At 72.1% G+C, this 54,362-nt stretch carries 59 protein-coding genes, 1 tRNA gene and 1 pseudogene (2 of these 61 cut by a window edge); 32 read left to right on the top strand and 29 right to left on the bottom strand.

The genetic code is table 11. The features are described from left to right. Together EO776_RS03895 and EO776_RS03890 are read left to right on the top strand one after the other, a co-directional pair. Window positions 1–800, top strand: partial view of a DUF373 family protein gene (locus tag EO776_RS03895; RefSeq protein WP_086216206.1) — the 3' portion only. Its footprint begins 337 nt before the window's first position; the window shows 800 of its 1,137 coding nt (coding positions 338–1,137); the start codon falls outside the window, past its left edge; its stop codon occupies window positions 798–800. Window positions 801–897: 97 nt separating this feature from the next. After that, a complete protein-coding gene (locus EO776_RS03890; protein ID WP_094519603.1) occupies window positions 898–1,722 on the top strand; it encodes a shikimate dehydrogenase in 825 nt (274 codons plus the stop codon). Between the two features lie 29 nt (window positions 1,723–1,751). Here the strand turns inward: EO776_RS03890 and EO776_RS03885 are convergent, their stop codons facing one another. From EO776_RS03885 to EO776_RS03870, 4 genes are all read right to left on the bottom strand, one after another. Further along, complete coding sequence (locus EO776_RS03885; protein ID WP_049932418.1) at window positions 1,752–2,804, bottom strand: hypothetical protein; 1,053 nt, start codon at window positions 2,802–2,804, stop codon at window positions 1,752–1,754. Further along, on the bottom strand, window positions 2,801–3,286 hold the full coding sequence (locus tag EO776_RS03880; protein ID WP_049932416.1) for a FlaD/FlaE family flagellar protein: 486 nt from the start codon (window positions 3,284–3,286) through the stop codon (window positions 2,801–2,803). The genes EO776_RS03885 and EO776_RS03880 overlap by 4 nt, the downstream gene beginning before the upstream one ends. Window positions 3,287–3,439: 153 nt before the next feature. After that, entirely contained in the window at window positions 3,440–4,276 is an 837-nt protein-coding gene (locus EO776_RS03875) for a phosphatase PAP2 family protein (RefSeq protein ID WP_049932413.1), read from the bottom strand. Window positions 4,277–4,398: 122 nt separating this feature from the next. Then, on the bottom strand, window positions 4,399–4,908 hold the full coding sequence (locus EO776_RS03870) for a zinc ribbon domain-containing protein (RefSeq protein WP_094519602.1): 510 nt from the start codon (window positions 4,906–4,908) through the stop codon (window positions 4,399–4,401). Window positions 4,909–5,054: 146 nt separating this feature from the next. Here EO776_RS03870 and EO776_RS03865 point away from each other — a divergent pair, with 146 nt between their 5' ends. The 3 genes and pseudogenes from EO776_RS03865 (at window position 5,055) to EO776_RS03855 (ending at window position 6,610) form a co-directional block, all read left to right on the top strand. After that, the gene (locus EO776_RS03865) at window positions 5,055–5,924 is read left to right on the top strand and encodes a pantoate kinase (protein ID WP_049932410.1); all 870 of its coding nucleotides are present in this window, start codon (window positions 5,055–5,057) and stop codon (window positions 5,922–5,924) included. A 12-nt stretch (window positions 5,925–5,936) separates the two neighbouring features. Continuing rightward, window positions 5,937–6,137: pseudogene (locus EO776_RS19745) on the top strand (AbrB/MazE/SpoVT family DNA-binding domain-containing protein); the annotation flags it as partial. Further along, window positions 6,134–6,610, top strand: coding sequence for a PIN domain-containing protein (locus EO776_RS03855; protein WP_100050417.1), 477 nt, complete (start codon window positions 6,134–6,136; stop codon window positions 6,608–6,610). The pseudogene EO776_RS19745 and the gene EO776_RS03855, both read left to right, overlap by 4 nt. Window positions 6,611–6,614: 4 nt before the next feature. Here EO776_RS03855 and EO776_RS19280 read toward each other — a convergent pair whose 3' ends face one another. After that, window positions 6,615–6,785, bottom strand: a complete 171-nt coding sequence (locus tag EO776_RS19280; protein WP_241897930.1) for a hypothetical protein — start codon at window positions 6,783–6,785, stop codon at window positions 6,615–6,617. A 196-nt stretch (window positions 6,786–6,981) separates the two neighbouring features. Here EO776_RS19280 and EO776_RS03845 point away from each other — a divergent pair, with 196 nt between their 5' ends. The 3 genes from EO776_RS03845 (at window position 6,982) to EO776_RS03835 (ending at window position 10,129) form a co-directional block, all read left to right on the top strand. Further along, the gene (locus EO776_RS03845) at window positions 6,982–8,373 is read left to right on the top strand and encodes a signal recognition particle protein Srp54 (protein ID WP_049932406.1); all 1,392 of its coding nucleotides are present in this window, start codon (window positions 6,982–6,984) and stop codon (window positions 8,371–8,373) included. A 92-nt stretch (window positions 8,374–8,465) separates the two neighbouring features. Continuing rightward, entirely contained in the window at window positions 8,466–8,738 is a 273-nt protein-coding gene (locus tag EO776_RS03840) for a hypothetical protein (protein WP_049932405.1), read from the top strand. A 149-nt stretch (window positions 8,739–8,887) separates the two neighbouring features. Next, window positions 8,888–10,129 carry an MFS transporter gene (locus EO776_RS03835; protein ID WP_094495250.1) on the top strand — a complete coding sequence of 414 codons (1,242 nt, stop codon included), beginning with the start codon at window positions 8,888–8,890 and terminating at the stop codon, window positions 10,127–10,129. Window positions 10,130–10,136: 7 nt separating this feature from the next. On the opposite strand, the gene EO776_RS03830 is transcribed toward EO776_RS03835, so the two are convergent. Continuing rightward, window positions 10,137–11,156, bottom strand: coding sequence for a hypothetical protein (locus tag EO776_RS03830; RefSeq protein WP_094519600.1), 1,020 nt, complete (start codon window positions 11,154–11,156; stop codon window positions 10,137–10,139). A gap of 73 nt (window positions 11,157–11,229) precedes the next feature. After that, the gene (locus EO776_RS03825; RefSeq protein WP_049932401.1) at window positions 11,230–11,652 is read right to left on the bottom strand and encodes a DUF2237 family protein; all 423 of its coding nucleotides are present in this window, start codon (window positions 11,650–11,652) and stop codon (window positions 11,230–11,232) included. A 115-nt stretch (window positions 11,653–11,767) separates the two neighbouring features. On the opposite strand from EO776_RS03825, the gene EO776_RS03820 reads away from it, so the two are divergent. From EO776_RS03820 to EO776_RS03810, 3 genes are read left to right on the top strand one after another with little or no spacing between them, the layout of a single operon-like run. Beyond that, on the top strand, window positions 11,768–13,576 hold the full coding sequence (locus tag EO776_RS03820) for a helix-hairpin-helix domain-containing protein (RefSeq protein ID WP_094519599.1): 1,809 nt from the start codon (window positions 11,768–11,770) through the stop codon (window positions 13,574–13,576). Further along, complete coding sequence (locus EO776_RS03815; protein WP_094519598.1) at window positions 13,577–14,104, top strand: Mut7-C RNAse domain-containing protein; 528 nt, start codon at window positions 13,577–13,579, stop codon at window positions 14,102–14,104. Between the two features lie 51 nt (window positions 14,105–14,155). Continuing rightward, on the top strand, window positions 14,156–14,800 hold the full coding sequence (locus EO776_RS03810; protein ID WP_049932397.1) for a DUF7095 family protein: 645 nt from the start codon (window positions 14,156–14,158) through the stop codon (window positions 14,798–14,800). Window positions 14,801–15,248: 448 nt separating this feature from the next. Here the strand turns inward: EO776_RS03810 and EO776_RS03805 are convergent, their stop codons facing one another. From EO776_RS03805 to EO776_RS03790, 4 genes are all read right to left on the bottom strand, one after another. Next, window positions 15,249–16,055, bottom strand: a complete 807-nt coding sequence (locus tag EO776_RS03805) for a class I SAM-dependent methyltransferase (protein ID WP_086220344.1) — start codon at window positions 16,053–16,055, stop codon at window positions 15,249–15,251. A 69-nt stretch (window positions 16,056–16,124) separates the two neighbouring features. After that, window positions 16,125–16,619 carry a hypothetical protein gene (locus EO776_RS03800; RefSeq protein WP_094521025.1) on the bottom strand — a complete coding sequence of 165 codons (495 nt, stop codon included), beginning with the start codon at window positions 16,617–16,619 and terminating at the stop codon, window positions 16,125–16,127. An 84-nt stretch (window positions 16,620–16,703) separates the two neighbouring features. Beyond that, window positions 16,704–17,540, bottom strand: coding sequence for a deoxyribonuclease IV (locus EO776_RS03795; protein WP_094521026.1), 837 nt, complete (start codon window positions 17,538–17,540; stop codon window positions 16,704–16,706). Between the two features lie 188 nt (window positions 17,541–17,728). After that, window positions 17,729–18,577, bottom strand: coding sequence for a lipoate--protein ligase family protein (locus tag EO776_RS03790; protein ID WP_094521027.1), 849 nt, complete (start codon window positions 18,575–18,577; stop codon window positions 17,729–17,731). Between the two features lie 146 nt (window positions 18,578–18,723). Between EO776_RS03790 and EO776_RS03785 the strand changes: the two genes are divergently transcribed. The 9 genes from EO776_RS03785 (at window position 18,724) to EO776_RS03750 (ending at window position 27,756) form a co-directional block, all read left to right on the top strand. Further along, entirely contained in the window at window positions 18,724–19,638 is a 915-nt protein-coding gene (locus EO776_RS03785; RefSeq protein ID WP_049932388.1) for a serine/threonine-protein kinase RIO2, read from the top strand. A gap of 164 nt (window positions 19,639–19,802) precedes the next feature. Then, window positions 19,803–21,041 (top strand): ABC transporter substrate-binding protein, encoded by a 1,239-nt coding sequence (locus tag EO776_RS03780; protein WP_094521028.1) that lies wholly within the window; start codon window positions 19,803–19,805, stop codon window positions 21,039–21,041. Beyond that, a complete protein-coding gene (locus EO776_RS19595; RefSeq protein WP_099289023.1) occupies window positions 21,038–22,054 on the top strand; it encodes an FAD-dependent oxidoreductase in 1,017 nt (338 codons plus the stop codon). Before EO776_RS03780 ends, EO776_RS19595 begins: the two co-directional genes overlap by 4 nt. Next, on the top strand, window positions 22,044–23,261 hold the full coding sequence (locus EO776_RS03770) for a FecCD family ABC transporter permease (RefSeq protein WP_099289024.1): 1,218 nt from the start codon (window positions 22,044–22,046) through the stop codon (window positions 23,259–23,261). The genes EO776_RS19595 and EO776_RS03770 overlap by 11 nt, the downstream gene beginning before the upstream one ends. After that, the gene (locus tag EO776_RS03765; RefSeq protein WP_089307965.1) at window positions 23,262–24,200 is read left to right on the top strand and encodes an ABC transporter ATP-binding protein; all 939 of its coding nucleotides are present in this window, start codon (window positions 23,262–23,264) and stop codon (window positions 24,198–24,200) included. Between the two features lie 84 nt (window positions 24,201–24,284). After that, window positions 24,285–25,466, top strand: a complete 1,182-nt coding sequence (locus tag EO776_RS03760) for an ABC transporter substrate-binding protein (protein ID WP_094519239.1) — start codon at window positions 24,285–24,287, stop codon at window positions 25,464–25,466. Next, entirely contained in the window at window positions 25,467–25,643 is a 177-nt protein-coding gene (locus EO776_RS18870) for a hypothetical protein (RefSeq protein WP_169514834.1), read from the top strand. Window positions 25,644–25,818: 175 nt separating this feature from the next. Continuing rightward, window positions 25,819–26,643, top strand: coding sequence for an NAD(P)-binding protein (locus tag EO776_RS03755; protein ID WP_094519242.1), 825 nt, complete (start codon window positions 25,819–25,821; stop codon window positions 26,641–26,643). A 24-nt stretch (window positions 26,644–26,667) separates the two neighbouring features. After that, window positions 26,668–27,756, top strand: coding sequence for a DUF7551 domain-containing protein (locus tag EO776_RS03750; RefSeq protein ID WP_094519244.1), 1,089 nt, complete (start codon window positions 26,668–26,670; stop codon window positions 27,754–27,756). Window positions 27,757–27,850: 94 nt separating this feature from the next. Here EO776_RS03750 and EO776_RS03745 read toward each other — a convergent pair whose 3' ends face one another. After that, entirely contained in the window at window positions 27,851–28,912 is a 1,062-nt protein-coding gene (locus tag EO776_RS03745; RefSeq protein WP_094495262.1) for a TrmB family transcriptional regulator, read from the bottom strand. A 118-nt stretch (window positions 28,913–29,030) separates the two neighbouring features. Beyond that, on the bottom strand, window positions 29,031–31,325 hold the full coding sequence (locus tag EO776_RS03740) for an alpha-amylase family glycosyl hydrolase (protein WP_094495263.1): 2,295 nt from the start codon (window positions 31,323–31,325) through the stop codon (window positions 29,031–29,033). Between the two features lie 104 nt (window positions 31,326–31,429). Between EO776_RS03740 and EO776_RS03735 the strand changes: the two genes are divergently transcribed. Next, window positions 31,430–33,598 (top strand): glycoside hydrolase family 15 protein, encoded by a 2,169-nt coding sequence (locus EO776_RS03735; protein ID WP_100050415.1) that lies wholly within the window; start codon window positions 31,430–31,432, stop codon window positions 33,596–33,598. Between the two features lie 428 nt (window positions 33,599–34,026). Here the strand turns inward: EO776_RS03735 and EO776_RS03730 are convergent, their stop codons facing one another. From EO776_RS03730 to EO776_RS03715, 4 genes are all read right to left on the bottom strand, one after another. Next, window positions 34,027–34,212 carry a DUF7511 domain-containing protein gene (locus tag EO776_RS03730; RefSeq protein WP_099289029.1) on the bottom strand — a complete coding sequence of 62 codons (186 nt, stop codon included), beginning with the start codon at window positions 34,210–34,212 and terminating at the stop codon, window positions 34,027–34,029. Window positions 34,213–34,285: 73 nt separating this feature from the next. Continuing rightward, complete coding sequence (hisF, locus tag EO776_RS03725; RefSeq protein WP_099289030.1) at window positions 34,286–35,104, bottom strand: imidazole glycerol phosphate synthase subunit HisF; 819 nt, start codon at window positions 35,102–35,104, stop codon at window positions 34,286–34,288. Window positions 35,105–35,150: 46 nt separating this feature from the next. Then, complete coding sequence (locus EO776_RS03720) at window positions 35,151–36,239, bottom strand: glycosyltransferase (RefSeq protein WP_099289031.1); 1,089 nt, start codon at window positions 36,237–36,239, stop codon at window positions 35,151–35,153. Window positions 36,240–36,342: 103 nt separating this feature from the next. Continuing rightward, the gene (locus EO776_RS03715) at window positions 36,343–36,615 is read right to left on the bottom strand and encodes a MarR family transcriptional regulator (protein WP_008004753.1); all 273 of its coding nucleotides are present in this window, start codon (window positions 36,613–36,615) and stop codon (window positions 36,343–36,345) included. 151 nt (window positions 36,616–36,766) lie between these two features. Between EO776_RS03715 and EO776_RS03710 the strand changes: the two genes are divergently transcribed. After that, a complete protein-coding gene (locus EO776_RS03710) occupies window positions 36,767–37,159 on the top strand; it encodes a PPOX class F420-dependent oxidoreductase (protein ID WP_049932365.1) in 393 nt (130 codons plus the stop codon). A 133-nt stretch (window positions 37,160–37,292) separates the two neighbouring features. Continuing rightward, window positions 37,293–38,012, top strand: a complete 720-nt coding sequence (locus EO776_RS03705) for a class I SAM-dependent methyltransferase (RefSeq protein WP_094580187.1) — start codon at window positions 37,293–37,295, stop codon at window positions 38,010–38,012. An 85-nt stretch (window positions 38,013–38,097) separates the two neighbouring features. Here the strand turns inward: EO776_RS03705 and EO776_RS03700 are convergent, their stop codons facing one another. Together EO776_RS03700 and EO776_RS03695 are read right to left on the bottom strand one after the other, a co-directional pair. After that, the gene (locus EO776_RS03700; protein ID WP_049932362.1) at window positions 38,098–38,508 is read right to left on the bottom strand and encodes a TRAM domain-containing protein; all 411 of its coding nucleotides are present in this window, start codon (window positions 38,506–38,508) and stop codon (window positions 38,098–38,100) included. A gap of 115 nt (window positions 38,509–38,623) precedes the next feature. After that, on the bottom strand, window positions 38,624–39,280 hold the full coding sequence (locus EO776_RS03695) for a helix-turn-helix domain-containing protein (RefSeq protein WP_049932360.1): 657 nt from the start codon (window positions 39,278–39,280) through the stop codon (window positions 38,624–38,626). Between the two features lie 91 nt (window positions 39,281–39,371). Here EO776_RS03695 and EO776_RS03690 point away from each other — a divergent pair, with 91 nt between their 5' ends. From EO776_RS03690 to EO776_RS03680, 3 genes are all read left to right on the top strand, one after another. Beyond that, on the top strand, window positions 39,372–40,976 hold the full coding sequence (locus EO776_RS03690) for a cytochrome P450 (RefSeq protein WP_100050414.1): 1,605 nt from the start codon (window positions 39,372–39,374) through the stop codon (window positions 40,974–40,976). A 38-nt stretch (window positions 40,977–41,014) separates the two neighbouring features. Further along, window positions 41,015–42,118: a bactofilin family protein gene (locus EO776_RS03685; RefSeq protein ID WP_094521399.1), complete on the top strand. Its 1,104-nt coding sequence runs from the start codon at window positions 41,015–41,017 to the stop codon at window positions 42,116–42,118. A gap of 85 nt (window positions 42,119–42,203) precedes the next feature. Beyond that, window positions 42,204–43,091: a dihydrodipicolinate synthase family protein gene (locus tag EO776_RS03680; protein ID WP_100050413.1), complete on the top strand. Its 888-nt coding sequence runs from the start codon at window positions 42,204–42,206 to the stop codon at window positions 43,089–43,091. Between the two features lie 54 nt (window positions 43,092–43,145). Here EO776_RS03680 and EO776_RS03675 read toward each other — a convergent pair whose 3' ends face one another. Further along, the gene (locus tag EO776_RS03675) at window positions 43,146–43,940 is read right to left on the bottom strand and encodes a YkgJ family cysteine cluster protein (RefSeq protein WP_094521397.1); all 795 of its coding nucleotides are present in this window, start codon (window positions 43,938–43,940) and stop codon (window positions 43,146–43,148) included. A gap of 117 nt (window positions 43,941–44,057) precedes the next feature. Between EO776_RS03675 and EO776_RS03670 the strand changes: the two genes are divergently transcribed. Beyond that, a complete protein-coding gene (locus EO776_RS03670; RefSeq protein ID WP_049932494.1) occupies window positions 44,058–44,501 on the top strand; it encodes a DUF5788 family protein in 444 nt (147 codons plus the stop codon). Between the two features lie 38 nt (window positions 44,502–44,539). On the opposite strand, the gene EO776_RS03665 is transcribed toward EO776_RS03670, so the two are convergent. From EO776_RS03665 to EO776_RS03645, 5 genes are read right to left on the bottom strand one after another with little or no spacing between them, the layout of a single operon-like run. Then, window positions 44,540–45,010, bottom strand: coding sequence for a Rieske (2Fe-2S) protein (locus EO776_RS03665; RefSeq protein WP_049932353.1), 471 nt, complete (start codon window positions 45,008–45,010; stop codon window positions 44,540–44,542). A 56-nt stretch (window positions 45,011–45,066) separates the two neighbouring features. Then, on the bottom strand, window positions 45,067–46,005 hold the full coding sequence (locus tag EO776_RS03660; protein ID WP_049932352.1) for an aminotransferase class IV: 939 nt from the start codon (window positions 46,003–46,005) through the stop codon (window positions 45,067–45,069). Next, window positions 45,998–46,669 carry an anthranilate synthase component II gene (locus tag EO776_RS03655; RefSeq protein WP_246041495.1) on the bottom strand — a complete coding sequence of 224 codons (672 nt, stop codon included), beginning with the start codon at window positions 46,667–46,669 and terminating at the stop codon, window positions 45,998–46,000. The genes EO776_RS03660 and EO776_RS03655 overlap by 8 nt, the downstream gene beginning before the upstream one ends. Continuing rightward, window positions 46,666–48,327, bottom strand: coding sequence for an anthranilate synthase component I family protein (locus EO776_RS03650; protein WP_100050418.1), 1,662 nt, complete (start codon window positions 48,325–48,327; stop codon window positions 46,666–46,668). The genes EO776_RS03655 and EO776_RS03650 overlap by 4 nt, the downstream gene beginning before the upstream one ends. Window positions 48,328–48,386: 59 nt before the next feature. Then, window positions 48,387–48,941 (bottom strand): helix-hairpin-helix domain-containing protein, encoded by a 555-nt coding sequence (locus tag EO776_RS03645; protein WP_094580182.1) that lies wholly within the window; start codon window positions 48,939–48,941, stop codon window positions 48,387–48,389. 98 nt (window positions 48,942–49,039) lie between these two features. Between EO776_RS03645 and EO776_RS03640 the strand changes: the two genes are divergently transcribed. Continuing rightward, a complete protein-coding gene (locus tag EO776_RS03640) occupies window positions 49,040–49,498 on the top strand; it encodes a hypothetical protein (RefSeq protein WP_049932345.1) in 459 nt (152 codons plus the stop codon). A 52-nt stretch (window positions 49,499–49,550) separates the two neighbouring features. Here the strand turns inward: EO776_RS03640 and EO776_RS03635 are convergent, their stop codons facing one another. Then, entirely contained in the window at window positions 49,551–50,039 is a 489-nt protein-coding gene (locus EO776_RS03635; RefSeq protein ID WP_100050412.1) for a hypothetical protein, read from the bottom strand. A 148-nt stretch (window positions 50,040–50,187) separates the two neighbouring features. Between EO776_RS03635 and EO776_RS03630 the strand changes: the two genes are divergently transcribed. Continuing rightward, window positions 50,188–50,613 carry an arsenate-mycothiol transferase ArsC gene (locus EO776_RS03630; RefSeq protein ID WP_086217014.1) on the top strand — a complete coding sequence of 142 codons (426 nt, stop codon included), beginning with the start codon at window positions 50,188–50,190 and terminating at the stop codon, window positions 50,611–50,613. Window positions 50,614–50,764: 151 nt separating this feature from the next. Here EO776_RS03630 and EO776_RS18865 read toward each other — a convergent pair. Both EO776_RS18865 and EO776_RS03625 read right to left on the bottom strand, forming a co-directional pair. Continuing rightward, a tRNA-Gln gene (locus tag EO776_RS18865) sits at window positions 50,765–50,915 on the bottom strand. Between the two features lie 67 nt (window positions 50,916–50,982). Further along, window positions 50,983–51,573 carry an AsnC family transcriptional regulator gene (locus EO776_RS03625; RefSeq protein ID WP_089307979.1) on the bottom strand — a complete coding sequence of 197 codons (591 nt, stop codon included), beginning with the start codon at window positions 51,571–51,573 and terminating at the stop codon, window positions 50,983–50,985. Window positions 51,574–51,729: 156 nt separating this feature from the next. Between EO776_RS03625 and EO776_RS03620 the strand changes: the two genes are divergently transcribed. The 3 genes from EO776_RS03620 to EO776_RS03610 all read left to right on the top strand — a co-directional run bounded on the left by EO776_RS03620 (window position 51,730) and on the right by EO776_RS03610 (window position 53,526). Next, window positions 51,730–51,924: a heavy-metal-associated domain-containing protein gene (locus EO776_RS03620; protein WP_094521394.1), complete on the top strand. Its 195-nt coding sequence runs from the start codon at window positions 51,730–51,732 to the stop codon at window positions 51,922–51,924. A 75-nt stretch (window positions 51,925–51,999) separates the two neighbouring features. Continuing rightward, window positions 52,000–52,974 carry an NAD-dependent epimerase/dehydratase family protein gene (locus EO776_RS03615; protein WP_094521393.1) on the top strand — a complete coding sequence of 325 codons (975 nt, stop codon included), beginning with the start codon at window positions 52,000–52,002 and terminating at the stop codon, window positions 52,972–52,974. A 201-nt stretch (window positions 52,975–53,175) separates the two neighbouring features. Further along, window positions 53,176–53,526, top strand: coding sequence for a hypothetical protein (locus EO776_RS03610; protein WP_094521392.1), 351 nt, complete (start codon window positions 53,176–53,178; stop codon window positions 53,524–53,526). Between the two features lie 28 nt (window positions 53,527–53,554). Here EO776_RS03610 and EO776_RS03605 read toward each other — a convergent pair whose 3' ends face one another. After that, on the bottom strand, window positions 53,555–54,362 hold the 3' portion of the coding sequence (locus EO776_RS03605) for a coiled-coil domain-containing protein (RefSeq protein ID WP_094521391.1). Its footprint extends 179 nt past the window's final position; only the last 808 of its 987 coding nucleotides appear in the window; its start codon lies off the right edge, out of view — the gene reads right to left on this strand; the stop codon is at window positions 53,555–53,557.

Genomic DNA, 54,362 nt, shown 5'->3' with positions numbered 1-54,362 from the left:
GCGTCCTCCCGGTCGTGGAGTCGCGGGTCCCCGTCGACTCCGTCGACCGCGTCGTCGTCCGGCAGGCCCGCGACATCGAGTCCACCTACTACCTCCTCAAGCAGTTCCTCGCCGACGAGCAGCTGCGGTCGACGGTGTTGGTCCCCGTCGGGGTCGCGCTGCTCCTCGTGCCCGCGCTGTTCGCCTGGTTCTCCGCGGGCGAGGCGGTCGCGGGCGTCGCCGGGCTGCTCGGCGCCGCGCTGCTGTACAAGGGGCTCGCGATCGACCGGCTGATGGCGGGGATGCCCGAGCGCGTCCGCGAGGCGCTGTACGCCGGACAGGTGTCGGTCGTGACGTACGTCGTCGCCGGGGGGCTCGCCCTGGTCGGCGGCTTCTTCGGCTTCCTCGCCGCCTCGGAGCTGGCCCCCGGATCGCCCCGGCTCGTCGAGGTCGTGGAGTTCACCTTCGTCGCGGTCCCGTGGTTCGCGGTCGCCGGCGTGACCGCGGCCGTCGGGCGGCTGCTCGACGAGCTGATCCGCGACGAGGGGATCCGGACGCCGTACCTCAACCTCCCGTTCGTCATCGCCGCGGTGGCCCTCGTCGTCCGCGGGTTCGCGGGCTACTTCCTCGCCCAGGAGGCGATCCGGCAGCCGCTGTCGGCGTACGGGATGGCGATGACTCCGGTCCAGCAGCTGGCGGCGTTCATCGTCGGCGGAATCGTCGTGTCGCTCGTCGGCGTCAAGGTCGCCAGCGACGTCGGCACCGAGACCCTCGAAGACGTCATCGACGCGGACCGAGACGCCGAGGGGCAGCGCGAGTAGACGGCCGGACGAGACGTTCAGCCGCGAGGGCACGGGTAGACCGCGGACGCGTCGTCCGACCGACCGCCTTTTGTCGGTCGCGGCCGCGGGGGCGGGCATGGACGTTTACGGACTGATCGGGAACCCGGTCGAGCACTCGCTGTCGCCGTCGCTACACGAGGCGGGCTACGAGGCGCTCGGCCTCGACGCGCGGTACGTCACCTTCGAGCCGGACGCCGACGCCGCGGCCGCGGCGATCACGGGCGCGGCCGACCTCGGAGTGGCGGGGCTCAACGTCACGGTGCCGTTCAAGCGCGACGCCCTCGACGCGGTCGACGCCGCCCCGCTCGCCGCGCGCATCGGCGCGGTCAACACGGTCGACTACGGGCCGGTCCGGGCCGGCGAGGCCGACCGGCCGCGCGGCCACAACACGGACGCCGCCGGGGTGACCCGGGCGCTCGCGCACCACGACGTGGCGGTCGACGGGCGAGACGCGCTCGTCGTCGGGGCGGGCGGCGCGGGACGGGCGGCCGCGTTCGCGCTGGCCGACGCGGGCGCGACGGTCCACGTCGCGAACCGCACCGCGGAGCGGGCCGTCGAGCTGGCCGACGCGGTTCCGGACGCGACCGGCGGCGGCCTCGACGACCTCGGTGAGCGCGTCGCCGCCGCGGACCTCCTGGTCAACGCGACGAGCGTCGGAATGGAGGCGCCCGACGAGACGCCCGTCCCCGCGGAACACCTCCACGGGGACCTCGCGGTCCTCGACGCGGTGTACGCGCCCGTCGAGACGCGGCTGCTGCGGGAGGCCGCCGCCGCGGGCGCGACGACCGTCGACGGCGCGTGGATGCTGCTGTATCAGGGCGTCGAGGCGTTCGAGATCTGGACCGCCGAGGACGCGCCGGTCGACGCGATGAACGCGGCGCTGCGGGCTGCGTTGGAGTAAGGAAGGGTTCGGGACGGGAGGTTCGCCGCTCAGACCAGCCGTTCCGCGATCCGCGCCGCGCCCTCCGCGGCCGCGGTCGCGGGGCTGTCGGGGGAGACGACCTCAACGTCGCGGTCGAGCTCCTCGGCGAGGCGCTTCTCGAACTCCTCGGTGAGCCCGGGGATACACGCCATGCCGCCGGTTGCGGCGAGGGGGCGCCCGAGCGCCAGCTGGTATGGTTTCATGTGGTCGTTCGCGAGCTCCGGGAGGAACTCGTTGGCGACGACGTCGACCGCCTCGTCGATGTACCGGTCGACCGGCTCGCGGACGCCCCGGTCGACGGTGAACTCGTGGCTTCCGCCGCCCGGCTGCTGGATCACGTCTGTGAACGGCTCGAAGTCGTACACGTCCGCGTGCTCCTCTTTATACTCGCGGGCGGTCGTCCGGTCGATGTGGACGCGGCCCTGGCTCTCCTCCTCGACGGCGGCGACGATCCGGCGGTCGACCTCGTTACCCGTCACCGAGCCGGTCGAGAACGGCGAGAGCTGCTCGCCGCGCCGGTAGGCGCACGCCTCCATCGTCGTCGACCCGAGGTTCACCGAGACGAACACCTCGTCGATCGCGTCAAGGTCGTCGCCGTAGGCGGGGATCGCCCCGCACAGCGACTCGGGGTAGCTCCGGGTCTCGACCTGGCCGATGGAGGAGCCCTCGATCACCGACTTGAGGTTCTCGACGCCCGCCTCGTTGTCGATGGTCGGCACCGCGTAGACGACCGCGCTGTCCTCGGGCACGTCGTAGGCATCTACGATGGCCTCGAAGAAGCGCTCTGCGTCCGCGACGCTGTCGTCGTCCTCGGGGAGGCCTGACCGCAGCATGAAGCGCACGCGGTCGGGGTACTCGACCGCGGCCTCCTCGCCGAACAGCACCTTTTCTTCGCCGGTGATGGCGTCCTCGTAGGTCGCCAGACAGGTCAGCACCGAGTGGCGCTCCCGTCCGCCCCGCCCGTCGGGAACGTCGAGCACCGTTCGGGTGCTGCCGAGTTTTACGCCGACCGCTGCCGATTCGTCCGATTCGTTGATGTCCGTGGATTCGTCGTCGCTCATTGGTCACTCGCACACGAAGCGATCCGGACGATGGAGACGAGACTGATCCGGTGGTCCGCCGGCGTGAACGGCCGGTCGCGCGTCGGGGCGTCGAACCCCTCCAGCCGGCGCGTCAGCGCCGCGACCGCGTCGTCGCCGACCCAGTCGAGCTCGCCGTAGTAGGACAGCACGTCCCGGCTCCGCACGTGGCCGCCGACGTCGACGAGGTAGCCGAGCCACTCGCCGATCTCGCGTTCCGCCGCGGGCGACGCCGGGATCGCCGTCAGGTACGGCCGATCCGCGGGGTCGTCGCCGTCGAACCGCGCACCACGCTGACGCTGGAGCAGCTCCGTGAACGCGGCCGAGCGCGCCGCCTGCTCGGCTCGGTTCCGGTTCGGCCGCCGGAGCGCCCGCTCCCGAGGCGCCCCGTCCGCACCGTCTCGCGGCGCGTCCGCGATCCGGCGCAGCTCCCGTACGTCGTATCGTCGTGGATTCAGACTCATGTTTCCGTCCGTCGTTCGCGTCCGTACCCGAATCCTCACGGCGGGGTCATATGATAGTTAGGCCTCGGTTATCAGCGGTGAGAAACGTCGTGGTGGCACGACCGGCGCCGGGAGCGCTCGCCGCGCGCTCGTGCGCGGACCGTGTGCGGCCGCTCAGTCGACGACGCGGTTCGCGAGCGCGACGCTGCCGGCGGCGAGTGCGGTCCCGGCGACCACGTCGGTCGCCCAGTGGATCCCGAGGAACATCGTCGCCACCACGATGCTCGCGGTGAGGAACGCGGCCACTGGCGTCCACCGCGGGAACTCCTCGTGGGTAAAGACGGCCGCGAGCAGCACCGTCACCGACAGCGCGGTGTGAAGCGAGGGGAAGACGTTCGTCTCGACGTTCACTCGCGCCGTCAGCCGCGTCACGCCGCGGAACCAGTCGAGGAGGAGCGGCTCGACGCTCGCGGCGCTCTGGTCGGCACCGGGCACGTCGCGGTAGCTGCGCGGACCGTACGCGACGACCCCGGCGTAGCAGGCGATCGCGAACGCGTAGTTGACCGCGTACGCCGCGATCAGTCGCTTCAGCGGTCGCAGATTCCGGGCGAACGCGTACGCCACGAGCGGGAACGAGAGCAACACGACGTAGCCGACGACGTATATCGGTCCGAAGTAGTACACCGCGGCCCGCGGGATCGCGTCCTGTATCGCGGCCACGAGGTCGCCCTCCACAGCGTAGATGGCAGTCGTCGCGCGGTAGCCGTACTCGAACGAGAACGCTTCCAGCCGTCGAAGCAGGCCCTTGTTGACGGCGAGCACGAGCGCGAGTCCGCCGACGTACGGCGCGATTCTGCGCGCGCGCTCGCGGAGCAGTTCGCGGTCCGCGAGGACGCTCCGGACTCGATCGCGGCCGACACACGCCGGTAGCAGCGCGGCGAACGCGGCGACCACGGCGGCGAGGACGACGCCGAGGAGCCGGAGGAACTCGACCGGGAGTTGCTCGATCATCGACTACGTCTCACCCGTCATCCGTCGGTACGAGGCCAGGACCGGACCGGTATTACTCCCTCGGTAGCGGTGGGTCGGTCCGCGTCTCCGACGACCGCCGCGCTCCGCACCGCCCCGTCGACTCAGTCCGACTCTGCCCACGGGAGCGGCTCGGTACACCAGTGACAGAATTCGAGGTCGGCGTCGATCTCCTTGCCGCAGTTGGGACAGGTCACGTCGACGGACTCGCCGTCCTCGCCGCTCACGGCCGCGACCGGCGCGGCGTGACCGGCTCCCGCCCCGTCGTCGCCGTCGGCGCGCTCGACCTGACGCCGCATCGCCTCGGCGGTGGCGGCGCGCTCGCGCTCCGCGACGACGGTCCGGCCGACGAGGTACGCGTCGAGCGCCGACAGCAGCGACAGGAGCGCGATCGGCAGCGCCACGTCCGGGGGGACCGCGGCCGACACCGCCGCGGGGTCGGCGAGAGGGTCGACCGGTTCGACGTCGTACAGGGCAAACAGCGCGACGCCGCCGCCGATGATCGTCAGGTGCCACAGCAGCGCCCGGCCCCACCGGCGCAGCGAGAGGTGGCCGAGCCCCGGGAGGACCAGCGCGAGCACGGCGGCGAGGACGGGACGCAACTGGCTTCGCATACGGCCCGGGTTCGATCGGCCCGTACTTAGGCCTGCGGTGTCGCACCGAGCGACCGCGGCCGGGCGGTCGCTCTCGTCGCGCGGACGCCCCGGGGATCCCGTCGCGGATAACAACCGTTAATCGCCGCCCGGTCGTCGGCCGCGACATGAGCAGCCAGCGGGCGACCGCGTTCGTCCCGGGTCACGTCACCGCCTTCTTCAGCGCGCACCGCGACGACGACCCGACCGTCGCCGGGTCGCGCGGCGCGGGCGTGACGCTCACCGACGGCGTGACGGTCCGAGTGTCGGCGGCGGACGACGGGGACACGGTGGCGGACGACGCCGCCGCTGGGGAGACGACCATCGACGGCGAGGTCGGTTCGATCGGCGCGGTCGACGACGTGCTCGCCGAACTGGACGCGACCGCCGCCGACGTGGCGGTCGAGACCGACCTCCCGATCGGCGCGGGCTTCGGCGTCTCGGGCGCCGCGGCGCTCGGGGCCGCGCTCGCGGCGAACGACGCGTTCGACCGGGGGCGCTCCGAGAACGAGCTCGTCCGCGTCGCCCACGCCGCGGAGGTCGACCGCGGGACCGGCCTCGGCGACGTGGTCGCGCAGGCGCGCGGCGGGGTCCCGGTCCGGCTCGAACCCGGCGCGCCGGGCGTCGGCGAGCTCGACGGTGTGCCGGCGAGCGCGCGCGTCGAGTACGTCACGTTCGGCGAGCTGTCGACCGAGGAGGTACTCGGCGGCGACACGGACGCCCTCTCGGCGGCCGGCGAGGACGCGCTCGACCGGCTTCGGGCGGACCCGCGGCTCCCGACGCTGATGGACGCGGCCCGCGGATTCGCCGGCGAGGCTGATCTCCTCGTTCCCGAGGTGGCCGAGGCGATCGACGCGGTCGACGCGGCCGGCGGCGAGGCCGCGATGGCGATGCTCGGCCGCACCGTCTTCGCGCTCGGCACCGGGCTCTCCGACGCGGGCTACGACCCCGAGGCCTGCCGGATCGACGCCGCGGGCGCGCGGCTCGTTGACGACTGAGGGCGCCTCGGATCCGAGTATCGGCTCCAGAAGCGGGCGACGACCACAGAAGACGGCGACGACCTCTTCGAGAAGCATCGCGGCAGCGCCGACAGCAACGAGACGATGCCGGAGCGGATGCGTCGACTCCGCGGCGAGTACCCGCGAGAGGTCGATGGCCCACCAGAAACCGACGAGGGTTCCGACGGCGGGACGACGGGTGCCGACCCGTGACGACGGCGGTCGACACGAACGCGTTCCTCGGGCTGCTGTACGACGACGAACGCGCTGACGCAAGCGGGGCGGCGCTCAGGCGCGCGTATCGAGACGGAGCGGTCGTTGCCGCGCCCGTCGTCTACGCCGAACTCGCGGCCGACGGCCGCTTCGCATCGGCCGCCGACCTCGATCGCTTTCTCGCGGACTTCAGCGTCGACGTGACCGAACCCTCGCGCGAGGCGCGCTTCGCCGCGGGCGAGCGGTTCCGGGAATACGTGGACCGCTGTCCGGACGGAATCCAGTGTCCCGCGTGCGGTGAGAAGCGGTCCGTCGACTGCGAGGCGTGCGGCAAGTCGCTCTCACCGCGCCAGCACGTCGCCGCCGATTTCCTCATCGGCGCGCACGCCGCAGTCGACTGCGACGGACTGGTCAGCTTCGACGAGGAGTTCTACTCGACGTACTTCCCGTCGCTGACCGTGTCTCCCGCATGATCGGTTACCGGGTTTCGTCCGGAAAGAGGTCCCGCAAGTCCGGGTGTTCGCGGGGTTCGATCGGCGGTTCTTGACTCCGGGCCGCGGACGGATCGGAGGCGATCCGGTCCCGGATCCGTTGCCACTCCTCGTGGCGACACAGGACGTTCACCGTAATCTCGTCGAGTTCGAACACGGACGCGACCGCCGCCCGGTGGAACCCCTCGCACAGTTGTATCTCCCCGTCCCGTCCGATCGCGACGACCGGTACACCGCCGTCTCTCGAAGCCGCTCTCTCCCGTCGAGGTCCCAGTCGCTGCCCTCGACGCGGCCTCCTCGCAGCGCCCGCCGACGAACAAAGCTTTACCGCGTCGCCTGCCTAGCTCCGGCAAATGGTACTCGACGACCTCGGCACGTCCCTGCGGAGCAGCCTCGACAAGCTCCAGGGGAAGTCCCGACTCTCCGAGAGCGACGTCGAGGAGATCGTCAAGGAGATCCAGCGCTCCCTGCTGTCCGCCGACGTCGACGTCTCCCTCGTGATGGAGCTGTCGGACTCGATCAAGTCCCGCGCGCTCGAAGAGGAGCCGCCGGGCGGCACCACGGCGAAGGACCACGTCCTCAAGATCGTCTACGAGGAGATGGTCGAGTTGGTCGGCGACTCGACCGAGCTCCCCTTAGAAAACCAGACGATCCTCCTCGCCGGCCTCCAGGGGTCGGGGAAGACGACCTCCGCGGCGAAGATGGCGTGGTGGTTCTCGAAGAAGGGGCTCCGGCCCGCGGTCGTCCAGACCGACACCTTCCGGCCGGGCGCGTACGACCAGGCGAAGCAGATGTGCGAGCGCGCGGAGGTCGACTTCTACGGGAACCCCGACAACGACGACCCGGTCGACATCGCCCGCACCGGCCTCGAAGAGACGGCCGACGCGGACGTTCACATCGTCGACACGGCGGGGCGGCACGCACTCGAAGACGACCTCATCGCGGAGATCGAGGAGATCGAAGGCGTTGTCGACCCCGACCGCTCGCTGCTCGTCTTGGACGCCGCGATCGGGCAGGGCGCGAAGGAGCAGGCCCGACAGTTCGAGGAGTCGATCGGCATCGAGGGCGTCGTGATCACCAAGCTCGACGGGACCGCGAAGGGCGGGGGCGCGCTGACCGCGGTCAACGAGACCGACTCCTCGATCGCCTTCCTCGGGACCGGCGAGACGGTCCAGGACATCGAGCGGTTCGAGCCGTCGGGGTTCATCTCCCGGCTGCTCGGCATGGGCGACCTGAAGCAGCTCTCCGAGCGCGTCGAGCGCGCGATGCAGGAGACCCAGGAGGAGGACGAAGACTGGGACCCCGAGGACATGCTTCAGGGCGAGTTCACCCTGAAGGACATGAAACGGCAGATGGACGCGATGAACAAGATGGGGCCGCTCGACCAGGTGATGGACATGATCCCGGGGCTCGGCGGCGGGATGATGGACGAGCTCCCGGACGACGCGATGGACGTCACCCAAGACCGGATGCGCCGCTTCGAGCGCATCATGGACTCGATGACGGAGGAGGAGCTCGAGAACCCGCGCGTCGTCGGCCAGTCGCGCACGGAGCGCATCGCCCGCGGCTCGGGCACCGACGAGGAGACGGTCCGGCAGCTGCTCGAACAGCACTCGATGATGGAACAGACGATCAGCCAGTTCCAAGGGATGGGCGAGGGCGACATGCAGCGCATGATGAAGAAGATGGGCGGCGAGGGCGGCGGCCTCGGCGACATGATGGGCGGCGGCAAGGGCCCGTTCTGAGCGGCGCCGCGAGGCGGTTCCCGTGCGGCTGTCCGCTCCGCCCGGTCGGGGCGACGACAAAACACTTCTGACGGGGGCGAGTTGAGGCCGGCGTGACCGTGCGCGACGTGGTGACCGACAACCTCGGATACGCCCTCCTCGGCGGTCCGGCGGTGGCCGTCCTCTCGGGGCTCGCCGGGGCGTCCGCCCTCGGGACGGCTGGCGGCGTCGCCTGCGGGACGGCGGCGTACGGCCTCGGGTGGGTGCTCGCGGTCCGCCGGTCGACGGGAGACGCCGAACCGCCGTCGGACGCCGACGAGGCCGACGGCCGTCGCGAGGGCGAGCTAGAGGCGCAGAAGGGGTCGTACGGCGGCGGTGGCGGATAGCGCCCGCGCCGGCGTTCGCCATCGCGGCGGCAGGTAACGCGGCACGAGTACAGAGAACGCAACGCGGCGACGGGAGCCCACACGCCGCGCGACCGCGGGCCGCCCGACGCTTCAGACCTTTTATGCCGTCGACCGGGCAAGAACGCCCGATGCGCTCCCGTCGAATCGGCGAGTACGACGCCCTCCTCCTCGTCTCGCTCGTCTGGTTCCTCGGGAAGTTCGTCCGGTACCTCTTCCCGCCGCTGTTCGAGTCGATCCGGGGCGCCTACGGCGTGAGCAACGCGACCGTCGGGACCGCGTTCACCGGCTTCATGATCGTGTACGCGCTGTTACAGTTCCCGAGCGGTGCGGTCGCGGACCGGGTGGGTCCGGTACGGGTGATCGTCGCCGGCGCGCTCGTCGCGGGCGCGGGGTCGCTCGCGTTGGTGGTCGACGCCCCCTTCGCCGCGCTGGTGGCCGCGATGCTCGTCATCGGCGCGGGGACGGGCGTCCACAAGACCGTCTCGGTGCGGCTGATCGCCCGCGTGTACCCCGCTCGCACCGGGCGGATGCTCGGCGCGCACGACACGCTCGGCGCGATGGGCGGGGTCGCCGCGCCCGCGGTCGTCGTCGCCGTCCTCTCGGCGCCGCCCGCGCTCGCGGCCGTCCTCGCGCGCCTGCCCGGCGCCGACTGGCGCGCCCCCTTCCTGCTCACCGGGACGCTCGCCGTCGCGCTCGCGGCCGTCGCCGCGGTCCGGCTCGCCGGATCCCCGGCGGCGACGGGGGCGGCGGACGAGGGCGACGACGGCGGCGATCCGGGGGCGCGCGACTACCTCCGGCTGTTCGGGGACGCCCGGTTCGCGGCGTTCGTCCTCGTGACGGTCGGCTTCTCGTTCGCCTACAACGGCCTCGTCGCGTTCCTGCCGCTGTACCTCTCCGAGGCGGTCGAGCTCACGAGCCCGACGGCGAGCCTGCTGTACTCGCTCGTGTTCGCGATGACGCTCGTCCAGCTCGTCACCGGCGATCTCTCTGACCGCGTCGGCCGCTTCCCCGTGATGGTCGCCACGCTCGGGCTGGCGGCCGCGACGCTCGTCGCCCTCGTCTCGCTCCCCGCGCTCGGCGGCGGCGCGCTCGCGGCCGGCGCGGTCGTCGCCGCCTTCGGCCTCGGGTCGCACGGCTTCCGCCCGGTCCGGGGCGCCTACCTGATGGAGCTGCTCCCCGAGCGGCTCGCCGGCGGCGGCCTCGGCGTGGTCCGGACGCTGCTCATGGGGGCCGGCGCGCTCGCGCCGAGCGCGGTCGGCGTCGTGGCCGACGCCGCCGGGTTCCGCCCGGCGTTCGCGCTGCTGGCCGTGTCGATGGGGGTCGCGGCGGCCGTCGCAGCCGGGCTCTGGCTGACCGAGTCGAGGGAGTGACGGCCGCTCACGCCTCGCCGTCGGTCTCGCGCAGGATGAACGGGCCGACTGAGAGGGTGCGCTTCGTCACCGTCGCGATCCGGAGGATGTAGGCTAAAAGCAGCGCGAACGGGACGAGCGAGACGGCGGCTGCGAGCGCCACCCAGAACGCGACGGCCTCGACGCCGAGGATAGACCCGGCGTAGCGCTCGGCGTCGAAGAAGGCGACCATCGCCGCCGCCGTCAGCAGCGCCGGGACGGCGGACACGAGCATCCGCCGCGAGAGGTCGATCAGCTCCCACTGGAAGTACAGCGTCTTGAAGTGTTCACGGGCGGGGCCGAACAGCCGCAGCGTCTCAATCAGGTCGTCGAGCGCCGCCGCCGCGGTCTCGTTCAGCGCCTCGCCGTGGCGCTCGCGGAGCCGCCGGGCCGCGAACAGCTTCCACGAGTAGTTGAAGTCGAGGACCGCCGATATCACCTCGAACGCGCCGAACTGAGCCCCGTCGAGCCCGTCCGTCGTCCGGACAGCGTTCTCCGCGACGGCGTCGGTCAGGTCGTCGGTCGCCCGGGCCAACTCCGCGTCGGTCGTCCCGGAGACGGCCTCGCGGAGGGCGGTCGCGCGGTCGCTCGCCGTCCGGACGAGCGCGCCGAGGAACGCCGCCGGCTCGGCGGGGCTGACCGGCTCGCCGAGGACGGCCGCCGCGTCGTCCCGGAACGCCATCGCGCCGTCCATGCGCTCGCGCTGGTCGCCGACGGCGCCGAGCTCCTGTGAGAGCACGAGCTGGTTCAGCGTGAGCACGAGCGTGACGCCGGTGATCGTGGCCGTGAGGAGCCCTTGGAACAGCGTGTCGACGGAGTCGCCGCCGCGGAGGGTCTCGGCGGCGCCGGGCAGGACGGCCCCGGCCGCCACCAGTCCGAGGAAGACGAGCGAGAGGATGACGGCCGTGACGAGCCGTCGGTCGGCGTCGAGCAGGAGCCACAGCGCGACGCGGCTCCTATCGGCGCGCTCGCGGACGCTGTCGTCCGGCGCGTCGCCCGTCTCGGCCATGTCTCGGAGTCCCGGGCCGGGGCGAAAAAGCCTCCGGGGTCGCCTCCGAACGCCGCCCCGGCGCGCGCCCACCTCAGTCGAGCGTTCCGGGATCGAACGCCGCCGGGTCGAACTCGTGCTCGCGGAGTCGGTCGGGATCGACCGCGCGCAGCACGGACTCGTCCGTCGCCTCGAGGACGACCGGCGGGGCGACGCCCGCCTCGGCGGCCTCCAGCCACCGGCCGACGCAGAGGCACCAGCGGTCGCCCGGCTCCAGCCCGGGGAACTCGAACTCGGGGCGGGGCGTGATCAGGTCGTTGCCGCGGTCGCGGCTGTACCGAAGGAACTCGGCCGTGACGACCGCACAGAGCGTGTGCTCGCCGGCGTCGCCGTCCACGTCGCGACAGTGTCCGTCCCGCAGGTAGCCGGTCGTCGGGTCGCGGCCGCAGGGGGCCAGTTCGCCCCCGAGGACGTTTCGGTCCGCCGTGCCGTCGGCGCCGCCGTGGTCGCTCGACATACTACCGGGTTCGGTCTCGGTCGGAATAAGCGACCGGTCGACGTGGCCCGCGGACGGCGCCGATCGCGGGCGTTCGCCCGGCGGTATAAGTGCCGTCCCGCCGAACGGTCGCGTGATGAGCCGGAACGACGAGGTCGCGACGCGGTTGGAGGAGTTCGCCGACCTCCTCGAGGCGACGGGCGTCGAGTACAAACCGACCGCCTACCGACGGGCGGCCGAGAACGTCCGCGACCACCCGGCGCCGATCGAGGGGCTCGCGGCCGACGGCGAGGACGCGGTCGCCGAGATCGACCGCGTCGGCGACGCCATCGCCGCGAAGATCGTCGAGTACGTCGAGACCGGCGAGATCGGAGAATTAACCGAGCTCCGCGAGGAGCTGCCCGTCGACATGGCCGGGCTGACCGCGGTGGAGGGCGTCGGGCCGAAGACGGTCGGCTCGCTGTACGACGCGCTCGGGATCAGCGACCTCGACGAGCTGGAGACCGCCGCCGAGGCGGAGGAGATCCGGGAGGTCTCCGGCTTCGGGGCCAAGACGGAGGAGAACATCCTCGACAACATCCCGTTCGCGCGCGAGGCCCGCGAGCGGACCCGCCTCGGCGACGCCCGGCCGGTCGCGGACGACGCGCTCGCGTACCTCGCCGACCGCGACGCCGTCGAGTCGGTCGAGGTGTGCGGCTCGATCCGGCGGTGGAAGCCGACGATCGGGGACATCGACCTGCTCGTCGCCAGCGAGGAGCGCGATCCAATCGTCGAGGCGTTCACCGACTGGGAGGCCGCGGACGCGACGATCGAGGCGGGCACCGGGAAGGCGAGCGTGCGCGCGGACGGCACCCGCGTCGACCTCCGGATCGTCGACCCCGACGAGTTCGGCGCCGCGCTCCAGTACTTCACCGGGTCGCGGGCACATAACGTCGCCGTCCGCAACCGCGCGATCGACCGCGGGCGCAAGCTGAACGAGTACGGGCTCTTCGACGTGAGCGACGCGGAGGGCGAGGCGGCCGACGACGACGCGGAAGGCGAGGCGGCCGACGGAGCCGCCGCGGACGGCGCGGAGGCCGACGCGACGCGTGCCGGCGAGCGCATCGCGGGGGAGAGCGAGGACGAGGTCTACCGCGCGCTCGACATGGACCCGGTCCCGCCGGAGCTCCGGGAGGACCGCGGCGAGGTCGAGGCCGCCGCCGAGGGTCGCCTGCCGCCGCTCGTCGGGCCGGACGAGCTCCGCGGCGACCTCCACACCCACACCGACTGGTCCGACGGCGGTTTCTCGATCGCCGAGATGGCCGCGGCGGCCGAAGAACGCGGCTACGACTACCACGTCGTCACCGACCACGCGACCGGACCGGGAATGGTGGGCGGCGTCGGGCTCGACGAGTCCGACATCGAGGCGCAGGCCGCGGCGGTCGCCGAGGCGGCCGACGAAGTCGATATCCCGCTCCTCCACGGGATCGAGGCGAACATCGACGCCGGCGGCGACCTCTCGACCGACGACGAGACGCTCGCCGCCCTCGACTTGGTCGTCGCGTCGCCGCACGCCGCGCTCGGGCAGGACGCCGAGGCGGCCACCGAGCGACTGGTCCGGGCGGTCGAGCACCCTCACGTCGACGTGCTCGGCCACCCGACCGGCCGGTTGATCAACGAGCGACCGGGGCTCGACCCGGACGTGGAAGCGGTCGCCGAGGCGGCGTCCGCGTCGGGCACCGCCATCGAGGTGAACGCGAACCCCGCCCGGCTCGACGCCGACGGCGAGTTCGTCCGGGCCGCGGTCGAGGCGGGCGCGACGATCGCCGTCAACACCGACGCGCACGCCCCGCGCGAACTCGACAACGCGCGGTACGGCGTCCACACCGCGCGGCGGGGGTGGGCGCGGGCCGCCGACGTGCTCAACGCGCGCTCGCTCGACGGGCTCCGGTCGTTCCTGCTGTAGATGACGGACCGGGACGGGAGCGCCCCCTCGGCCGCCGACCGCCCGCCGGTCCTGCTCGACGTGATGTGCGGGAAGCTCGCCACCTACCTCCGGCTCTGCGGGTACGACGCCGCCTACGCGCTCGACCGGGGGACCGAGGCCGACGACCGGCTCCGCGAGGTCGCGGCCGCCGAGGACCGCGTCCTCCTCACTCGGGACCGCGACCTCGCGGACCGCGCCCCCCGCGGCGACCCCGCCGTCGACGCCGTCCTCCTCGCCGAGCGCGACGTGCTCGACCAGCTCCGGGAACTCGCCGCCGCCGGTCTCCGCGTCGAACTCGCCGACGAGCCGACGCGGTGCGGCTCGTGTAACGGGCCCGTCGAGCGCGTCGACTCGCTCGAAGTCGGCGACCCGTCGGCCGACCGTCCGGAGTACGTCCCGGACGACGTAGGGTCGGAGCGCCCGGGGTGGCGCTGCACCGAGTGCGGCCAGTGGTTCTGGAAAGGGGGGCACTGGGACGACGTGGCGGCGCGGCTCGACGAGATCTGACCGCCCCGCCGAGCGTAACCGGTTTGCCCGCCCGACGCGTAGTCGTCGCCAATGGAACGCGAAGGGGCCGTCGACCGTCTGGAGTCGCTCGTCGACCGCGTCGCGGGCGAACCGATGCCGGTGCCCGTCCGCGAGGTGTGGGCGTTCGGCGACGTGGCGCTCGGACTCGACCCGGTCGACCGGCTCGACGTCTATCTCACCAAGGACGTGATCATGGGCGGCGACGGCGACGCGGCCGCGGCGTTCGAGGCCGAGTACGGCGTGAAGGGCGTCGGCACCACCGTCGACGCCGAGTGGGCCGAGGCGCACCCGGACCGCGTGCGGACGAGCGACAACGGGTACGCCGCACCAGAGAAGTGCCTCGCGGCCGAACTCCTTGACGACGACGAGCCGATCCACTTGGAGGTGTGTAACGCGGGCTTCGAGGACAACGTCCGGCAGCGCCTGAAGGGCGCGCTCGCCCGGGACGCCTACGAGGAGGTGCTCGACCCCCGCGGGGTCTGCCTGTGGGTCGACGGCGAGCGCGACGACGAGGCCTTCGACCGCCTCCGCGAGGCCTCGCTCGCGATGCCGACGCTACCCGCCGCGCTCGGGATGCTCGGCGCCGACGAGGAGGCCGCGACCGAGGCCGCGGACGTGTTGAAACGACAGCGCACAGAGCAGGAGGGCGCCTCGGTTCGCGGCGACATGGTGTAAGGCGGACGCACCGCGACGCTATTTATAAATCGAACCCGGTGCGGTGGCGCGCGCCTCCGAGCGGCCGCCCTCGGCGGCCGCGAGACAGCACGCGCGAGGGAGTCGGCCGGCCGGAGCGAAGCGGAGGCCGGCCGACGAGGCTGGGGAGGCGTGAGGCGCGGTGCGGGGCGGGACTCAAAGTGGCAGTCGCGAGGGCGAAGCACGGCGCAGTACGCACCGCAGCGAGCAACGCGAGCGAGGAGCGCAACGAGCCGCGCGAGCCCTCGCGGCTGGGGCTTTGGAGGAGTTCGCCGCCGATCTACAACCAGTCATTTATACCCGGACGGCTGGGGCTTTGGCGGTGTCGGCCGCCGATCTGCTACCGTTTATTTATCTATCAAATTCGGAATCAGCCTCTCTGACTTATAAACAACCGCCCGTCGGCGTCGGTTCTGGTTTCCTCTTTCTCTCAGCTCACTCGTCCGACCGTCACGTCGAACGGGACGTACTCGACGCGTTCGTACTCCGCGGCGCCGATGGCGTCGACGACCTCGCGGCCCATCTCGCGCCAGCGCCCGCGGAGGTCGTCGTACGCGCGCTCGGAGGTCGCGGCCACCAACTCGTCGCGGTGGTCGGCCAGCCCCGCGCCGGAGGCCTTCCGCGCCGCCGACCGCAGCGCGGCCTCGGCGTACGGCGGCTCGGTCCGCTTCTCGTGGACGTAGCGCCGAGTGCGCACGTCGACGAGTCCCGCCGCGTCGAACGCCTCGCGGACCCGGTCGCCGAGCGCCACGTCGGTGTCCACCCCGTCGACGTACGCCTCGCGGGCCTCGCGCTCCAGTCGCTCCTCGGCGTCGACCGTCGAGGCCACCCGCACGTCGGCGTTGTCCGGCTCGACCGCGGCGACGAGGTCCCCGGAGACGCGGGCGAGCTCTCGGACCGCGGCGGTCGGGTCCGGGAGGTTGATCAGCAGGGCCTGACAGGCGGCCAGGTCGACCGCGTCGTCATCGACCGGGAGCCGCGTGGCGTCGCCCGCGAGGTAGCCAGTCCGGCCGTCGCTCTCCTCGCGGGCGACCGAGAGGAGCTCTCGGTCCGCGTCGACGCCGAGTACGTCCGCGTCCGTCTCCGCGGCCAGCACGCGGGTCAGCTCTCCGGTACCGCAGCCGACATCGAGGACGCGCTCGCGGCTCGATAGCTCCAAGTCGGCGAGCGCGTCGCGGCCGTCCTCCCACATCCCGCGGCGGGTGTGTTCGAGGTACTCGGCGGAGAAGCGTCGCACGCCCCCGCTTCGGCGCGGGCGAAAATAAACGTCCGGAGATCGACCGCCGCTCGATTCCCGGTCGGGCCGTCACGCCTCGTCGGCGTCCCCCTCGCCGCCGTCCGTCTCCCCTCCGCTGCCGTGGCCGCCGAATCCCAGCATGTCGGCGGCGAGGACGGCGGTCACCCCGGCGCAGTAGCCGACAAACGCGCTGCTCAGCCCGATCGCGGCGAAGCTCACCGTCACGTCGCCGAGCGCCGGGTTCCCGCCGTTGACGCCGGGGACGCCGACCAGCGTCCCGACGAGGACGAACCCCCCGAGGACGACCGCCGGCACGACGCCGACGGTCAGACAGGCCGGTCCCCCGCAGCGCGCGTACGCCCCGGCGGCGGCCAGCGGCCCGGGCGCGTAGAACACTAACGGCGGGAGGAGCCGGTCGGTCAGCGCGGCCGCCGTCGTCGCGCCGACCGACTCGGCGACGAAGGCGGCGACGAGCACGAGGGCCACGACCCCGGCGAATCCGACCACCAGTCCGACCGCGCGGCCGCGGCGACGGCCGACCAGCAGCGCTCTCGTGGTGGACATGCCCGCGGATCGCCCGCGAGATAACTTAAAACTGCGTCGGACGGACGGCGTCCGCGGAGACGGCGACGTCTCGGTCGCGGTGCCTCAGTCGCGCCGGAGTTCGCGCACTCGGTCGATGTTCCACGCGAAGCTCTTTCCGTCCTCGGTCGGCGTCTCCAGCGCGAGCGGCACGTCCGTCAGGTCGGGGTGGTTGAGGAACCGCTCCATCCCCGCCTCGCCGATGTGCCCCTCGCCGATGTGGGCGTGTTCGTCCTTGTTGGTGCCGCACTCGTGTTTCGAGTCGTTGAGGTGGACGTACTCCAAGTGTTCTAACCCGACCACGTCGTCGAACTCGCCGATCGTCTGGTTGACCGCCTCGGGCGTCGAGAGGTCGTAGCCCGCCGCGAACGCGTGTGCGGTGTCGACGCAGACATCGATGTCGGTCTCGGTGCGGTCGATGACCCCCGCGAGGTGCTCGAACTCGCCGCCGAGTTTCGTTCCCGCGCCCGCGTCGCTCTCGATCAGGATCGTCACGCCGTCGGGCACGTCGAGGTCGTCTATCACCGACGCGGCGTTATCGAGGCCGCCCTCGACGCCGGCCCCCGTGTGCGCGCCGAGGTGGACGTTCACGTACGGGATGCCCAGCTTGTCGGCCGCGTCGACCTCTTTTTGCATCGAGTCGAGCGACTTCTCACGGAGCCCCTCCTTCGGCGTACAGAGGTTCACGAGGTAGGAGGTGTGGATCACCCACGGCCCCTCCAAGTCGCGTTCGGTCCCCTCGCGGAACCGTTCGGCCTCCTCGTCGCCGATGTCCGGGTCCTGCCACACCTGCGGCGAGTGGGTGAAGATCTGTCCACAGTTGCCGCCGACCTCGACCTGGTTCGCCACGGCGTTGTCCACGCCGCCGGCGATGGAGACGTGCGCGCCGACCTTGAGACTCATACCGATCACACGGGGGCGGTCGAAAAAGCCCCTTCGGAACCGGGCGGTCCGCGGTCGTTCGCGGTCGTCCCCGCCGTCACCCGCCGCCGCTCCCCGCTTTCCACGTCTTACCGCCGCTCCCCGCTTTCCACGTCTTGCCGCCGCTTCCCGCTTTCCACGTCTTACCGCCGCTCCCCGCTTTCCGCATCTTACGCGCCGCCCCCGGGTCGCGTCCGGGCCCATTCCTCGTTCCGGTACTTCTCCGCGGCGATTTCCTCGGCCCGCTCCAGTTCGTCGTCGGTCCACGACCCGTCCGCGTCGACCGTCGCTCCCGGAGTCGCGTCCGCCCAGTCGGCCAGCGCCGCCTCGACGGTCGCCACCGCGGCCGCGCGGTCGACATCGACCAGTTCGTCCATCCCGACGACCCGGTCTCGGAACGCCTCGGGAGTCACCGACGGATCGGCGAAGACGCCGAGGTGCCGCGGCGCGTCGACCGAGAAGGTCAACGACCCGTGCTGGATCACCGCCTCCCGCTTGCGGTACTGCGCGTTGCCGGCGATCTTGCGGAGCTCGTCGCCCTCCGGTCCCGGGGCCACCACGTCGTGTGCCGGGTGGAGCTCGCGGAGGTAGCAGGCGGGGTGATACAGTTCCGGCATCGACTCGTCGACGTAGTCCGCGTCGACGCCGAGCCGGTCGAAGGCGTCGAGGACCGGCTCGCAAAGAAGGTGGTAGCAGTCGAGCAGTTCGCCCGGCACCGTCTCCGCGGGGACCGCGATAGAGTAGGCGATATCACCCGTTTCGTCGTGGTAGATGCCGCCGCCGCCGGTCTGCCGGCGCGTTGCGTCGATCCCCTCGCGCTCGCAGAATCTCCAGTCGACCGTCTCCGGGTCTTGGTGGCGGCCGAGGGTGAGACAGCTCGGCTCCCAGCGGTAGGTGCGGAGCGTGGCGGGGCCGCCGGCCGCGGCGGTCTCGGCGGCAACCTCGTCTAACGCCATCTGCATTGGGCCGGGGCGGGTCTCCTCGCGGATCAGCCGCCAGTCGACGGCGGGCGCGGTCATGTCGACACCGTCGGCCGCCGCTCCGAAAGCGGTTGCGCTCGGCCCAGCGGTCGGCCCGAACAAAATTCGATATCGCGATATACGCTATACCAGTGGATGTCGTCGAACGCGCGCCCCTTTTACGAATCGCCGGAGTAGGGGCGCGTATGGTGCGAAACGTCGCCGGCGACATGGCCGACCTCGACCCCGAGGACTTCTACCTCCTCTCGGGCGTCGAGCAGGGGATGCGCTTCTCGGAGTGGGTCCGTCGCGACAAGCTCCCGGACTACGCCGACCTGACGCGCGAGGAGGTCGACTACCGCATCGACCGCTGCCTCGACCGCGAGCTGATCGAGCGGAAGACGATCCAGTACGAGGGGTACCAGCTCACCTTCGAGGGGTACGACGCCCTGGCGCTCCGGACGTTCGCGGAGCGGGAGACGATAGACGGCGTGGGGTCGCCGCTCGGGCTCGGCAAGGAGGGCGACGTGTACGAGGCGCAGTCGTTCCGGCCGCTCGCCCTGAAGTACCACCGCGAGGGGTACACCAACTTCCGCGAGGTGAACCGCGAGCGCGAGTACACCGCCGACCGGGACCACGTCTCGTGGCTGTACACCGCGCGCAAGGCGGCCGAGCGGGAGTACGAGGCGATGGAGTCGCTGTATCCGGACGTCTCCGTCCCCCGGCCGGTCGACCACAACCGACACGCCATCGTGATGGAGAAGTTCGCGGGCGTCGAACTTTCGCGCGCGAAGCTCGACCCCGAGCAGGCGGTCGGCGTCCTCGATCTGATCTGCCGCGAACTCGCGACCGCCCACGAACTCGGCTGGATCCACGCCGACGCCTCCGAGCACAACGTCGCGGTCGCCGAGAGCGGGATCACCATCTTCGACTGGCCGCAGGCGGTGCCCGTCGACCACGAGAACGCGCGGGAGTTCCTCGAACGCGACGTGGAGAACCTCGTCCGGTACTTCGGTCGGAAGTACCCGCACGAGGTGCCGCGAGAGGCCGACATCGAGGGCATCGCCGCCGCTATCGCCGACGGCTCGTTCGAGAGCGTGCGGTCGTTCGGCGCCGAATAAAGCGGATAGCGCGATACGAAATCCGGCTTGGCCGCGGTTCGTCCCGCTCGGCTGCCGTTCGTCACGTCCGCACCGGTCCGCGGGGTCTCGCCGACCGTCTGGCGAGGTTTTAGGCATACCTAAGATTCGAAACCGCTTTAATCCTTTAGGGTGGCCTAAATCGTATGCAACCAGACGCGGACCGACTCACCGGCACGCGACGCGACGCGATCAGGTACTGCGGCGCCGTCGCCGGCGCGGGGCTCCTCGCCGGGTGTAGCGGGAGGGAGACGACGCCGAGCGGGTCCGAGAATGAGGCCGGTTCCGCGGACGGAGGCTCCGGCGGCGACTCGCCGGACACGTACACGGCCGCGATGGCCCCGGTGGGCGAGGTCGAGTTCGACGCGGTCCCCGAGAGCGTGTCGGTGTACAGCCTGCTGTACGCCGACCTCGCCGTGGCGCTCGGCCACGGCGGGGCGGTGAACTCTCTCGGGTTCGACGCCGACGCGGGCGGGAACACGCTCGACGCCTACTACGCGAACCTCGACGGCGTCTCCTTCGATCGCGAGGGGATCACGCAGCTCAACTCCGGTTCGAGCGGGGGCATCTCGGTCGACCGCGAGCTCCTCTACGAGCTCGACTCCGACCTCCACCTGGCCGACCCGGCGCTGTTCGCCTCCTTCGACGGCTGGGACGAGGAGGACGTGGCCGAGGTCCGGGAGCGCGTCGGGCCGTGGTTCGGAAACAGCTACAGCCGCCGGCACGCCGCGCCGCCCGAGGCGTACCGCGACCGGTACGAGTACTACACCCTCCCCGAGATCGGCGAGCGGGTCGCCGCCGCGTTCCGAGAGTCGGAACGCTTCGCCGCGCTCGACGCGGTCCGCGAGGACCTGATCGAGACGATCCGGAGCGACCTCCCCCCGGCCGAGGAGCGGCCGACCGTCGCGACGCTCATCTACATGGACGGGACCTACTACCCCTCGCGGACCGACGAGCCGGGGTTCGCGAACGCGCACGTGCGTCCGTTCGACGTGCCCGACGCGTTCGCCGGCGACGACGTCACCTACGAGACGGCATACGACCACGAGCGACTGCTGGAGGTCGACCCCGACGTCGTCCTCCACCAGTACGGGATCGCCTCTTACTACGACGTGGGCGCTGTCCGCGAGGAGCTGTCGGACCACCCGGTCGCCGGCGACCTCTCCGCGATAGCGAACGACCGCTTCTACCCCTCCGGCGATCCGGTTCAGGGCCCGATCATGAACCTGTTCCAGCTGGAGATGACCGCGAAACAGCTGTTCCCGGAGCGGTTCGGTGAGTGGCCGACGTACGAACACGGCGACGACTACCCGGAGATCCCCGCCGACGAACAGCTGTTCGACCGCGGCGAGGTCGCCTCGATCGTCGCCGGAGGGGGCGAATGAGCGGTCCCGCCGAGCCCGAGGCCGCCGACCGCGACGTCGTCGTGGTCGGCTGTGGGCCGGCCGGCTGCGCCGCCGCGGTGTTCGCCGCGCGCGACGGCCTCGACGTGACCGTCTTCGACCGCGGCCGGTCGTCGCTCGCGCGGTGCGCTCACCTCGAGAACTACCCCGGCTTTCCGGCCGGCATCGACGTCGGAATCCTCTCCGACCTCATGCGCGAGCAGGCCGAGCGGGCGGGCTGTGCGGTCGTCGACGACCTCGTCGAGACCGTCGAGCGGGCGACCGACGGCGGGCCCGGAGAGCCCCCCGAGGGCGACGCGCCTCGGTTCGTCGTGACCCCGCAGGAGGGCGACCCGGTCACCGCCCGCCGGGTGGTCGCGGCGACGCGCTATGACGGCGAGTACCTCCGCGGGCTCGACGAGGACGGCGCGATGTTCGAGGCACGCGATCGCGACGGCGAGACGCGCGAGGACTTCGACCGGGAGTACGCGGACCGAGACGGGAAGACGCCGGTCGAGGGGCTGTACGTCGCGTCTCCGTCGGACGCGGACCGGCAGGCGGTCACGGCCGCGGGCCGGGGCGCGCGGGTCGGCAAGCGGGTGGTCGCCGACGCCCGGATCGACGACGGCTGGTGGCCGGCGGCGGCCGAGGGCGTCGACTGGGTCCGCCGCGAGGCCGAGCGCGAGGGCGAGTGGACCGACCGGGAGCGCTGGGTCGAGTGGTTCGACGAGACCCACGCCGACGGCCCGGTCGACCCCGACTCCGAGCGGTTCGCGCGCGTCCGCGAGGCCGCGGTCGACGACGCCCTGTCGGCGTACGTCGACGCGGACGAGGCGGCCGCGCGCGCCGCGGCCGGTCACCGCGCGCTCGCCGAGCGACTCGACCCCGAGGCGGTCGTCGACGCACACGGGCCCGCCGCGCTGCTCGACGCGCTGGACGACGGGGCGGTCGCGGCGTACGCGGGCGGCGACGGGTCGACGCGCCGCGAGCCGACGGAGGCCCGCGATGAGCGGTGAGGGGTCGCGGACCGACGGCGGGCGGGTGACGGGGGGCGAGGGTCGGGCGGTCAGCGGCGAGTCGACCGCGAGGCGACCGGGCGGGCGCGGTCGGCTCGGGTGGCTCTTCGAGCCGCGGCTCGCGACCGTGGCCGCGGTGAGCCTCTTCATAGTCGTCCTCGCGGGGCTCGTTCAGGTGAGCTTCGGGGCATACTCGATGACGGTCGGGCAGGCGTGGCGGGCTGTCCTCGACCCGGCCGTCCTGCTCGACCCGCGGTGGTTCCTCAACTTCCTCCTCGGCGAGGAGCCGATGCGGGCGGTCACGGGGTTCCGGGGCGAGCTGCCGGAGCTCGCGCGCGAGACGCTCGTCGTCTGGAGCATCCGCCTGCCGCGAGTGCTCGTCGCCGTCGTCGTCGGGATGAACCTCGCCGTCTCCGGCGCCATCTTCCAGGCGGTGACGCGCAACGAACTCGCGAGCCCGTTCATCCTCGGCGTCTCCTCGGGCGCCGGGCTGACCATCCTGCTCACGCTCGTCGTGTTCGGCGGGCTCTCGGCGTTCCTCCCGCTGATCGCGGCGCTCGGCGGATCGGTCGCGTTCCTGATCGTCTACGCTATCGCGTGGAAGAACGGGACGAGCCCGGTCCGGCTCGTGCTCGCGGGCGTCATCGTCGGGACCGTCTTCAACAGCCTCCAGACGGGGCTGTTCTTTTTCGCCGACGACATCGGCGTCGTCCAGTCGGCGATCCAGTGGACGACGGGGTCGCTGACGGGGACCGACTGGGAGCAGGTCCGGACCGCGCTCCCGTGGACGCTCGTGGCGGTCGTGCTGTCGCTCGTCGGCTCGCGGCAGCTGAACCTCCTCCTCCTCGGCGAGCAGACGGCGAAGTCGCTGGGGATGTCGATCGAGCGGGTCCGGTTCGCGCTCTCCGGCGTCGCCGTGCTGGCGGCCGCCGCCAGCATCGCGGTGGCGGGGATCGTGAGCTTCGTCGGCCTCATCGTCCCGCACGTGGTCCGGAATCTCGTCGGCAGCGATTACAAGCGGGTGATCGTCGGCTGCCTGTTCGTCGGCCCGGCGCTGATGGTCGGCGCCGACGTCGGCGCGCGCCTCGGGGTGAGCGTCCTAACCGGCGCGGACGCACAGATCCCGGTGGGGATCGTCACCGGGCTGGTCGGCGGCCCGTACTTCCTGTACCTGATGCGGCGGCGGCAGAACGTGGGTGAGCTCTGAGTGTCCATATTCCGTGCGAACGCGACCGAACCGGAGGGATCGAGCGGCAAGACCGAAACGCGCGGCGCGAACGGCCCGCGCGACGGGACCGGACAGACAGGGGCCGGTGACGCGACCGGACCGACCGGAGCCGGCGACGCGACCGACGCGAGCGACCTCAACGCCGAGGACCTCGTGGTGGGCTACCCGACCGCCCCGGAGCCGGTGATCGACGGCGAGTCGATCGCGGCCGAGCCGGGCGCGGTGACGGCGCTCGTCGGGCCGAACGGCTCCGGGAAGAGCACCCTCCTGAAGGGGTTGGCGGACCAGATAGCGCCCGACGACGGCTCGGTCCTGCTCGACGGGCGCGACGTCCAGTCGATGGACGCGAAGCCGCTCGCGAAGCGGCTCGGGCTGCTCTCGCAGGAGCGCACGTCGCCCGAGAGCATCACCGTCGAGGACCTCGTGTACCACGGTCGCTACCCGCACCGGGGGTTCTTCGAGCGGACGACCGAGGAGGACGCTCGCGCGGTCGAGCGCGCAATCGACCTGACGGGCTGCGGCCACCTGCGCGACCGCGAGGTTGGGAGCCTGAGCGGCGGGCAGCGGCAGTTGGCGTGGATCGCGATGGCGTTGGCGCAGGACACCGACGTGCTCCTCTTAGACGAGCCGACGACGTTCCTCGACCTTCACCACCAGATGGAGGTGATGGAGGTAATCGAGACGCTCCGCGACGAGAGCGATGTCACCGTGGTCGTCGTCCTCCACGACATCGAGCAGGCCGCGCGGCTCGCCGACCGCGTGGTCGCGCTCAAGGGCGGGGAAGTCCGGGCGCGCGGCCCGCCGGAGGAGATCGTCACGGAGGACCTGCTCTCCGAGGTGTTCCGCGTCGACGCCGACGTGGTCGACACCGACCGCGGGCCGCGAGTCACGCCGATCCGCGCGCGCCACGAAGAGTGACCGGAACCGGTGCGGGGGAGCGACACGGTTTTAGGTCGCCCTAAAGATCGGAACGGTTAAATTGGTTTAGGCTAGCCTAAAAGTATGCGCAGAAGCGACGAGGCAGTCGACGGACACACCCGGAGAGCGTTCGCGAAGTACGGCGGGACGGTCGCCCTCGGCGGACTACTCGCCGGCTGTGCCGGCGGCGGCGCGGAGTCCGATCCGTCGGGGTCCGACGGCGGCGACGAGAGCTACGCCGCGTCGATCTCGCCGACCGGCGAGGTGACGTTCGAGTCGCCGCCCGAGACGGTGTTCACGCGGCTCACTCACCACGCGGGCATGGCGTTCGCCCTCGGACGGAGCGACGGGCTCACCGCGATGCACGCGCCGGACTACTACGACGGGCTCTGGAACCAGTTCGTCGAGCGGCTCCCCGGCGTCTCGCTCGACTGGTCGGGGCTCTACTCCTCGTGGCAGCCCGACAAGGAGAAGCTGTACGAACTCGACAGCGACGTCCACCTCGCCGACCCGGCGTGGATCACCCGGCAGGACGCGTGGAGCCGCGAGGACGTCGACGAGATCGCCGAGCGCGTCTCGCCGTGGTTCGGCAACTCCCTCTCCGACCGCCACCAGGAGCCGACGGGCGAGTGGGCCGACGGGTACCAGTACTACGGCCTCTGGGAGCAGTTCGAAATCGTCGCGGAGGCGTTCCGCGAGCGCGAGCGCTACGAGGCGCTCGCGGCCGTCCGCGAGGAGCTCCTCGCGACGATCGACGATGGGCTCCCGCCGGAGTCGGAGCGCCCGACCGCGATCATGGTCGCGGCCGCCGACATCGAGCAGATCTACGCGTACACGCTGAGCAACCCCGGCTTCCTCACGTCGCACACGCGCCCGCTCGGGCCGCGCGACGCCTTCGGAGGGGGCGTCGAGTCCGGCACGGTCGTCGACTTCGAGACGATACTGGAAGCCGACCCCGACGTGATCCTCTACCTCGGCGGCTTCGAGCCCGGAACCGACATGGCCGGGCGGCGGGCCGCCTTCGAGGAGGACCCCGTCGGCTCGGAGGTCACCGCGGTGAAGAACGACCGGATCCACCCGCAGGGCGCGCGGTATCAGGGACCGATCCTGAACCTCTTCCAGCTGGAGATGACCGCGAAGCAGCTGTACCCCGACGCGTTCGGCGCGTGGCCCCGCTACGAGGAGGGCCCGTACCCGGAGATCCCCGAAGACGAGCGGCTGTTCGACCGGCAACGGGTGGCCGACGCGATCAACGGAGAGCTGTAGATGCGCGCCCGCGAGTGGACCGTCGCGGCGACGTACGGCGACCCGACCGACTACGACGTGCCCGCGCTGCCGACGTGGCGCGTCGAGCGCGGCGAGTGCGGCGGGATCGCGTTCGCGGCGACCGACCGCGACGAGCCCTTCATCGCCGCGGAGCGGCCGGTCCGAGTTCGCCGATGACCGCGGGATCGTCGGCCGCTCCGGCGCGCCCGATCGACGCCTCGGCCCGCTCGGGTCGCGTCGGCGACGCGACCCGCGACCGAAGGCCGTATCTCGTCGCGGCGGCGTCAACGGGTATGAACTCGAACCGCGATCGGACCGGCGACGCCTTCGGACGTGGACGGGTGAGCGAGCGATGACGGCGGGCGCGACCGGAGCGGTCGAGGGCCCGGACGGCCCGACCGACGAGCGCCCGCGCGAGCGCGGCGCGGTCGTCGTCGGCGGCGGCGTCGCCGGGCTCTCTGCGGCCGTGTACACCGCTCGGCAGGGGCTCGACACGCTCGTCGTCGACCCGGGCGGGTCGATCCTCCGGCGGAACGCGCGCCTAGAGAACTTCCCCGGCTTCCCGCTCGGCGTCGACCCGCGCCGCCTGCTGGACCTGCTCGGCGAGCAGGCGGAGACCGCCGGCGCGGACCGGCTCGACGCCCGGGTCTCGCGGGTCTCGCTCGCCGACGGGGACCCCGACGCGGCCGACGCCGGAAACGCGGCGAACGGCGCCCGCTTCGCCGTGACCACCGACGAGGGCGACCGGATCGGTGCCCGACAGGTCGTCGCGGCGACGAAGAACGAGGTGGGGTATCTGACGGAGCTCGACGGCGTCGATATCGTCGACCGCGGGAAGGCGTACGTCGACGCCGACGAGCGCGGGCGGACCGGCGTCGACGGGCTGTACGCCGCGGGACGGCTCGCCCGCAAACCCCACCAGGCGGTGGTGTGCGCGGGCCACGGCGCGGAGGTCGCCGTGACGCTGTTGGAGGAGTCCGACGAGCCGTTCTACCACGACTGGGTCGCGCCGGAGGGGTACTTCACCGACCGCGACCGCGACGTGCCGCCGGGCTGCGAGGAGATCGCCGCCGCCGAGCGCGAGGCGCGGGAGTCGGCCGCGCTCGACGCGACCCGCGACCGGTTCGCCGAGCCACACCCCGACCCGCAGGAGACGCACCCGAGCCTGGAGGACTGACCGCACGCGACCACCCACCCAACCGTGATCGGAACCACGCTACTCGACATCGCGGACCACATCGAATCGCTCGCGGGCGAGGACGGCGAGTTCTCGCTCGTCTGCGCCCGGTACGGCGACCGGCCGGTCCCGGCCGCGGGGCTGCGCTTCGAGGGCCGCGAGACAGCCCGCGCGGCGGCCCGGGCGACGGAGCAGTACCGCGACACGCTCCGTCGGTACGACCCCGAACTCCCCTTCTACGACGTGATCGTCAGACAGGAGTTCGCGGAGCCGACGACCGGGACGGCGACCGGGGACCCGGGCCTCGACCGATTTGTCCCCGACCTCGACGTCGGCGCGGCCGACGAGCTGACCGACCGCGTGGTGGAGGCCGTCGACGACCGTCCCGCCGAGGGCGACCGCGACGCCGAGGGCAGCGACGGGAGCGCCCTCGATGGCGACGCGGATCCGCACCCCGACGCACCGACCCGGTCCAGACCGCCCGGACGGGGCCCGCGCCGCGACCGCGTCGAGTTCTGTCACGCCGCGGCGGCGGCGGCGTTCGAGGCGCTTTCCGCGGCGGGCCACGACCGCGTCGAGTCGGCGGTGATGGACGCGTACTTCGCGTTCGCGGAACGGCTCTCCGACCCCGACGACCTCTGTCTCTGCCTGCTCGAAGCGACGGCGATAGCGCTCGACCGCCACCTCGATCCGGAGGCGCAGGCGACGGTGCTGTCCGCGGCCGCCGAGCGCCTCCCAGACCCCGGGCCGACGCCGGCCGCGGACCCGGTCGCGGCCGCGTTCGACCGGCTCGCGGCGGTCGGCCTCGTCGAGGACTACGAGCGCGTCGGCGGCTCCGAACGCGCCGACGACCCCGACCGGGCCGCCGAGGCCGAGCGCGGCGCGACCGTCCGCGTCTCCGGGTACGCGCTGTCTCCGACGGACGGCCGCGTCCCGACGCTGCCGGTGGCGCTGGAGGTGTGCCGCCGCGACCCGCGCGGTCGGCTCGCCGGCGTGGCGCTGCTCGGGGGCGGCGGCGACGCGACCGGGTCGGACTGCTGGTTCAGGGTCGATCCGGACGCTCCCTCCCTCGACGGCGGCCCGTCGAGCTCGTCGGTTCCCTCGGAGAGCTGACCGCCGCCGGGAGGACGCGTCGCTCCGCCGCGTGTTCCGGATCTCCGCGTCTCGGGGTCCGCGTCCCGGCCCTCCGGAACCCCGCGTCGCCGCCCTACTCCTCGTCCGACTCGATCCGGACGAGGTCCGCCTCGACGTCCTCGACGAACGCGCCCTGTCCCCCGACGGTGACCTCGCCGTCGTCGGTCTCGACGACGAGCGAGTGCTCGACCGGGAACTCGTTGTTCCTCGGCTCCACCATCCCCTGTTTCGTCTCGACGACGCGGCCGACGATCTCGGCCGCCTCGTCGTCGTCGGTCCACCGCCCCCCGACGGTCACCCGCGGCGGGTCGCCGGCGCGGAGCCGCAGGGTCGCCTGGAGGACGGTGTGTCTGAAGTCGGTGTACTCGACGGGGAGCGGCGCCGGCTCGGCGACGGCCATCTCGGTCGCGGCGGGCCAGTAGTTCCCGAGGAAGGAGCCGACGATCACGGGCGCGAGCTGCTCCTGGGCGAAGGCGATGGCCTGTCGGTCGGTGGTCGACTGCCGGAGGAGCTCGGGCGGGGAGACGACACCGGCCGCGGAGTCGACCGTGAGCAGCGTCGGCATCGCCTCGCTCCACGTCCGGACGACGTTCGCGACGCCCGACAGCGCGGGGTCGTCCGCGTCGAGGCTCGCGTCGGCGTCGGAGACGACGAGCAGGACGAGGACGCCGCGGTCGACCGCGTCGGCGAGCGCCTCGCGCACCTCGGGGAGCTGCTTCGCGGTGATCGAGAGCGTCACCTCGCTTTCGGCGTCCGCGAGCAGCGACCGGATCCGCTTGATTACCGTGACCCGCGATTTGATCACCTCGAACTGCTCGGCCTGACGCTCCACGCGGGAGTACCGCTCCGCGAGCCCGGGTCGCATCGCGTCCACGTCCGACCGGAGCCGGTCTATCACCTCGTCCGGCGGGTTCGCCCGGATCGTCGTCGGCACGACGTGGTCGTTCACCTCGACGAAGCCGCGCTCCGCTAGCGACTCGCTCACGCTGTAGACGTACCGCTTCGAGACGCCCGCCGCGTCGGCGACGGTGCTCGCCTTCGCCTCGCCGTGTTCGAGCAGACTGAGATAGGTGTCGACCTCCTTATCAGAGAGTCCGAAGCGACGGAGGAGGTCGGTCAGCGTCCGGTCGTCCATACGCACGCCTCTGGCGAGCGACACTTATAGGAGTCGGTACCGGGCGGCTTCGCCGCTCCGCGACGGCGGCGACGGCGACGGCGACCGGTCACCGGAGCACGGCGGCGGCGTCGACCGGTCACCGGAGCACGGCGGCGGCGTCGACCGCGACCCGGACCCCGGCATCGCCGTCGCCGCCGCCGTCGCGGTCCACCGCGCTTCCGTCGCCGAGCAGGTCCGTCTCGACCCCGTCGGGGACGGCGACGGTCGCCGGCTCCGTCGCGAAGTTGACGACGACGAGCAGGGGATCGGCCTCGCTCCCGTCTCCCCCCGCCGGCGTCCGCTCGTACGCGGTCACCCGCTCCGCGTCCCCTTCGACGACGCGCACGTCGGCCGCGCGACCCTCGAACGTCACGTCGCCGTCGCGGAGGAGCGGTTCGGCCCCGCGCAGCGCGACCAGCCGCCGGTGGAAGTCGGTGAGATCGTTGTCGCCGTCGTGCCACCGGATCGGCCCGCGGTACGTCTCGTTGCCGCGCTCCTGCCCGGCGTAGATCATCGGCGCCCCCGGCAGGGTGAACGTCACCGCGGCGGCGGCGCGGAGCGCGTCGCGACCGTACTCCGCGAGGTAGCGGTCCTCGTCGTGGTTCTCGACGTACCGCATCTGCGAGCGGCCGTCGTCGAAGCCGAGCCACTCGCCGCGCGCGAGGGCGGCCTCAACCGCGTCGGCCGGCTCCTCGCCCGCGCCGACCGCGCGGAGCGTCTCGTACAGCGAGGTGTCGTAGTGGCGGTGGAACTCCCCCTCGCCGTAGAAGGGGTCGTGGGGCAGCGTCTCGTCGAGGAGCAGCGTGTCGTCCGGCACGCGGTCTGCCACCTCCTTCCAGAAGCCGTGCGGGACGCCCCACGCCACGTCGGCGCGGAAGCCGTCGACGACGCCGGCCCACTCGTCGACCACGTCGAGGAGCCACCCGCGGACCGCCGGGCTGTCGAAGTTGAGGTTCGGGATGCGGCCCCACTCGAAGTAGTAGTCGGGCGCCGCGCCCCCGTCGAGTTCGGCCCACTCGATCCCGGTCACGTCGGCGGCCGCGTCGGTCCGGCGGTAGTGGTCCGCGTACGCGTCGACGCCGGCCGAGTGGAGCTGGAAGGCGGGGTGGTCGCGGGAGGTGTGGTTGATCACTAGATCGAAGACGACCCGGATGCCGGCGTCGTGGCAGGCGTCGACGAGCGACTCGAACGACTCGCGCGAGCCGAGGTCCGCGGCGGTGTCGTAGTAGTCGGTGACGTGGTAGCCGTGGTCCGTCGGCGAGGCGAGGACGGGCGTGAGCCAGAGCGCGTCGACGCCGAGGTGGTCGAGGTACTCGACTCGGCGCTCGATCTCCGCGAACGTCGTCGGCAGCGTGTCGCCCGCGAACGACCGCACGAACACCTCGTAGATCGTCGGGGACTCGGCCCACTCGGGCGTCGGGTTCGGGTCGGCGACCGCGACCGACGCGGCCGTCGCCTCCGCAGCGTCTCCGTCGCTCGCGTCCGTCTCCACCCGCACCGTCTCCGCAGCCCCGTACCGCTCACCGTGCGGGGCCGCGCGGATCCGGACCGAGTCCGGGAGCTCGTCGAGCGGGACCGAGAGCGTCCGGCCGTCGGCGCGCGACTCGATCGCCGCCACCGTCTCCGGGTCGGCGTCGCGGTCGTCGACGAGGAACGTCACGTCGAGGGCGTCCGGATCGCCGGCGCGCTCCACGTCGTCGACGGCGGGCGCGGGCTCGATCTCGGCCGTCAGGCGGAGCCGGTCACTTTCCTCGGGGCCGTCGCCCTCGACGACGGCCGCGTCGAGCGATATCCGCGGTCGCCCGGGGCCAGGGACCTCGCAGTCGCCGTGGTACGCCGCCGAGCGGTCGCCGTCGGGGACGAAGCCGAAGCCGTGGCGTCCGGGCGGGACCCGCACCGTCGCGACCCACTCGTCGCCGTCGCGCTCGGCCCGGTCGAGCCCGAGTCGGTTCTCGTTGTGGGGCCACAGCAGGGAGACGCGGTCGACCTCGTCGTCGCCGTCCGTCGGGATGTCGGCGGCCGGGACGCGGATCTCCGTCTCCCGTCGCTCGTCCGGGAAGGCCCGGACGCGCTGTCGGTGCGTCCCGTCGGGCGCGTCGAGCGCGAGGACGTACGTGCCGGGAGCGTCGGGCGCGAGGTGGACGACCGGGTCGTCGTCGCGGCTCGTCTCGCCCGCGCGGAACACCGCGGTCGAGGGCGCCGAACCCGCTGCCGTCGCCGTGCTCGGCGGGCCGGTCGCGTCCGGGTCCGGGCCGTCTCCAGCGGAGAGCGCGCTGTCGGCGGGCGCGTCGCGGACGCGCCAGCGGTACGTGCCGTCGGCGTCCGGGGACCGCGCCGCCAGCTCGACGGACTCGCCGACGCTCGTCGTTCGCGGGGGGCCAGGTTCGTACACGACCCGCCTGTCGGCGCGGCGCGATTTGAGGGTTTCCGTTCGGCAAACGCGTGAACAATAATTACACCAAAGCTTCATACGCAGCGGCGGCGTGTGTTCGCGTAATGCAGCTTCGCGACGCGCTCGACGACTACAAGCGCCACGCCGGCGACGGGACGCGCTTCCCCGGCGAGCGGCGCACCGTCTCCGGCCGGTTTTCGGGCGGGGACGGTCGACTCGTCCACGTCGGCGACGACGGCGAACTCCGCGACTTCGGCTACCCGCTGACCGGTCGGACCGGGCTCGTTCGGTCCCGGATCGGGCTCGCCGTCGGCGACGAGGTCACGTGGCTCGACGAGGCCGACACGACGCAGCGGTACGTCGGCGACACCGCGCTGGTCGAGACGGTCCACGAGACGCCGCGCGCGACGGTCACCCGCCACGACGTGACGCTCGGCGACGCGCACCTCACGCGGGCCGCGGTCGAGTTCGACGGCGCGAGCAGCGGGGACGACGGCGCGGAAGACGGGGGCGACGACGGGGCCGCCGTCGACCCCGCGGACGCGTCACTCGTCGTCTACGCCCGCTTCGCGCCGGACGGCCGCGACGACCGCGTGGGGCAGCTCCGCTACGACGACGCCGTCGAGGTGTACCACGCCGACGAGCACGACTTCCTCGCGAGCGCGACCGGCTTCGCCGACCTCCGCGGCCAGCTCCCGACCACGTTCCCCGAGCTGCTCGCCGACGACCCCACCGAGCTCCCGCGCGACCGCGACGGCGACCGGTACGAAGAGGAGCGCCTCTCCGGCGAGGTGATCGCCGACGTGCCGTTCGACGACGGGGTCGCGACGGTCGCCACGCTCCTGACCGACGGCGCGGAGACCGACCGCGAGGCAGCCCGCGAGCGCCTCGACGCGCTGTTCGCCGACCACGACGACGTCGACGCGCTCGCGGACGCGGCCGCGGACGCGCTCCCAGCCGTCCCCGAGTCGGCTCCCGCCCGCGAGTCGGTCGTCGCGGACCTCCGGGTCCTCTCGCTGCTCTCCGCGCCGTCCGGGCTCCGGATCGCGGGCCCCGACTTCGACCCGTACTACGAGCACTCCGGCGGCTACGGCTACACGTGGTTCCGCGACGACGCGGAGATATCCGGCTTCCTGCTCGGGGCCGCCGACGCGGTCGACCTCGACCTCGACGACTGGCACGCGCGGTCCGCCGAAATGTACGTCGCCACCCAACGGCCCGACGGCTCGTGGCCCCACCGAGTGTGGCCCCGCGACGGCGCGCTCGCCCCCGGGTGGGCGAACGCGCGCATCGAGGACGGGCCGGACGTCGACTACCAAGCAGACCAGACGGGCAGCGTCGTCGCGTACCTCGCGCGGGCCCGCGAGGCGGGGGTCGACGTCGAGGGGCTCGACTCGACCCTCGTCGCCGCGCTCGCTGGGCTCGACCGCACGCTCGAACCGGACGGCCGCCCGGTCGTCTGTCAGAACGCGTGGGAGGACTCCGCGGGCCGGTTCGCCCACACCGCCGCGACGTTCCTCGAGGCGTACAGCGAGCTCGGCCGCCACGGCGAGGGGCTCGCGGTCGACGCGCTCGACGACCCCGACGCCGTCCCCGGCGCGGCGTCGCTCCCGGACGACCTCGCCGCGCACGCCCGCGACCGGGCCCGCGAGGTGTACGACGCGCTCGACGACCTCTGGGTCCCCGAACGCGGCTGCTACGCTGTCCGCGAGACGCTCGACGGCGGGATCGACGATCGGCTCGACTCGGCGACGCTCGGACTCGCGGCCGCGCACCGCTCCTTCGACGCGCTCGGCGCGGCGGGCGACGGGTCCGGAGCCGGCGGCGCGGTCGACGAGGAGCGCCTCGACCGACTGGTCTCACACGTCGAGACGGTCGTTGACGGCCTCTCCCACGAGACCGACGACATCGCCGGCCTGATCCGGTACGAGGGCGACGGCTGGCGGCGGGCCGACCAGCTCTCGGAGAAGGTGTGGACGGTCTCGACGGCGTGGGGGGCGAACGCCTGCGCGGAGCTCGCCGCGCTGCTCGCGGCGCGAGACGACCCGCGCGCCGCCGAGATGGCGGCCCGGGCCCGCGACCTGCTCGCGCACGTCTCGCCCGGCGGAACGCTGTGCGAGCCGACGACGTACCTCCCCGAGCAGTACTTCGACGACGGGACGGCCGACAGCGCGACGCCGCTCGGCTGGCCGCACGCGATCCGGCTGGCGACGGTCGCGCTGCTCGACGACGAACTGCCGCAGTTCGCCGACGCCGCGACCGCGGACGACTGACCGAACCCCGACGACTATTCACACACCAAATCCGCGGAGCGGCGCGCGCCTCCGAGCGGCCGCCACCGGCGGCCGCGAGGTGCGCGTGCGAGGGAGTCGGGCACGACGTGGGCGACCGGAGGGAGCCCGCGGAACGCGCCCGACGAGGCTGGGGAGGCGTGAGGTGCGGTCGCTGTGCGGGTGGGACTCAAAGGGGCAGCCGCGGGACGGGCGCAGGCGACGTAAGTACCATAACGAGCGAACGAAGTGAGCGACCGAGGAGCGTGGTTCGAGACGCCCCCGGCGTCCCGTCATCACGAAAGGCGCGAAGCGCCTTTCGAACGACAGCGAGCGTGCGCCCGCCCCGCGGCTGGGGCTTTGGAGGTATCCGTGACCGCTCCGCTAGCACCGATTCATAAATACACGCCGAAGCCGCTGCCAAACAGATATTATCGCCACTCGTCGCGGGGAACGCAGTCGGACTCGCGGACCGTGATCCACCGGGTGGTCCGCTCGTCCGGGTCGACGTCCCGCTCGAAGAACGTCACCTCGCCGCCGCCGTCGCCGTCGGTCCGTTTACAGACGAGCTCGGGCGACTCGTCGCGAACACGCGCGGATGACGTGGACGTGGACATACGTCACGATTGATCCCCGGTCGGATAATAACTGTTGGTTTCAGTCGGTGAGTAATAGAAACTACAAAAGTAGTTAGCGCCGCACCGGGACGCCGCGATCGTCGAGGTACGCCTTCGTCTCCTCGATCGAGTAGTCACCGAAGTGGAAGATGGAGGCCGCGAGGCCGGCATCGGCGTCCGCCTCGGTGAACACGTCGTACATGTCCTCGGGACTGCCGCAGCCGGAGGAGGCGATGAGCGGCGTCGACACGGCCTCGCCGACCGCCTTCATCAGGGGGACGTCGTAGCCGTCCTTCGTGCCGTCCTTGTCGATGGAGTTGACGAACAGCTCGCCCGCGCCGCGCTCCTCGGCCTCCTTCGCCCACGAGACGGCGTCGATCCCGGTTCCCTCGCGGCCGCCCTTCTTCGTACACTCGAACCACACCGTCTCCCCGTCCTCGTCCTCGTAGAAGTGCTCGCCGGCGTCGTCGTACCGCCGCCGCGCGTCGACGGAGATGACGATACACTGGCTGCCGAACGCGGCCGCGCCCTCCTCGATGAGCGCCGGGCGCTCCAATGCGCCGGTCGTGATCGAGACCTTGTCCGCGCCCGCCCGGAGCGTCTCCTTGATGTCCGCCTTGGTGCGGATACCGCCGCCGACCGTCAGCGGGATGAAACACTCGTCTGCGACCCGGTTCACCACGTCGAGCATCGTCTCGCGCCCCTCGGCGCTGGCGGTGATGTCGAGGAAGACGAACTCGTCGGCGCCCGCCTCGTTGTACTTCTTCGCCAGTTCGACGGGGTCGCCGGTGTACTCCAGGTTCTCGAAGTTGACCCCGGTGTACACCGCGGCGTCGCCGTCCTCGTCGAGGTCGACGTCGATACAGGGGATGATACGCTTCGTGAGTCCCATTCGTTGTCGGTTCGTTGACCGCGCCCTCGGTTAAAATGCGCGGGGCTCACTCGGCGTCGTCGATCGCGGCCCGCTCGTCGCCGTCCTCCGCTCCTTCCGTTTCGCCGCGGTCCCGCTCCGCCCGCCGGTCGTACTTCGCGACGGCGCGGTCGGCCCGCGTCGAGATGCCGTTCGGGTTCCGGGCGGGGCCGCGGTCCCGGCGCCGCGCGACCAGCCCGTCGGAGGTCCCGCCGGCGAGGCCTAAGAGTACGTCGCGCCCGGTCGCGGCCCACCGCGTGGGGGTCGACTCGCCGCGGACCACGTCCTTCGCTGCGGCAACCGCGTCGGCGAGCGCGTGCGACCCGGTCCGGAGGAGGGCCGTCGGGCGGGCGCCGTAGTTCTTCAGCAGCCGATAGGCGAGCCCCCGGTACTTCCAGCCCCACTCGCTCGCGCTGCGTCCGCCGTCCGCCGCGGTCGGGGTCGGGAGCTCCTCCCGCGCGGCGAGTCCCGGCCGCCATGCCACCTCGCGGTCCATGCGGGCGAGCCGGTGCGCGGCGTCGCGCGCGCCGCCGACCCGGAGGTACTCGTCGAAGCCGTCGAGCTCGTCGAGGGCGTCCCGCCGGAACGCGACGTTCCCGCTCTCGAAGTAGGTAACGTTCTGCCCCGCGATCCGGCTACGCTCAGGCGCGCTCCGGTCGCCGGCGTCCGGGACGTCCGGAATGGCCGACCCGGTCTTCGCGGCGTCGGTCCCGCCCCCCGACTCCACCGCGTCCGCCTCGATTCCCGGCTCCGCGGCGCTCGTCCCGCCCGGCGGGATCGGCGTCACCGGCCCGGAGACCACGGGCGCCGCGTCGAGGCCGTCGTCGACCGCGTCGCGCCACCCCGGCTCGATCCGGTTGTCGTAGTCGACCAGCGCGACCGCGTCGCCCGTCGCAACCTCGATGCCGGCGTTGCGGGCGACGTTCACCGTTCGGTCGGAGATCTCGACCAACACGTCGACGTCGTCGCGGTCGCGAACCATGCCGGTCGTGCCGTCGGCCGAGGGCCCGTTGACGACGATCACCTCGGTGTCGGGCGCGTCGGCCGCCAGCGCGTCGAGGCAGGCGGCCAACCGGTCCCGGCCGTTGAGCGTCGGGACGACGACCGAGAGGTCCATACGTCTCGTTATCGGGGCGAGGAGGTAAAAAGGACTGCGTGTGTGTCCGGTCCGCGTCGGCTCCGAACCGATCGCGGGCCGGGGGCAACGGCGCGCGAGCCGCTCAGACGGTCAGGTAGTACACCTGCTTGCGCGCGTCCTTGAAGCTGTACCGCGAGTCGACGAGACCCTCCTCCTCGAGGCGGTTGAGCGCGTAGCGGACGGTGCGGTCGGGCAGCAGCGACTCGTCGGCGAGGCCGCCCTGCGAGAGGGGGGCGTCCCCTTCCAGCACCTTCGCCACGAGCTTCGCGCTCGGGGGGAGCTCGCGCAGGCGGTCGCGGTACTCAGACTCGGACAGGCGGTCTTGGTCAGCGGTCTCCGCGGGACTGGTACTCATGTCTCACACGAATCCCACGGGTAGTGGTAAAGGTTGGCTACATATAGGGGAATCCGCCTGTGATAATATAATGTGTTAATATCACGTCTCACCGGGCTATCATAGACGATCGATCAGGCGAGTTTTCCGGGGGCGGCCCGTCATTCACCCCGTGATCCCCGAGTCTCACGTCGACATCCTCGAAGCCGAGTCGTACGCCCACTTCGCGACCGTCGGGCCGGACGGCCTCCCGCACGTGACGCCGGTGTGGGTCGACCACGAGGACCGCGAGTACGTCCTTGTGAACACCGCCCGCGGGCGGCAGAAGGAGCGGAACGTCCGCGAGAACCCGAAGGTCGGCGTCAGCGTGCTCGACCCCGACGACCCGTACCGGTACGTCTCCGTCCGCGGCGAGGCCAAGCTGACCGAGGAGGGCGCGCGCGAACACATCGACGAGCTCGCGCGTCGGTACTTCGGCGTCGACGAGTACCCCCACCACGACGAGGAGGAGGGCGCGCGAGTCATCGTCAAGATTCCGGCCGAGAACGTCGCCACGAGCGGCTGACGGTCCGGGCTCTCGGCGAACGTTCGAGCGCTCGCCCCGACCGCCGTCGCGTCGAAGCCGACCGACCGCACCGGGGTCGGCGCCGGACCGCATCCAGTACGGTTTTGTCGGTCCGGCGTTCATCACGGACAACGTGAAGGGACAGGACTGGTACCAGGCCGACGAGGTCGCCGAAGAGTACGACGACGTCCGCTTTTCGGGAGGCGGGCGGCTCATCGACCGCCGGGAGAAGGAGGCCGTCCTCGCCGCGTTGGGGCCGATGGATCCGGGCCACCGCGTGCTGGAGGTCGCCTGCGGCACCGGACGGTTCACGACGATGCTCGCCGACCAGGGCGCGGACGTGGTCGGCCTCGACGTCTCCCGCGAGATGCTCGAACAGGCCCGCAAGAAGGTCGCCGCCGCCGGCCACGCCGACGCAGTCGAGTTCCTCCGCGGCGACGCCTCGCGGCTCCCGTTCCCGGACGACCACTTCGACACGGTCGTCGCAATGCGCTTCTTCCACCTGATGGACGACCCGGTCCCGTTCGCGGAGGAACTGCGCCGGGTCAGCCGCGATCAGGTGTTCTTCGACACGTTCAACAGCCGCAGCCTGCGGACGCTGTACACCTGGCTGCTCCCGATGGGCTCGCGGCTCTACTCGGAGCGACAGGTGGCCGCGATGCTCGGCGAGGCGGGTCTCACGCTCGCGAACGAGGAACACGACTTCGTGTTGCCGTACGGCTTCTACCGCGAACTCCCCGGCCCGGTCGCGAGGCCGTTCCGGGTCCTCGACGAGCTCGCGGGCGACACGATTCCGGGCGACTACGTCGCCTCGGTGTCGTACTGGGACGCTCGGGTGACGGACGAGGAGTGAGCGCGACGCGCCAGGCCTGTCCCGTCGACGACACCGCGGCCTGCCGTCTCGTTTTCACCGGGGCACTTCCCCGCTTCGCCGCCGGTCAGCCGGCCTCTTCGACGACCTCGCCGACGGCGAAGTTGGACTTCACTTCCGTCACTTCGATCTTCACGCGCTCGCCCACCTCGGTGTCGGGGACGATGATCACGTACCCCCGCTCGACGCGGGCGATCCCGTCGCCCTGCTTGCCGAGGTCCTCGATCTCGACGTACCGCATCTCACCCGGCTCGACCGGGGGCTGCGGCCCGTCGTCCGCTTGCGAGGCGGTCTCGTCGGCGTCGCCAGCCGACGCCTCGGTCCCGTCGCGGGCGACGAGCGCGACGCGGTACGTCTCGCCGGGCTCCAGCGATCCGGCGTCGATCTCTCGGTTCGGGACGTCGACGACGTACTCGCCGTCGTCCGTTTCGCGAACTTCCGCGCTGAACAGACAGAGGAGCTTCTCGGAGATTTCCATAGTAGACTCCATCGAAGGCTAGTCGCGGGCCAGTATAGTTGTACCGCCGACACAGTCAGGCCGGATCGACCCGCGTCGCGATCGGGACCGGATATACCCGTCGCGCGTCGCGACGCTACTCCCACCGGCCAACAAACGCGTCGACCAGCGCCGCCTCGGCCTTCCGGAGGTGTGCGCCCGCGGTCGACGGCGAGCAGTCGATGGCCGCCGCGACGTCCTCCACAGATCCGGTCCGCGGGACCTCGTAGTAGCCGACGCGGTTCGCGGCCCGCAGCGCCTCCCGCTGGCGTTCCGTGAGTCGCACCCCGGCCAGCCGTCGCCCGCCCCCGTACGACCCGATGCGATCGACCTCGACGGTTATCCGGTCTGGCACGGCCGCGAGCGCGTCGCGCAGCTGCTCCGGCGGGCCGACCAGTCCGAACGACAGCCGGCCCGCCGGCCGGAACACGACGGGCGGGACCGAGAGGAACTCGGTGTCGACGAACGCGTCGAGGAACGTCTCCGTCGGCCCGCCCAGCCGCTCGTACGCCTTGAGGTAGAAGGGTGGCTCGCCGGGAGACGTCTCGAACCGCTCGATCGCGGCGATATCCCGCAGCCGGTCGAGGTACCGCTCGCGCGGGGCCGCGACCCGGAACAGCGTCGCGAGCGTCTCGTCGGGCAGCCGCCGCCACGTCACCAGCTCGCTCCGCCGGTCGTCGCCGCCGTCGAGGAAGTCGTGCATCGGGTGTCTGACTCCCGGCGGAAACTCGAAGTCGACGTGGACGTAGCGCATGGGTCACTCACGCGGTGCCGGTCGCTTCCTGTTAAAATACACGGACAGATGCGTGCCAAGACTCAGTCCGCCGCGCCGCGGATCGATCCGTATGGGCGAGCAGCCGACGCGAGTCGACGACGCCGAACCGCCGCCGAGACGCGCCGCCGACGACGCTGGTCGTTCGACCGATCGCGGCGCCGACGGCTCCAGCCCCGCGACCGATCGCGGCGCCGACGGCTCCGGTCCGTTGCCCGAGCGCGGCGCCGGCGCCGAACCCGACGCGCCGCGTCCGCCGGCGCCCGGGGGGCTTCCGCTGCTCGGAAACGTCCACGAACTGGCGAGCGACGCGCTCGGCTTCTACGGGCGCCGCGCCGCGGCCCACGGCGGCGTCGTCCGGTACGACGTGTTCGGGACGGAGAGCTACCTCGTCACCGATCCCACGGCCGTCCGCCGAGTGCTCGTCGACGACCACGACCGGTACGAGAAGGGCGAGATGCCCCGATCCCGGCTCGGCGGGCTCCTCGGCGACGGCCTGTTCCTCGCGGAGGACGATGACTGGCGGGAGCAGCGGACGACCGTACGCTCCGCGTTCTTCCGCGAGCGGGTGGCCGAGTACGGCGACGCGATGGTCGACCACGCGCGCCGCGCGGCGGCGCAGTGGGACGACGGCGAAGTCGTCGACGTCCACGCCGCGGCGACAGACTACGCGTTCGCCGTCCTCGCCGAGAGCCTGCTCGGGAGCGACGTCGAACGGGAGCGCGAGACCGTGCGGGCGGCCGCCGAGAGCGTCACCGAGCGGTTCGACACCGGGCGGATGACCTCGTTCCTCCCGGAATGGGTGCCGACCCCGGCGAACCGTCGGTACCGGCGGCGGATCGGGGCGCTCCGGTCGACGATCCGAACGCTCGTCGCCGAGCGCCGCGCGGCCGGCCCGCCCGCCGACCCGGGCGCCGCGGACTACCTCCTCGGCACGCTCGTCGCGGCCGCGGAGCTCGGGGCGATGGACGACGACCGGCTCGTCGACAACGCTGTGACGTTCCTGTTCGCCGGCCACGAGACGAGCGCGCTCGGGCTCACGTACGCGCTCTATTGTCTCGCCGACAGACCCGAATTTCAGGAGCGGGTCCGGCGCGAGGTCGCGGCGCTCGACGGCGACCCCCGCCCCGCCGACCTCGGGGCGTGCCCGGCGTTGACCGCGGCCGTCGACGAGGCGCTCCGGCTGTATCCGCCCGTCCACACCTTCTTCCGAGAGCCGACCGAGGCGGTGAGGCTCGGGGGGTACCGCGTCCCCGCGGGGGTCGTCGTGACGCTCTCGCCGTGGGCGGTCCACCGCGACGGGCGGTGGTGGGACGACCCGACCGCGTACCGCCCCGAGCGCTGGCTGCGCGACGGGGCGGCGGGACCCGCCGACGGCGACGAGGCGGGAGGGCCCGTCCACGGCGACGAGGCTCCCGGTCCGGCGGTCGGTGAGCGCCCCGAGTACGCGTACTTCCCGTTCGGGGGCGGCCCGCGACACTGTATCGGGATGCGCTTCGCGAGACAGGAGCTCCGACTCGCGACCGCGACGCTGCTCCGGCGGCTGCGGCTGGAGCCGGTGACGACCGACCTCTCGGTGCGGGCGAGCGTGAACACGCGACCGGACGGACCGGTCCGCGTCCGCGTTCGCACGCTGGAGGAACCGCTCGACGCGAACGAGCCGTCCGATACCAGTTGACAAATACACATATGTACTTCGACAGAGATTCCTCGCGTATGGTCCGCTCAGACAGCAGCACGCGCCGTCGGATCGCCCTCGTCCTCGCGGCGGTGGCGCTCCTCTCGCCGCTCGCGACGGGAGTCGCGGCGGCCCAGTCGGTACAGAGCCCCTCCGGGTCAGTCGTCATCGCCGAGGGCGAGACGGTCGACGGCGTCGAGACCGTGGCCGCGACGATCGTCGTGCGCGGCACCGTCGAGGGGGACGTCTCCGGCGCGGCCGGGTCGATCCGGATCGCCGAGACGGGCCGCGTCGGCGGGAACGTTCAGGCCGCCGCCGGGACCGTCGTCGTCGAGGGGACGGTCGGCGGCGACGCAGAGGTCGGGGCCGGCTCCTTCGAGTTGACGGAGTCCGGGCGGATCGACGGCTCGCTCGACGTCGGCGCGGGCTCGATAACGGTCGACGGGGCGGTTGGCGGCGACGTCCGTGCGGGCGCCGACTCGGTCGTCCTCGGTCCGAACGCGGCCGTCGACGGCGAGTTCCGGTACGACGCCGAGACGTTCACCCGGAGTCCGGACGCGTCGGTCGCCGGCGGCGTCGTGGAGGACCCGAGCCTCGGCGACGGCGGCGGGAGCGGGATCGCCGGCGGCGGTGACCTCCTGCCCTCGTGGGTCGGCACCGTCTACGGCGCCGTCGCCAACCTCGTACTGGGTGTGGTCCTCCTGTTCGCGTTCCCTCGATTCTCTCGGGCAGTCGGAGACCGCGTCGGCACCGACCCGCTCGTCAGCGGCGGGGTCGGGCTCCTCGCGCTCGTCGTCGCCCCGGTCGCCCTCCTGCTCCTCGCGATCACGATCGTCGGGCTCCCGCTGGCGCTCGTCGGCTTCGCGGCCTACGGCGTCGCGATCTGGGTCGGGTCCGTCTACGGACAGTACGCCCTCGGCTCGTTGATCCTCGGCCGGCTCGGCAGCCCGAGCCGGTGGCTCGCCCTGCTCGTCGGCGTCGTCGCGGTCGCGCTGATCGGGCTCGTTCCGTGGGTCGGCGGGATCGCGGAGTTGCTCGTCCTACTCCTTGGGCTCGGCTCGCTCGGGCTCGGACTGTACGACGGGTACCGCGGTCGCGACCGCGGAACCGACCCCGATCCGGGGGCAGTGAGCGTCGACTGACGGCGCGGTCCAGGTCGCGCTTTCGACGCCGACGCTCCCCTCCGTGGCGGCAAGGACTTTTTCTCACCCCGTCGAACCGGGGCGCATGGACGAGATGGACCTCCCGCGCGCCGCCGTGTCGCCCCCGATCGTCACGCCGTTCGACGCCGATGCCCTCGCGAACCACGTCGACGCGCTCGTCGAGGCCGGGCTCGACGGGATGGTCCCCTGCGGGACGACGGGCGAGTTCGCCAGCCTCTCCGACGGCGAGCGCCGGACCGTGGTCGAGGCGGTCGTCGACGCGGCCGACGGCCGAGTCCCGGTGATCGCCGGCGCGGCCGACACCGCGGTCTCCCGGGTCCGCGACCACCTGTCGGCCGCCGCGGCGGCCGGGGCCGACGCGGGGCTCGTCACCCTCCCGTACTACCACGCGTCGACCGAACCGGCGGGCCAGCGGGCGTTCCTCGAGGCCGTCGTCGACGACGCCCCGCTCCCGGTGCTCCTGTACGACATCCCGGCGACGGTCGGCGAGTCGATCGACCTCGACGCCCTCGCCGGCCTGGCGCGTCGCGAGTCGGTCGTCGGCATGAAGGACACGACCGGCGACCTCACCGACCTCGAAGCGAAGGTCGCCGCGACGCCGGACTCCTTCGCCGTGTTCCAGGGCGTCGACGCGCAGCTCTACCCGAGCGCGAGCATCGGCGTCGACGGCGGAATACACGCCCTCTCGCAGGTGATCCCGGAGGTATTCGTCGCGCTCGCCGAGGCGATCCGCGACGGGGACGACGACCGCGCGCTTGCGTGCCATCGCCGCGCGGTCGCACCGCTTTTCGCCCGCTGCGCCGACCACGGCTTCGCGCCGGCGACGAAGGTCGCGGCCGCGCACCGCGGGTTCGTCCCCGACCCCCGCGTCCGGCCGCCGCTCACGCTCCCGGACGAGGCCGAGCGCGAGCAGATCCGCGCGGACGTGGACGCGGCGCTGGACGTGGTCTGAGAACGCTGCGGACGGGCCCTCCGAACGACCGCGCCCGCGACCGCACCTCGCCCGCTACCCGTCGCCGATCAGTGTCCCGTCGGCCGCCTTCGGCCCCTCGGAGTCGAAGACGACGACATCGCCGTCGGTCCGCTTGCGGGCGGTCGGGTCGTAGCCGTCGCGGACGCCGATTGCCTCCTCCAGTTCGCGCACCGCGCGCTCTTTCAATGCGGCGGCCAGCTCCTCGGCGTCATCGCGGGAGATGTCGCGGCCGAGCCCCTCGCACTCGTGGGCGCGGACGACGCCCGCCTCGTCGACGGCCTCGCCCATCGGCTGGCTCGTCCCGTCGAGGGCGACGCTGAACGGGTAGGTCCGGCAGATCAGCGGCCGGGCGTCGTGGACCGTACACGCGCCCTCGCCGTCCGACTCCTCGTAGAAGGTACAGTCGCCGCAGCCGTCGGTCGCGAGCGCCCACTCGAACGTCTCGCCGCGCGGCTCGCCGTCGGCGTCCGGTTCCAGCCCGAACGGCATCGGTCGGGCCACGTCGCGCCAGTCGTACGCCTCGCCGGGCTCCGCTTCGGCGGCGTCGGCGACCCGGCGGACCTCGTCCGGGAAGACGGTCGCGGTGTGGGGCTCGCGGTCGCCGTCGTCGTCGTGACAGCCCGACTCGGAACCGGCACCGTCGTGACAGCCCGACTCGGTCTCGTCGACTCCCTCACCCGCGGGCGCACCGCCCGGCTCGTCGGGGGCGTAGCCGGTACAGCAGCCGCCACAGCGCGTACACTCGAAGCCGATGGACTCGATGGCGTCCGCGAGATCGCCGACGTCGAGGTCGCGGGCGGCAGCGAGTTCGGCTTCGAGCGATTCCATACGCCCCCGTTGCGACGCCTCGCGGTTAACCTCGTCCCTTCCGATCACCGGGGCGCCTCGGTGGCAGGCGCGCTCCGGGCGAAGGAGCGAAGTGCGGCCGCTGCCTACTGAGGGGGCGTGAAGGAGTACGAGCGAAAACAGCTCCTAGAACGAGTCAACCGGGAGTCCTCGACGGTCGGCGTCGAAATCCCGGAGTCGATCGAGATCCAGGGCGAGGCGATCGACCTCCGGTCGTTCGTCTTCGAGATCAAGCGCCGCGACTCGATTCCGCCCGGCGAGCGCGACCGCGTCGACCGCGCGAAGCGGAACCTCCGTCGCGAGCGCCTCGACCGGCTCGAACCGATCGAGGAGAACGAGGTGAGCTACGAGGAGGGCGAGGCGCTGGCGTCGTCGATCATCGGGATCGACCGCGCGCTGGAGGCGCTGGAGGGGCTCGACGCCCCCGATCCGGAGACGGAAGCGAAGCGGCAGGAGGCCGCGGACCGGAAGCGCTGGATGAACTTCCTGAAGAAGGCGCTCGGCCGCGACGACGCCGGCGGCGGCGGTCGGACGCGCTTCTGATCGGGGCGCGGCGGCGGCGGCGCTCGCCGGCCGAGGGCTCAGTTCCCGGTGAAGTCGATCCGCGAGCCGCTACCGTCGCCCTTCCCGGCCGAGGGGCCGAGCCGGACGAACTCGTAGGCGTCGTCGTCGAGGTACACCGCGTCGTCCGCCACCGCGACGCCCACCGACTCGAGGACGGCCCCCTCGCAGGGCCCGAAGTTACAGTAGCCGCCGTCGGCCTCGAACGTGGCCCCGTGCTTCTGGCAGAACACCTCGCCGTTGCGCACGAAGGCCCCGTCGTCCTTGTCGAGGCGCACGTCCGTCCAGTGCTGGCAGTAGTTCCGGAACGCGCGCACCTCGCCCGCGGCCCGGGTGAGGACCGCCTCGACCTCCGGCGCGCCGTCCTCGCCTTCGCCGAGGTCGCCCTCGCCCTCGTCGACCGCCTCGGAGTCGACAGGGCGCAGCGTCGCGAGCAGCGTGCTCTCCTCCGGGACCTCCTCGACGCCGGCGATCCGGCGGCTCTCGTCCATGTCCGTGGGAGGCCGGCGACCGGCTTGAACGTTGCGCGTTCCCCGGCCGCCGCCCGTCACAGCCGCTCACCGTCGTAGTACCGCTCTTCGACGCGCCGGTCGAACAGCCGCGAGAGGAGCGTCGTGAGCGGGCCGGCGACCCCCTCGCCGTCGCCGTCGACCGCGATGCCGTCGACGGTCGCCACGGGGCGGACCTCCCACGTGGAGTTCGTGAGGAAGGCCTCGTCGGCTTCGCGGACCGCGTCCGGCGCGTACGTCCCCTCCTCGACCGGGATCCCCTCCGACTCCGCGAGTTCGATCACCGTCGTCCGGGTGACGCCGGGCAGGATCGGTCCGTCCAGCGAGGGCGTCTTGAGCGCTGTCCCGTCGGCGAAGAAGAGGTTCGCGGTCGCGCCCTCCGCGACGTTGCCGTCGGGGTCGAGCATGAGCGCCTCGTCCGCGCCGGTGACGCGGAGTTCGAGCCGGGCCAAGATTCCGTTGAGATAGTTGTGCGTCTTCGCCGCGGCCGGGAGCGCGCGGCTCGCGGGCTTGCGCGTCTTGGTCGTCTGGAGCGCGGCGGGCCCGCCGTGGACCGGATCGCTCCCGACGCCGCCCCGGGGGAGCGGCTTCGCGATGACGACCACGGTCGGGTCGACCTCGGGCCGCGGGTCGAGCGTGCCGGGCTGCGTCCCGCGCGTGATCGAGAGCCTGACGTAGGCGTCCGCGAGGTCGTTCGCGGCGAGCGTCTCGTCGACGCGGCGTTTCAGCTCCGCGTCGGTGATCCCGTGGTCGAGCTTCAGCGTCTCGCAGGTGTCGGCGAGCCGGGCAGCGTGCGCGTCCCACCGGAAGACATCGCCGCCGTACGCGCGCATCGTCTCGAAGGCGGCGTCCCCGTAGGCGAACCCGCGGTCCTCCACCGAGACGGTCGCCTCCGCGGCCGGGACGAGGTCGCCGTCGACGTGGTACAGTCGCTCGCCGTCGCCGGTCGCCGCCGAGCGGTCGGTGTCGTCACTCATGCTCTTCGCACACCTCCACGAAGTTCCGGACCATGCGCTTCCCGCGCGGCGTGAGGATGCTCTCGGGGTGGAACTGGACGCCGACGTGCGGCTTCTCGCGGTGGCGCACGCCCATCACGACCTCGCGCTCCTCGTCGGTTCGCGCGGTCTCGACCAGCTCGTCCGGAAGGGCCTCGCGCTCGACGGAGAGCGAGTGGTACCGCCCGACGCGGAGCCGGTCGGGAAGGCCGGCGAAGACGCCCTCGCCGTCGTGGGTTATCGTCGAGGGCTTCCCGTGGACGACCTCCGGCGCGTGGCCGACCCGACTCCCCCGGCTCGCGCACAGCGCCTGGTGGCCGAGACAGACGCCGAACACCGGGCGGTCGAGCGCGAAGACGGCCGTCGAGACGCCCGCCTCAGCCGGGATTCCCGGCCCGGGCGAGACGACGACGCCGTCCGGGTCGAGCGCGCGGATCCCCGCGAGGTCGACCGCGTCGTTGCGGCGCACCGTCACCGCGCCGGCGACCTCGCCGACGTACTGGACGAGGTTGTACGCGAACGAGTCGTAGTTGTCGACGACGAGCACCCGCGCGTCGGCGTCGCCAGCGCCGGGACGCCAGCCGGCTCCCGCCGCCGCGGGCTCCGAATCGGGCCCAGCGCCCGTCTCGGCCTCGTCCACCGTCATCGCTCCGCCACCCCCTCAGCGGGTTCGTCGACCGCCATCTCGCCGGCGACGAGCGCCTCGTCGACCGCGCTCACCAGCGCCCAAGCCTTCGCGAGCGTCTCCTCGTACTCGGCGTCCGGGTCGGAGTCGTGGACGATCCCGGCCCCGACCCGGAGGTGGTACTCGGCGGCGCGGCGCACGAGCGTCCGGATGACGATGTTCAGCGTCGCGCGCCCGTCGAACCCGGCCGCGAACATCGACCCGGTGTACGGGCCCCGTCGGGTCGGCTCCAGCTCGTCGATGATCTCCATCGTCCGGGGCTTGGGCGCGCCCGTGATCGTCCCGCCGGGGAAGCAGGCCGCGACCGCGTCCGCGAGCCCAACGTCGGGCCGCGCCTCCCCCTCGATCAGGCTCACGAGGTGCATCACCTCGCTGTAGCGGTCGACGCGGCGGTACTCGCTCACCTCGACGGTACCGAACCGCGACACCTTGCCGAGGTCGTTGCGTTCCAGGTCGACCAGCATCGCGTGTTCGGCGCGCTCCTTCTCGTCGCCGGTCAGTTCGGTCTCCAGCCTGGCGTCCGCCGCCTCCGTCTCCCCGCGGGGGCGCGTCCCCGCGATCGGTTCGGTGACGAGGCGGGCGCCGCGGTCGGGGTCGTCGGTCGGCTCGCGCTCCAAGAGGAGCTCCGGGCTCGCGCTCACGAGGTCGACTCCGCTCGGGCGCTCGCCGAACTCGACCAGCCCGGAGTACGGGGCCGGGTTCACCGTCCGCAGGGCGTCGTACGCGTCGAGCGGGTGGACCGCGGCGGGCGCGGTCAGCCGCTGGGAGACGTTCGCCTGGAACGTGTCGCCCTCGCGGACGTACGCTTTGACCCGGCGGACCGCGTCGGCGTACCCCTCGCGGCCCACGTCGCTCTCGAAGGTCGCGCCGGCCGCGGCCGGGTCGGGCACTGGCCCCGAACTCGGGTCTCCACCCTCAATACGGTCTATCAGCGCCGCCGCCCGCTCGACGCCCCCGTCGAATACCGTGTCGAGCGCGTCGCGGTCGGCGTCGGGGTCGTCGAGTCCTGCCGGGACGCGCGGACAGGCGGTGACTCGGAGCGTGACGGACTCGGAACCGCCGTCGGCGTCGACAGGGCACTCCCACGCCGCGATCCGGTCGAAGAGCGCGGCCTGGAGCCGCGGGAGGCCGCGGTCGTCGACCGCTCCGGGACCGTCGGACGCCGGCGGCGGGAAGTCCTCCAGGTCGCGGGCGGCGTCGTAGGAGAGCCAGCCGAACGCGCCGCACGGGTACGGCACGTCGCAGTCGCCGCGGGCCAGCGTCTCGCCGTCGAGGAGTCCCTCTAGCGCCGTCAGCGAGGGCGACGGGCGCCGGTAGTCGCCGGTGGAGGCCGTCCGCCCGTCGCCGCCCGACCCCTTCCCCTCGCCGCTCGCGGTCGCGACGACCGCCTCGTCGGAGACGGTCAGCCGCTCGACCGGGTCGACGCCGAAGTAGCCCCATCCGGACTGGCCGCCGGTCGTCTCGTAGAAGACGCTGCCGGGGCCGCGCCGCGCCCGGCGGTAGGCCGCGAAGGGGTCGTCGACGTCGACCCGGAGTTCGACCGGGACCCGGGCGCCGTCCGGCGCCGCGGCCGCGACCGCGCGGAACCGGCCCCGGTCGGTGCGTACCGTTCGGTTCATGCGACTCTCTTCGACGGTGGCGGTGAAACAGTTGCGGTCGACCGGACTCGTCCCGGCCGTCAGAACTCGCTCGCGCGGTCGATCCACGTCGCGGCGCGCTTCTCGCCGACGCTCGTCCCCTCGGCCACGGCGGCCGCGTCCGCCGCGGCGAGATCGTCTATCGTCTCGATCCCGATCCCGGCGAGGCGCTCGGCGTACGCCGGGCCGATGCCCTTGATCTCCTCGACGCTCGGCCCGCGGTCGTCGTTGTCGACCGCGACTGCGTCCCCCTCGCCGGCCGCGGCCTCCGCCTGTTCGGCCGCCTCGTCGGTCGCGGTCTCATCGGGCTCGGACGCCTCGCCGTCGACGAGCGACCCGGTCGAGGCGGCGGCCTCCGTCTCGGCGGCGACCGGTTCCGCGTCGGCCTCGGCGTCTCCGTCGTCGGCGTCGGTCGCCGCGGGGTCGCCCTCGTCCGCGGCGGCCGCCGACTCGCTCCCGGCGGCCGGCTCCGTAGCCGTCGCGTCAGCGGCCGGTTCCGACTCCCGCTCGACGGTCACTTCTGTCTCGCCGGACTCCCGCTCGCTCGAACCGCTCCCGAAGCCGAGCTTCTCTTTGAGCTTCTGAAGTAGGGCCATTGCCCGCGGCTACACGTGCGAGATATTTAAAAACCGTCGCCGGGATCCGGTCGTCCCGTCTCGCGTGTTTATAAGTGGGATCGGGCCGTTCCGGCGGTATGGACGTTCTCAACCCCGTGATGTGGTCGGTCCACGTCGGCTTTGCCGTCCTCTGGGTCGGCAGCGTGCTGTTCGTCACCCTCGCGATTCTCCCCGCCGCGCTCCGGGGCGACATCGGCACGACCGCGCTCGGTTCGGTCGTCGGTCGGCTGCGCTGGATCACGCGGATCGGCGCCCTCGCGTTCGTCCTCACCGGCGGTCACATGGCGGGGACGCTGTACACCTTCGAGGGGCTGACGGGAACGCCCCGCGGCCACCTCGTGTTGACGATGCTCGGCCTGTGGTTCGTCGGCACCGGCCTCGTCGAGGTCGCCGGCTCGAAGCTGGCCGACGGGCTCGACGTCGACAAGCTCCGCGAGCCCGCCCGCGACGCCAAGCCGTTCCTCTACGGCGCGTCCGCCGTCTCCGTCGGGCTCATCGTCACGGCGGGGCTGCTCGCCAGCCCGGGACTGTTCTGAGGAGCGCGAGCGGCGGCGGTCGCTGACGGATGTCCGCGCCGCACCGGCCGGGCTACGCCTCGAAGAGCCGCTCGGCGTCGTCCGCCTGTCGGCGGTAGATCCCGCGCCCCTTCAGCCGCGGCACCTCGTGGCGGTGGAGCCGCTCCGCCGCCGTGTCGTACACGAGCGGGAAGACGTTCGTCCGCCCCCTCGCGACCGTGAACCCGGACATCGCCCCGAGGAGCGACGCGTCGGGGCCCGGCGTCGCGAACGTCACGTAGCCGATCGGGGTGGCCGACTCGCCGCCGTCAGCGCGTTCGGGTCGGGCGTCGATCCGGTCGACGAGCACGTCGCGGAACGCCGACGCGGTGTCGACGAGCGTCTCCGCGTCCGTCTCGTCCGCCTCGACGAGCGCCGCGAACACCGCCACGTCGCCGAGCGTGTCGTCCGTCTCGCGAGTCTCCCACAGGTGGTCGAGTCCGTCTACGTCCGCGTCGACCGCCTCGAAGCCGTGTCGGCGGCGGTTCGCGGCGACCGTCTCCCGGTAGGTTGGGATGTCCATAGGTCGTCCACGATCCGCATGGTAAAAAATGACACAGGTAGCTCCGGACCGGAAGACGTCCGCGAGACCCGGCGTCTTCCGCGTCGGGTATATACCACTCTATATCCCTCTTAGAAACCCTTAATCGGGCGTGACGGGACGCGCAGGTGTGAGCGAAGACGACGTCGCCACGTTCGGGTTCGTCTGTGTACAGAACGCCGGTCGTAGCCAGATGTCGGCCGTGTTCGCCGAACGCGAGCGCCGCGAGCGCGACCTCGGCGACCGCGTGGAGGTCGTCACCGGCGGGACCCACCCCGCGGACGAGGTCCACCCCGAGGTCGTGGCGGCGATGGCGGAGGTGGACATCGACCTTTCCGACCGCGTCCCCCGCGAGGTCTCGACCGCGGAGCTCGACGCGTGCGACGTGGTCGCGACGATGGGCTGTTCGACGCTGACGCTCCCGGACGGCGTCGAGGGGCGCGACTGGGCGCTCGACGACCCGCACGGGCAGGATATCGATCGTGTCCGGGATATCCGCGACGAGGTCGAGGGGCGCGTGCGCGACCTCTTCGATGAGTTCTTTGGCGAGGAGTAGGCGGCTCCGGCCGCGTATCCGTGCGACTCGGGGGTTTCTCTCGCCGCAGGATAGTCCCGGGCGGATTCGAACCGCGAGGACTCGCTTCGCTCGTCCTCTGGGCTCGAATCAATTCGGACACCTGCGGCTCGCGGAGTTGCTCGCCGCAGGATAGTCCCGGGCGGATTCGAACCGCCGTCAATGGCTGACTTCGGGCATCCGACGGGCGTTCTTGATGGAACACCCGACAGCCGCGCGTGAGCCGCAGACGCGGACGGATTCCCTCCAAAGGCCATTATGATTGGCCACTACACCACGGGACTTCGTATTCGGCTAACCGACGGGCACTCAAGTACGTTACTCTCCGCGACGAGACTGGGACGGCCCCGGCTACGCCCCCTCCTCGATCCGGTCGAACCGCTCCGCGAAGTTCTCGCGACAGGAGCCGCAACAGAAGTGGTACAGCGTCCCGTCGATCCGGGCCGACTCCCCCTCGGCGGTGACGGTGTTGCCGCACTCGACGCACTCGACCGCGAGGTCCGCGTCGCCGACCGCGGGCGACCACTCGTGGGCGTCAAGCAGCCGCACCGACAGGTCGCGCACGGCCGCCAGTCCGACCGCGTCGTCGACGAGGTCACGAGCGGTCCCCTCCTCGACGCGCGCGACGACCGTCACCTCGCCGTCTGCGGTGAGGAACGCGTGCTCGACGCGCTCGTGGCTCGCGACCGCCGCGTGAACGCGCTCGGCGTCCGCGGGCGCGACAGCGAGCGTCGCGAGGACCCGCAGCCCGTCGGAGAGCGCGTCACCGTCGATCCGAAGCGTGAATCCCTCGATGACGCCCACCTCGCGTAGTCGGTCGACCCGGTCCGACACCGCGGGCGCGGAGAGGTCCACGCGCTCGGCGATATCGCTGTACGGGCGCCGCGCGTCGGCCAGCAGCAACCGGATGATCTCCCGGTCCGTCTCGTCGAGCGTTCGCATGGGCGAGCGTTCGCCCGGCGCGGGCAAAAGGCGTCCGGGAGGGGCGGGCGGTCGCGGGACCCGGTCGGCGTCGGGAACACGGGACGGTGGCGGGGAAACCGGTCGGCGTCGGGGGCGACGGAAAGGCAGTTGTGCCCGGGACGCGAACGGGCGTCCATGACGACGATAGACATCGACGGGATGTCGTGTACCGGCTGCGAGGACAACGTGACCGGCGCGCTCGGCGAGCTGCCGGGCGTCGAGTCCGCGAGCGCGGACCACGAGGCGGGCACCGCGACCGTGAAGGGCGACGTGGACGTGGACGCGGTCGTGGCCGCCATCGAGGACGCCGGCTACGAGGCGTCGGCGTAGGAGACCCGACGTGCGGACGGAGCACCGCACACCCCGAACCGCCGACTTTTTTCGCCCGAGCGCGCTCGCCGAGACATGGACAGCGTACTCGTCACCGGGGGCGCGGGCGGCGTCGGCGCGTGGACGGTCGACGCGCTCGCCGACGCGGGCCGCGAGGTCGTCGCCGTCGACCGCGAAGCCCCGCCGACTGAGGAGCGCCGGGACGGCGTCGACTACGTGGCGGCGGACCTCACCGACTACGGCGAGACGCGACAGGTGGTCGACGCGGCCGCGCCCGACGCGGTCGTCCACCTCGCCGCGATCCCGCACCCCGAGGACCACGCCGGGTCGCGCGTGTTCGCGAACAACGTCGAGAGCGCGTACAACGTCTTCGACGCCGCCGGGGCCGCGGGCGCGCGGATCGTCTGGGCGTCGAGCGAGAGCTGCTACGGCACGGTCTTCGCGGCGGACGACTGGCTGCCCGACCGCCTCCCGATCGACGAGGAGACGCCGACCCAGCCCGAGGACCCGTACGGCCTCTCGAAGGTCGTCGGCGAGGAGGTGGCCGCCGCGGCGGCCCGCCGACACGGCGTCCCCGCCGTCTCGCTGCGCCTCTCGTGGGTCACGTTCCCGGGCGACGAGCGGCGCCGCGAGGCGCGCGAGACGTTCGACCCCGCGACCGCGGCCCCGAGCGGGAACTGCTGGTCGTGCGTCGACGTGCGCGACGTGGTCGCGGCGGTCGAGGCCGCGATCGACCCCGAAACAGCGGTCGACGGCCACGAGGCGGTGCTGATCGTCGTCGCGGAGAACTTCCTCGGTCGCGACACCGCGGCGACGATCGAGGCGGTCCGCGGCGAACTCCCCGCGGAGTGCGACCTCGACGGCGACGAGTCGATTTTCGACTGCTCGAAGGCGAAGCGCCTGCTCGGGTGGGAACCGGGCCACTCGTGGCGCGGTAGCGTCGCGATCGGCGGCGAACCGCCCTCTCGCCCGAGGCTCGCGGCCGGACGTACCGGAGCCGTTCCCGCGGCCGACGCGGCTCGAACGGACACGCATATTTATATATTTTGAAACTAGGTATGAAACGTTACCATGTCGCGGCGCACGGGCCGGACGGGCCGCTCTCAGAGCGAACGGGGACCTGGGCACGGTGGAGACGGACGTGAACGCAGCAGATATCGGGGCGAAAGAGAGGGGCCCCGGCGGTCTGAGCGGTCACAGCGATCCGTCGGCTCTCGACGGCTCGGAGGCGCGAGGCGGAGCCTCCTCTCAGTGTCGGGGATCGCGCTACTGACAGCGACGAAGGCGACTGACGCGGCCACGACCGCGGTCGGGCTCGCGTACGTCCCCGGGATCTACGAGGCGAACACCGCGGCGGCGTTCCTGTTCCGTCGGATGGGAGTCGCCGACGGACTGCTCGTTACGTCGTTCTGCGTCGTCGTCGCGATCGCGTTGGTCACCGAAGTCGCCTCTATCGCCGTGTGCGCGCGGCGGGCGGACGCTCACCTCGCATCGGTGGTGCGGTTGGTCGGGTACGGGATCCCCTCGGCGCTGTTCGCGGCGGTATCGGTGTACAACGTGACACAGCTGGTGGCCGGTATCGAAGCCGCTGTGCCGCTGTGAGGGACGAGAGCCGCGGCCGCGACGGTTGTCAGTCGCGGTCGGGAGCCCGAGACGGCTGACCGTCGGTCCGAAGCGTCGCTTTGGAGAACGGGTTCCAGAGCGTCGCCTCTTCAACGTCCCAGAACTCCTCGTCGCATGAGGGACACGAGGGTTCCGACAGCATCGACAGATCGACTGCCATGCCGCAGTTCTCGCACTGTCCCGAGTCGATCCCTTTACGAATCGCCTGCTTTCGAAGAGCTTCGAGCGCCTCGCGGTCCTGTTCGGTTGCGGAAACCGAGTCGATGGCGTCTTCGAGGGCCTCGATCCGATCGTCGAAGCCCTGAACGGCATCGAGGACCCGCTCGAACAGCGCCTCGATCTGGTCAAACTCCCCGTCTATCCACGCCTCGAACTCGTCCTGTGTCGCCTCGACGTCTTCGAGGCTCGCTTCGACGTCGTCGATCCGGCTTTCCACGTCAACGTCCGACTGTTCCACCCGGGACTCGAGCGATTGGATCTCGCTGTGAAGCCGGGTGACGTCGTCGGAGAGCCGGTCGGTGAACTCCTCCTGGCGAGACCGCTGCTGTTCGACATCGAGCGAGAGGTCGGCCATCTGCCGTCTGAGCTCCGCGACCCGCCTCGCGAGTTCCATCTCCGTCGAGCTGAGATCGTCACGGGGGTCGAGGTCGTCCGGGTCGAGCGGTTCCGATGTCTCGGAGTCCGGGAACTCCGACATCTTGGAGTCCGGGAATTCCGATGTCTCGTCCCCGTCGGTCCCCGAACGTCCGTCGTCCGCGCCGTTCTCATTGCGGAGCGCCTCTTCTCTGCGATCGCCGGCGCGATCCGAGTTCTCC

Origin of the sequence: Halorubrum ezzemoulense (genome assembly GCF_004126515.1) — an archaeon.
Lineage (GTDB): Archaea > Halobacteriota > Halobacteria > Halobacteriales > Haloferacaceae > Halorubrum > Halorubrum ezzemoulense.
Note: the sequence above shows the minus strand (reverse complement) of the source record. Positions and strands in the feature narration are given on the sequence as shown.

Coding starts and splice junctions, on each gene's coding strand:
- EO776_RS03890 (WP_094519603.1), top strand. CDS start 898: ATGGACGTTTACGGACTGATCGGGAACCCGGTCGAGCACTCGCTGTCG.
- EO776_RS03885 (WP_049932418.1), bottom strand. CDS start 2,804: ATGAGCGACGACGAATCCACGGACATCAACGAATCGGACGAATCGGCA.
- EO776_RS03880 (WP_049932416.1), bottom strand. CDS start 3,286: ATGAGTCTGAATCCACGACGATACGACGTACGGGAGCTGCGCCGGATC.
- EO776_RS03875 (WP_049932413.1), bottom strand. CDS start 4,276: ATGATCGAGCAACTCCCGGTCGAGTTCCTCCGGCTCCTCGGCGTCGTC.
- EO776_RS03870 (WP_094519602.1), bottom strand. CDS start 4,908: ATGCGAAGCCAGTTGCGTCCCGTCCTCGCCGCCGTGCTCGCGCTGGTC.
- EO776_RS03865 (WP_049932410.1), top strand. CDS start 5,055: ATGAGCAGCCAGCGGGCGACCGCGTTCGTCCCGGGTCACGTCACCGCC.
- EO776_RS03845 (WP_049932406.1), top strand. CDS start 6,982: ATGGTACTCGACGACCTCGGCACGTCCCTGCGGAGCAGCCTCGACAAG.
- EO776_RS03835 (WP_094495250.1), top strand. CDS start 8,888: ATGCGCTCCCGTCGAATCGGCGAGTACGACGCCCTCCTCCTCGTCTCG.
- EO776_RS03830 (WP_094519600.1), bottom strand. CDS start 11,156: ATGGCCGAGACGGGCGACGCGCCGGACGACAGCGTCCGCGAGCGCGCC.
- EO776_RS03825 (WP_049932401.1), bottom strand. CDS start 11,652: ATGTCGAGCGACCACGGCGGCGCCGACGGCACGGCGGACCGAAACGTC.
- EO776_RS03820 (WP_094519599.1), top strand. CDS start 11,768: ATGAGCCGGAACGACGAGGTCGCGACGCGGTTGGAGGAGTTCGCCGAC.
- EO776_RS03815 (WP_094519598.1), top strand. CDS start 13,577: ATGACGGACCGGGACGGGAGCGCCCCCTCGGCCGCCGACCGCCCGCCG.
- EO776_RS03810 (WP_049932397.1), top strand. CDS start 14,156: ATGGAACGCGAAGGGGCCGTCGACCGTCTGGAGTCGCTCGTCGACCGC.
- EO776_RS03800 (WP_094521025.1), bottom strand. CDS start 16,619: ATGTCCACCACGAGAGCGCTGCTGGTCGGCCGTCGCCGCGGCCGCGCG.
- EO776_RS03795 (WP_094521026.1), bottom strand. CDS start 17,540: ATGAGTCTCAAGGTCGGCGCGCACGTCTCCATCGCCGGCGGCGTGGAC.
- EO776_RS03790 (WP_094521027.1), bottom strand. CDS start 18,577: ATGACCGCGCCCGCCGTCGACTGGCGGCTGATCCGCGAGGAGACCCGC.
- EO776_RS03785 (WP_049932388.1), top strand. CDS start 18,724: ATGGTGCGAAACGTCGCCGGCGACATGGCCGACCTCGACCCCGAGGAC.
- EO776_RS03780 (WP_094521028.1), top strand. CDS start 19,803: ATGCAACCAGACGCGGACCGACTCACCGGCACGCGACGCGACGCGATC.
- EO776_RS19595 (WP_099289023.1), top strand. CDS start 21,038: ATGAGCGGTCCCGCCGAGCCCGAGGCCGCCGACCGCGACGTCGTCGTG.
- EO776_RS03770 (WP_099289024.1), top strand. CDS start 22,044: ATGAGCGGTGAGGGGTCGCGGACCGACGGCGGGCGGGTGACGGGGGGC.
- EO776_RS03760 (WP_094519239.1), top strand. CDS start 24,285: ATGCGCAGAAGCGACGAGGCAGTCGACGGACACACCCGGAGAGCGTTC.
- EO776_RS18870 (WP_169514834.1), top strand. CDS start 25,467: ATGCGCGCCCGCGAGTGGACCGTCGCGGCGACGTACGGCGACCCGACC.
- EO776_RS03755 (WP_094519242.1), top strand. CDS start 25,819: ATGACGGCGGGCGCGACCGGAGCGGTCGAGGGCCCGGACGGCCCGACC.
- EO776_RS03745 (WP_094495262.1), bottom strand. CDS start 28,912: ATGGACGACCGGACGCTGACCGACCTCCTCCGTCGCTTCGGACTCTCT.
- EO776_RS03735 (WP_100050415.1), top strand. CDS start 31,430: ATGCAGCTTCGCGACGCGCTCGACGACTACAAGCGCCACGCCGGCGAC.
- EO776_RS03730 (WP_099289029.1), bottom strand. CDS start 34,212: ATGTCCACGTCCACGTCATCCGCGCGTGTTCGCGACGAGTCGCCCGAG.
- hisF (WP_099289030.1), bottom strand. CDS start 35,104: ATGGGACTCACGAAGCGTATCATCCCCTGTATCGACGTCGACCTCGAC.
- EO776_RS03720 (WP_099289031.1), bottom strand. CDS start 36,239: ATGGACCTCTCGGTCGTCGTCCCGACGCTCAACGGCCGGGACCGGTTG.
- EO776_RS03715 (WP_008004753.1), bottom strand. CDS start 36,615: ATGAGTACCAGTCCCGCGGAGACCGCTGACCAAGACCGCCTGTCCGAG.
- EO776_RS03700 (WP_049932362.1), bottom strand. CDS start 38,508: ATGGAAATCTCCGAGAAGCTCCTCTGTCTGTTCAGCGCGGAAGTTCGC.
- EO776_RS03695 (WP_049932360.1), bottom strand. CDS start 39,280: ATGCGCTACGTCCACGTCGACTTCGAGTTTCCGCCGGGAGTCAGACAC.
- EO776_RS03690 (WP_100050414.1), top strand. CDS start 39,372: ATGGGCGAGCAGCCGACGCGAGTCGACGACGCCGAACCGCCGCCGAGA.
- EO776_RS03685 (WP_094521399.1), top strand. CDS start 41,015: ATGGTCCGCTCAGACAGCAGCACGCGCCGTCGGATCGCCCTCGTCCTC.
- EO776_RS03680 (WP_100050413.1), top strand. CDS start 42,204: ATGGACGAGATGGACCTCCCGCGCGCCGCCGTGTCGCCCCCGATCGTC.
- EO776_RS03675 (WP_094521397.1), bottom strand. CDS start 43,940: ATGGAATCGCTCGAAGCCGAACTCGCTGCCGCCCGCGACCTCGACGTC.
- EO776_RS03665 (WP_049932353.1), bottom strand. CDS start 45,010: ATGGACGAGAGCCGCCGGATCGCCGGCGTCGAGGAGGTCCCGGAGGAG.
- EO776_RS03660 (WP_049932352.1), bottom strand. CDS start 46,005: ATGAGTGACGACACCGACCGCTCGGCGGCGACCGGCGACGGCGAGCGA.
- EO776_RS03655 (WP_246041495.1), bottom strand. CDS start 46,669: ATGACGGTGGACGAGGCCGAGACGGGCGCTGGGCCCGATTCGGAGCCC.
- EO776_RS03650 (WP_100050418.1), bottom strand. CDS start 48,327: ATGAACCGAACGGTACGCACCGACCGGGGCCGGTTCCGCGCGGTCGCG.
- EO776_RS03645 (WP_094580182.1), bottom strand. CDS start 48,941: ATGGCCCTACTTCAGAAGCTCAAAGAGAAGCTCGGCTTCGGGAGCGGT.
- EO776_RS03640 (WP_049932345.1), top strand. CDS start 49,040: ATGGACGTTCTCAACCCCGTGATGTGGTCGGTCCACGTCGGCTTTGCC.
- EO776_RS03635 (WP_100050412.1), bottom strand. CDS start 50,039: ATGGACATCCCAACCTACCGGGAGACGGTCGCCGCGAACCGCCGCCGA.
- EO776_RS03625 (WP_089307979.1), bottom strand. CDS start 51,573: ATGCGAACGCTCGACGAGACGGACCGGGAGATCATCCGGTTGCTGCTG.
- EO776_RS03620 (WP_094521394.1), top strand. CDS start 51,730: ATGACGACGATAGACATCGACGGGATGTCGTGTACCGGCTGCGAGGAC.
- EO776_RS03615 (WP_094521393.1), top strand. CDS start 52,000: ATGGACAGCGTACTCGTCACCGGGGGCGCGGGCGGCGTCGGCGCGTGG.